Source organism: Klebsiella sp. GB_Kp056, from assembly GCF_040064755.1.
Classification (GTDB): Bacteria; Pseudomonadota; Gammaproteobacteria; order Enterobacterales; family Enterobacteriaceae; genus Klebsiella; species Klebsiella quasipneumoniae.
On record NZ_JBEAJA010000054.1, the window covers coordinates 169,180 to 223,898 of the forward strand.

61 protein-coding genes and 1 tRNA gene (2 of these 62 only partly in view) are annotated in these 54,719 nt (G+C 58.0%); 29 read left to right on the plus strand and 33 right to left on the minus strand.

Annotated features, from left to right (window positions below):
* Both bglA and ABLV52_RS16170 read right to left on the minus strand, forming a co-directional pair.
* Positions 1-210, minus strand: partial view of a 6-phospho-beta-glucosidase BglA gene (bglA, locus tag ABLV52_RS16165; protein ID WP_086074972.1) — the 5' portion only. 1,224 nt of this gene lie to the left of the window's left edge; the window shows 210 of its 1,434 coding nt (coding positions 1-210); it begins with the start codon at positions 208-210; its stop codon lies beyond the left edge, outside the window.
* A gap of 118 nt (positions 211-328) precedes the next feature.
* Positions 329-1,057 (minus strand): MurR/RpiR family transcriptional regulator, encoded by a 729-nt coding sequence (locus tag ABLV52_RS16170; protein ID WP_032454033.1) that lies wholly within the window; start codon positions 1,055-1,057, stop codon positions 329-331.
* Positions 1,058-1,107: 50 nt separating this feature from the next.
* On the opposite strand from ABLV52_RS16170, the gene yqfB reads away from it, so the two are divergent.
* Both yqfB and ABLV52_RS16180 read left to right on the plus strand, forming a co-directional pair.
* On the plus strand, positions 1,108-1,419 hold the full coding sequence (yqfB, locus tag ABLV52_RS16175) for a N(4)-acetylcytidine aminohydrolase (RefSeq protein WP_023290970.1): 312 nt from the start codon (positions 1,108-1,110) through the stop codon (positions 1,417-1,419).
* A gap of 163 nt (positions 1,420-1,582) precedes the next feature.
* Complete coding sequence (locus ABLV52_RS16180) at positions 1,583-2,245, plus strand: hemolysin III family protein (RefSeq protein WP_065883827.1); 663 nt, start codon at positions 1,583-1,585, stop codon at positions 2,243-2,245.
* Between the two features lie 134 nt (positions 2,246-2,379).
* Here the strand turns inward: ABLV52_RS16180 and ygfZ are convergent, their stop codons facing one another.
* Positions 2,380-3,363, minus strand: a complete 984-nt coding sequence (gene ygfZ / locus ABLV52_RS16185) for a tRNA-modifying protein YgfZ (protein WP_087848599.1) — start codon at positions 3,361-3,363, stop codon at positions 2,380-2,382.
* 245 nt (positions 3,364-3,608) lie between these two features.
* On the opposite strand from ygfZ, the gene sdhE reads away from it, so the two are divergent.
* Complete coding sequence (sdhE, locus tag ABLV52_RS16190; protein ID WP_002916312.1) at positions 3,609-3,875, plus strand: FAD assembly factor SdhE; 267 nt, start codon at positions 3,609-3,611, stop codon at positions 3,873-3,875.
* Positions 3,856-4,266 carry a protein YgfX gene (locus tag ABLV52_RS16195; RefSeq protein ID WP_023290968.1) on the plus strand — a complete coding sequence of 137 codons (411 nt, stop codon included), beginning with the start codon at positions 3,856-3,858 and terminating at the stop codon, positions 4,264-4,266. The genes sdhE and ABLV52_RS16195 overlap by 20 nt, the downstream gene beginning before the upstream one ends.
* A 6-nt stretch (positions 4,267-4,272) precedes the next feature.
* Here the strand turns inward: ABLV52_RS16195 and fldB are convergent, their stop codons facing one another.
* Positions 4,273-4,794: a flavodoxin FldB gene (fldB, locus tag ABLV52_RS16200; RefSeq protein ID WP_348890603.1), complete on the minus strand. Its 522-nt coding sequence runs from the start codon at positions 4,792-4,794 to the stop codon at positions 4,273-4,275.
* A 100-nt stretch (positions 4,795-4,894) separates the two neighbouring features.
* Here fldB and xerD point away from each other — a divergent pair, with 100 nt between their 5' ends.
* From xerD to lysS, 5 genes are all read left to right on the plus strand, one after another.
* Positions 4,895-5,791, plus strand: coding sequence for a site-specific tyrosine recombinase XerD (xerD, locus tag ABLV52_RS16205; RefSeq protein ID WP_004144729.1), 897 nt, complete (start codon positions 4,895-4,897; stop codon positions 5,789-5,791).
* 22 nt (positions 5,792-5,813) lie between these two features.
* Positions 5,814-6,527 (plus strand): bifunctional protein-disulfide isomerase/oxidoreductase DsbC, encoded by a 714-nt coding sequence (gene dsbC, locus ABLV52_RS16210; RefSeq protein ID WP_002916301.1) that lies wholly within the window; start codon positions 5,814-5,816, stop codon positions 6,525-6,527.
* Between the two features lie 5 nt (positions 6,528-6,532).
* Positions 6,533-8,266, plus strand: coding sequence for a single-stranded-DNA-specific exonuclease RecJ (recJ, locus tag ABLV52_RS16215; protein ID WP_032454029.1), 1,734 nt, complete (start codon positions 6,533-6,535; stop codon positions 8,264-8,266).
* Positions 8,267-8,351: 85 nt separating this feature from the next.
* Positions 8,352-9,450 (plus strand): peptide chain release factor 2 gene (gene prfB / locus ABLV52_RS16220; RefSeq protein WP_348890604.1). Its coding sequence is split into 2 segments (ribosomal slippage): positions 8,352-8,426 and positions 8,428-9,450, totalling 1,098 coding nucleotides; the frame shifts between segments, so codons are not numbered across the junction.
* A 9-nt stretch (positions 9,451-9,459) separates the two neighbouring features.
* Positions 9,460-10,977 carry a lysine--tRNA ligase gene (gene lysS / locus ABLV52_RS16225; protein WP_008806422.1) on the plus strand — a complete coding sequence of 506 codons (1,518 nt, stop codon included), beginning with the start codon at positions 9,460-9,462 and terminating at the stop codon, positions 10,975-10,977.
* 190 nt (positions 10,978-11,167) lie between these two features.
* Here the strand turns inward: lysS and idi are convergent, their stop codons facing one another.
* Positions 11,168-11,722 (minus strand): isopentenyl-diphosphate Delta-isomerase, encoded by a 555-nt coding sequence (gene idi / locus ABLV52_RS16230; protein ID WP_050533762.1) that lies wholly within the window; start codon positions 11,720-11,722, stop codon positions 11,168-11,170.
* Positions 11,723-12,037: 315 nt separating this feature from the next.
* On the opposite strand from idi, the gene actS reads away from it, so the two are divergent.
* The gene (gene actS, locus ABLV52_RS16235) at positions 12,038-12,751 is read left to right on the plus strand and encodes an amidase activator ActS (RefSeq protein ID WP_023290963.1); all 714 of its coding nucleotides are present in this window, start codon (positions 12,038-12,040) and stop codon (positions 12,749-12,751) included.
* Between the two features lie 80 nt (positions 12,752-12,831).
* Positions 12,832-12,905 (plus strand) — tRNA-Gly (locus tag ABLV52_RS16240).
* A 167-nt stretch (positions 12,906-13,072) separates the two neighbouring features.
* Here the strand turns inward: ABLV52_RS16240 and ABLV52_RS16245 are convergent.
* Entirely contained in the window at positions 13,073-14,461 is a 1,389-nt protein-coding gene (locus tag ABLV52_RS16245) for an MFS transporter (protein WP_348890605.1), read from the minus strand.
* Positions 14,462-14,590: 129 nt separating this feature from the next.
* Here ABLV52_RS16245 and ABLV52_RS16250 point away from each other — a divergent pair, with 129 nt between their 5' ends.
* Positions 14,591-15,520 (plus strand): LysR family transcriptional regulator, encoded by a 930-nt coding sequence (locus ABLV52_RS16250; RefSeq protein WP_065805875.1) that lies wholly within the window; start codon positions 14,591-14,593, stop codon positions 15,518-15,520.
* Positions 15,521-15,881: 361 nt separating this feature from the next.
* Here ABLV52_RS16250 and ABLV52_RS16255 read toward each other — a convergent pair whose 3' ends face one another.
* Genes ABLV52_RS16255 through ABLV52_RS16270 form a run of 4 tightly spaced genes read right to left on the minus strand, consistent with a single transcriptional unit; the run spans position 15,882 to position 18,632 of the window.
* On the minus strand, positions 15,882-16,685 hold the full coding sequence (locus tag ABLV52_RS16255; protein WP_348890607.1) for a carboxymuconolactone decarboxylase family protein: 804 nt from the start codon (positions 16,683-16,685) through the stop codon (positions 15,882-15,884).
* Positions 16,686-16,717: 32 nt separating this feature from the next.
* On the minus strand, positions 16,718-17,737 hold the full coding sequence (locus ABLV52_RS16260) for an aldo/keto reductase (protein ID WP_348890608.1): 1,020 nt from the start codon (positions 17,735-17,737) through the stop codon (positions 16,718-16,720).
* 20 nt (positions 17,738-17,757) lie between these two features.
* Complete coding sequence (locus ABLV52_RS16265; RefSeq protein WP_348890609.1) at positions 17,758-18,321, minus strand: NAD(P)H-dependent oxidoreductase; 564 nt, start codon at positions 18,319-18,321, stop codon at positions 17,758-17,760.
* A gap of 2 nt (positions 18,322-18,323) precedes the next feature.
* Positions 18,324-18,632 (minus strand): hypothetical protein, encoded by a 309-nt coding sequence (locus tag ABLV52_RS16270; protein WP_064155556.1) that lies wholly within the window; start codon positions 18,630-18,632, stop codon positions 18,324-18,326.
* A 138-nt stretch (positions 18,633-18,770) separates the two neighbouring features.
* Between ABLV52_RS16270 and ABLV52_RS16275 the strand changes: the two genes are divergently transcribed.
* Entirely contained in the window at positions 18,771-19,670 is a 900-nt protein-coding gene (locus ABLV52_RS16275) for a LysR family transcriptional regulator (protein WP_348802966.1), read from the plus strand.
* Between the two features lie 171 nt (positions 19,671-19,841).
* Complete coding sequence (locus tag ABLV52_RS16280) at positions 19,842-20,117, plus strand: hypothetical protein (RefSeq protein WP_348890610.1); 276 nt, start codon at positions 19,842-19,844, stop codon at positions 20,115-20,117.
* Between the two features lie 3 nt (positions 20,118-20,120).
* Here the strand turns inward: ABLV52_RS16280 and ABLV52_RS16285 are convergent, their stop codons facing one another.
* Positions 20,121-20,693, minus strand: coding sequence for a DUF1349 domain-containing protein (locus tag ABLV52_RS16285; protein ID WP_065883804.1), 573 nt, complete (start codon positions 20,691-20,693; stop codon positions 20,121-20,123).
* Positions 20,694-20,711: 18 nt separating this feature from the next.
* Positions 20,712-21,005: a YciI family protein gene (locus ABLV52_RS16290; RefSeq protein ID WP_065883802.1), complete on the minus strand. Its 294-nt coding sequence runs from the start codon at positions 21,003-21,005 to the stop codon at positions 20,712-20,714.
* Between the two features lie 217 nt (positions 21,006-21,222).
* Between ABLV52_RS16290 and ABLV52_RS16295 the strand changes: the two genes are divergently transcribed.
* The 5 genes from ABLV52_RS16295 (at position 21,223) to ABLV52_RS16315 (ending at position 25,839) form a co-directional block, all read left to right on the plus strand.
* A complete protein-coding gene (locus ABLV52_RS16295) occupies positions 21,223-21,552 on the plus strand; it encodes a metalloregulator ArsR/SmtB family transcription factor (RefSeq protein WP_348890611.1) in 330 nt (109 codons plus the stop codon).
* A 51-nt stretch (positions 21,553-21,603) separates the two neighbouring features.
* Positions 21,604-22,896, plus strand: a complete 1,293-nt coding sequence (locus ABLV52_RS16300; protein WP_348890612.1) for an arsenic transporter — start codon at positions 21,604-21,606, stop codon at positions 22,894-22,896.
* 9 nt (positions 22,897-22,905) lie between these two features.
* Positions 22,906-23,328 (plus strand): glutaredoxin-dependent arsenate reductase, encoded by a 423-nt coding sequence (arsC, locus tag ABLV52_RS16305; RefSeq protein ID WP_044524656.1) that lies wholly within the window; start codon positions 22,906-22,908, stop codon positions 23,326-23,328.
* Positions 23,329-23,801: 473 nt separating this feature from the next.
* Positions 23,802-25,355, plus strand: coding sequence for a peptide MFS transporter (locus ABLV52_RS16310; RefSeq protein ID WP_023290949.1), 1,554 nt, complete (start codon positions 23,802-23,804; stop codon positions 25,353-25,355).
* A gap of 184 nt (positions 25,356-25,539) precedes the next feature.
* Entirely contained in the window at positions 25,540-25,839 is a 300-nt protein-coding gene (locus tag ABLV52_RS16315) for a DUF1889 family protein (protein ID WP_004205347.1), read from the plus strand.
* A 250-nt stretch (positions 25,840-26,089) separates the two neighbouring features.
* On the opposite strand, the gene ABLV52_RS16320 is transcribed toward ABLV52_RS16315, so the two are convergent.
* From ABLV52_RS16320 to ABLV52_RS16335, 4 genes are read right to left on the minus strand one after another with little or no spacing between them, the layout of a single operon-like run.
* Positions 26,090-27,538: an MdtP family multidrug efflux transporter outer membrane subunit gene (locus ABLV52_RS16320; protein ID WP_044524654.1), complete on the minus strand. Its 1,449-nt coding sequence runs from the start codon at positions 27,536-27,538 to the stop codon at positions 26,090-26,092.
* On the minus strand, positions 27,535-29,472 hold the full coding sequence (mdtO, locus tag ABLV52_RS16325) for a multidrug efflux transporter permease subunit MdtO (RefSeq protein WP_348890613.1): 1,938 nt from the start codon (positions 29,470-29,472) through the stop codon (positions 27,535-27,537). Before mdtO ends, ABLV52_RS16320 begins: the two co-directional genes overlap by 4 nt.
* Before the next feature lie 12 nt (positions 29,473-29,484).
* A complete protein-coding gene (mdtN, locus tag ABLV52_RS16330) occupies positions 29,485-30,510 on the minus strand; it encodes a multidrug transporter subunit MdtN (protein WP_023290946.1) in 1,026 nt (341 codons plus the stop codon).
* 6 nt (positions 30,511-30,516) lie between these two features.
* On the minus strand, positions 30,517-30,789 hold the full coding sequence (locus ABLV52_RS16335; protein ID WP_032454006.1) for a YtcA family lipoprotein: 273 nt from the start codon (positions 30,787-30,789) through the stop codon (positions 30,517-30,519).
* A gap of 224 nt (positions 30,790-31,013) precedes the next feature.
* Here ABLV52_RS16335 and yjdI point away from each other — a divergent pair, with 224 nt between their 5' ends.
* Entirely contained in the window at positions 31,014-31,244 is a 231-nt protein-coding gene (yjdI, locus tag ABLV52_RS16340; RefSeq protein WP_004205354.1) for a 4Fe-4S mono-cluster protein YjdI, read from the plus strand.
* 11 nt (positions 31,245-31,255) lie between these two features.
* On the plus strand, positions 31,256-31,528 hold the full coding sequence (locus ABLV52_RS16345; RefSeq protein ID WP_002916201.1) for a GNAT family N-acetyltransferase: 273 nt from the start codon (positions 31,256-31,258) through the stop codon (positions 31,526-31,528).
* Between the two features lie 268 nt (positions 31,529-31,796).
* On the opposite strand, the gene ABLV52_RS16350 is transcribed toward ABLV52_RS16345, so the two are convergent.
* The 9 genes from ABLV52_RS16350 to fimB all read right to left on the minus strand — a co-directional run bounded on the left by ABLV52_RS16350 (position 31,797) and on the right by fimB (position 40,522).
* Positions 31,797-32,702: a fimbrial protein gene (locus ABLV52_RS16350; protein ID WP_032429212.1), complete on the minus strand. Its 906-nt coding sequence runs from the start codon at positions 32,700-32,702 to the stop codon at positions 31,797-31,799.
* Between the two features lie 17 nt (positions 32,703-32,719).
* Entirely contained in the window at positions 32,720-33,205 is a 486-nt protein-coding gene (locus ABLV52_RS16355) for a fimbrial protein (RefSeq protein ID WP_072199039.1), read from the minus strand.
* Between the two features lie 27 nt (positions 33,206-33,232).
* Positions 33,233-33,760 (minus strand): fimbrial protein, encoded by a 528-nt coding sequence (locus ABLV52_RS16360; RefSeq protein ID WP_048298230.1) that lies wholly within the window; start codon positions 33,758-33,760, stop codon positions 33,233-33,235.
* Positions 33,761-33,770: 10 nt separating this feature from the next.
* On the minus strand, positions 33,771-36,383 hold the full coding sequence (locus ABLV52_RS16365; protein WP_348890614.1) for a fimbrial biogenesis usher protein: 2,613 nt from the start codon (positions 36,381-36,383) through the stop codon (positions 33,771-33,773).
* 81 nt (positions 36,384-36,464) lie between these two features.
* Complete coding sequence (locus ABLV52_RS16370) at positions 36,465-37,139, minus strand: fimbria/pilus periplasmic chaperone (protein WP_224359464.1); 675 nt, start codon at positions 37,137-37,139, stop codon at positions 36,465-36,467.
* A 79-nt stretch (positions 37,140-37,218) separates the two neighbouring features.
* Positions 37,219-37,755, minus strand: a complete 537-nt coding sequence (locus tag ABLV52_RS16375) for a fimbrial protein (RefSeq protein WP_012967260.1) — start codon at positions 37,753-37,755, stop codon at positions 37,219-37,221.
* A gap of 71 nt (positions 37,756-37,826) precedes the next feature.
* Complete coding sequence (gene fimA / locus ABLV52_RS16380; protein WP_004205364.1) at positions 37,827-38,375, minus strand: type 1 fimbrial major subunit FimA; 549 nt, start codon at positions 38,373-38,375, stop codon at positions 37,827-37,829.
* Positions 38,376-38,854: 479 nt separating this feature from the next.
* Entirely contained in the window at positions 38,855-39,463 is a 609-nt protein-coding gene (fimE, locus tag ABLV52_RS16385; RefSeq protein ID WP_032454002.1) for a type 1 fimbria switch DNA invertase FimE, read from the minus strand.
* A gap of 453 nt (positions 39,464-39,916) precedes the next feature.
* Complete coding sequence (fimB, locus tag ABLV52_RS16390; protein ID WP_348890615.1) at positions 39,917-40,522, minus strand: type 1 fimbria switch DNA invertase FimB; 606 nt, start codon at positions 40,520-40,522, stop codon at positions 39,917-39,919.
* A 168-nt stretch (positions 40,523-40,690) separates the two neighbouring features.
* Between fimB and ABLV52_RS16395 the strand changes: the two genes are divergently transcribed.
* The gene (locus ABLV52_RS16395; protein ID WP_032428979.1) at positions 40,691-40,951 is read left to right on the plus strand and encodes a hypothetical protein; all 261 of its coding nucleotides are present in this window, start codon (positions 40,691-40,693) and stop codon (positions 40,949-40,951) included.
* Positions 40,952-41,299: 348 nt separating this feature from the next.
* Here the strand turns inward: ABLV52_RS16395 and ABLV52_RS16400 are convergent, their stop codons facing one another.
* Positions 41,300-41,545: a hypothetical protein gene (locus ABLV52_RS16400; RefSeq protein WP_023290936.1), complete on the minus strand. Its 246-nt coding sequence runs from the start codon at positions 41,543-41,545 to the stop codon at positions 41,300-41,302.
* Between the two features lie 398 nt (positions 41,546-41,943).
* Between ABLV52_RS16400 and ABLV52_RS16405 the strand changes: the two genes are divergently transcribed.
* Positions 41,944-42,900, plus strand: a complete 957-nt coding sequence (locus ABLV52_RS16405) for a nickel/cobalt transporter (RefSeq protein WP_044524643.1) — start codon at positions 41,944-41,946, stop codon at positions 42,898-42,900.
* Here ABLV52_RS16405 and ABLV52_RS16410 read toward each other — a convergent pair.
* A complete protein-coding gene (locus ABLV52_RS16410) occupies positions 42,897-43,403 on the minus strand; it encodes a MarR family transcriptional regulator (RefSeq protein ID WP_023290934.1) in 507 nt (168 codons plus the stop codon). The genes ABLV52_RS16405 and ABLV52_RS16410 overlap by 4 nt on opposite strands.
* Positions 43,404-43,484: 81 nt before the next feature.
* Here ABLV52_RS16410 and ABLV52_RS16415 point away from each other — a divergent pair, with 81 nt between their 5' ends.
* A complete protein-coding gene (locus tag ABLV52_RS16415) occupies positions 43,485-44,381 on the plus strand; it encodes an EamA family transporter (RefSeq protein WP_023290933.1) in 897 nt (298 codons plus the stop codon).
* A 95-nt stretch (positions 44,382-44,476) separates the two neighbouring features.
* On the opposite strand, the gene ABLV52_RS16420 is transcribed toward ABLV52_RS16415, so the two are convergent.
* Entirely contained in the window at positions 44,477-44,686 is a 210-nt protein-coding gene (locus tag ABLV52_RS16420) for a DUF1471 domain-containing protein (RefSeq protein ID WP_002916131.1), read from the minus strand.
* 705 nt (positions 44,687-45,391) lie between these two features.
* Here ABLV52_RS16420 and mrkA point away from each other — a divergent pair.
* From mrkA to mrkF, 5 genes are all read left to right on the plus strand, one after another.
* Positions 45,392-46,000: a type 3 fimbria major subunit MrkA gene (gene mrkA, locus ABLV52_RS16425; RefSeq protein WP_000756959.1), complete on the plus strand. Its 609-nt coding sequence runs from the start codon at positions 45,392-45,394 to the stop codon at positions 45,998-46,000.
* 95 nt (positions 46,001-46,095) lie between these two features.
* The gene (gene mrkB / locus ABLV52_RS16430) at positions 46,096-46,797 is read left to right on the plus strand and encodes a type 3 fimbria chaperone MrkB (RefSeq protein ID WP_023290932.1); all 702 of its coding nucleotides are present in this window, start codon (positions 46,096-46,098) and stop codon (positions 46,795-46,797) included.
* A gap of 11 nt (positions 46,798-46,808) precedes the next feature.
* Positions 46,809-49,295: a type 3 fimbria usher protein MrkC gene (gene mrkC, locus ABLV52_RS16435; protein WP_032453998.1), complete on the plus strand. Its 2,487-nt coding sequence runs from the start codon at positions 46,809-46,811 to the stop codon at positions 49,293-49,295.
* Positions 49,286-50,281 (plus strand): type 3 fimbria adhesin subunit MrkD, encoded by a 996-nt coding sequence (mrkD, locus tag ABLV52_RS16440; protein WP_023290930.1) that lies wholly within the window; start codon positions 49,286-49,288, stop codon positions 50,279-50,281. Before mrkC ends, mrkD begins: the two co-directional genes overlap by 10 nt.
* Positions 50,282-50,294: 13 nt before the next feature.
* On the plus strand, positions 50,295-50,930 hold the full coding sequence (gene mrkF / locus ABLV52_RS16445; protein ID WP_065812385.1) for a type 3 fimbria minor subunit MrkF: 636 nt from the start codon (positions 50,295-50,297) through the stop codon (positions 50,928-50,930).
* 33 nt (positions 50,931-50,963) lie between these two features.
* Here mrkF and mkrJ read toward each other — a convergent pair whose 3' ends face one another.
* The 5 genes from mkrJ to ABLV52_RS16470 all read right to left on the minus strand — a co-directional run.
* A complete protein-coding gene (gene mkrJ / locus ABLV52_RS16450) occupies positions 50,964-51,680 on the minus strand; it encodes a phosphodiesterase MrkJ (RefSeq protein WP_023290928.1) in 717 nt (238 codons plus the stop codon).
* Between the two features lie 143 nt (positions 51,681-51,823).
* Positions 51,824-52,396, minus strand: coding sequence for a LuxR C-terminal-related transcriptional regulator (locus ABLV52_RS16455; RefSeq protein ID WP_241516364.1), 573 nt, complete (start codon positions 52,394-52,396; stop codon positions 51,824-51,826).
* Positions 52,397-52,413: 17 nt separating this feature from the next.
* Positions 52,414-53,118 (minus strand): transcriptional activator MrkH, encoded by a 705-nt coding sequence (mrkH, locus tag ABLV52_RS16460; RefSeq protein ID WP_023290926.1) that lies wholly within the window; start codon positions 53,116-53,118, stop codon positions 52,414-52,416.
* Between the two features lie 382 nt (positions 53,119-53,500).
* Positions 53,501-54,379: an aldo/keto reductase family oxidoreductase gene (locus ABLV52_RS16465; protein WP_348890616.1), complete on the minus strand. Its 879-nt coding sequence runs from the start codon at positions 54,377-54,379 to the stop codon at positions 53,501-53,503.
* A gap of 120 nt (positions 54,380-54,499) precedes the next feature.
* Positions 54,500-54,719, minus strand: partial view of an amino acid permease gene (locus ABLV52_RS16470; protein ID WP_023290924.1) — the 3' end only. 1,010 nt of this gene lie beyond the right edge of the window; 220 of the gene's 1,230 nt are visible here — the last part of the coding sequence; the start codon falls outside the window, past its right edge; it ends in the stop codon at positions 54,500-54,502.

Below are 54,719 nucleotides of genomic sequence, written 5' to 3' on the forward strand. Positions count from 1 at the left end.
GCGGCCGTAGAAATCCACCGCTTCGTGGTTGGGGTAATATTTGCCGGCTTCAACCTGGTGGGTGATTTCACGCGGCACGCCGTGCGCCCCGCCGGTCAGCACGTCGCAGATGCTCGGGCCTTTGCCGCCCTGATCCCAGCCGCCTTCAACCTGATGCGCGGCAACCGCGCCGCCCCATAAAAAATCTTTCGGAAGGGTTAATTTTTTCATCCTGGCTAATCTCTCTAATAACTATTGCTCTCGAGTCTAGCAAAGTGAAATTGAATGTCACGATATAACAAATTACGCCAAACGTAATATGTTACATCGAAAAAACAGGTTGTTATTTTTAGCTGATTTTGCGCGCTAATTTACGTCCGAGCGTTTCGAGAATATAGATCACAGGAATTTGCGTCGTAATATCGTAGACACCGCCAATGCGCGTCTGCGGCACGTGCCAGGAGAGATTGAAATCGGCCAGTTTGGCCAGCCGCGAGTGTTCGTGACTGGTAATGGACATCACCTTGCAGCGGTGCAGGCTGAACTGGCTGGCGAAGCGCAGGATCTCTTCCGTCTCGCCGGAGACGGAAAGCACGATCGCCAGCGCGTTACGGGCCATATCGTTAGTCACCGGAAAATAGGGGTCATCAATATGATTACTAAATTTCCCGACGTTGGAGAAGAAGCGGGCGCCATATTTCGCCAGCGCGCCCGAGGTGCCTGCGCCGACGAAAATAATACGTTCGGAGGCGAGAATAATATCGACGGCCTGCTCGAGTAATTCATCGAACTCGTCATTATTAACGCTTTTAAAAAAGCTCATGATTTCGCTGGCGCCGATATTTGCCTGTTGAGGCTCGTTCTGCTCAAGATATAATTTAAAGCGCACGCGAAATTCAGAGTAGCCCTCGCACTGCAGTTTGCGGCAGAAGCGCAACACGGTGGTGGTGGAGACGCCGGCGGCTTCGGCCAGTTCGCGGATGGTCATGTACATCACTTTGTCACGATTCTTAATGACGTAGTGGTAGACCATCATCTCAAGATTATTGAGACTGGCGACAGCGGCGTGGGAGAACATACTCACAGTGGCGAACTCACAATTCATAATGACCAGGACGGAATTATATCATGCAGGCTAATGACATTACCTTTTTTCAGCGCTTTCAGGAGGACATCCTCGCCGGGCGCAAAACGATCACCATTCGCGATGCGGCGGAGTCGCACTTTAAGCCCGGCGATGTGCTGCGCGTCGGGCGCTATGAAGACGACGGCTATTTTTGCACCATCGCCGTAACCGCGACCTCGACGGTGACTCTCGACACGCTGACCGACCAGCATGCTCAACAGGAGAATATGACCCTCGGGCAGCTGCGTCAGGTCATCAGCGACATCTATCCTGGGGAGAACCAGTTTTATGTCATTGAATTCAAAACGCTTTAAGGTAAGCAGGAACAGCTGTGAGTTGAAATAAAATTGTAACTTTATGATTTTAATGTATTTACAAATATACATCGTTTTATTTTAGCTAACAGGTGTTCACTGGAATCATTCTCAGTTACCCTAAGTGGGCAATGAAAGCGTTCTTGTTTTCACGGAGTCAAATATGGTGCGCAAACCATTAATCACTCAGGGATATTCTCTGGCAGAGGAAGTTGCCAACAGCATCAGTCACGGGATCGGGCTGGTGTTCGGTATCGTCGGCCTCGTGCTCTTGCTGGTGCAGGCGGTGGACACTAACGCCAGCGCGACGGCGATCACCAGCTACAGTCTGTACGGCGGCAGCATGATTATGCTGTTTCTCGCCTCCACGCTCTATCACGCGATCCCGCATCAGCGGGCGAAACAGTGGCTGAAAAAGTTCGACCACTGCGCCATCTACTTGTTAATCGCCGGGACCTATACGCCGTTTTTGCTGGTAGGGTTGAACTCGCCGCTGGCGAAGGGGCTGATGATCGTCATCTGGAGCCTGGCGCTGCTGGGGATCCTGTTTAAGCTGACCATCGCGCACCGCTTTAAAATCCTGTCGCTGGTGACCTATCTGACCATGGGCTGGCTGTCGCTTATCGTGGTCTATCAGCTGGCGGTAAAGCTGGCGGTGGGCGGCGTGACGCTGCTGGCGGTCGGCGGGGTGGTGTACTCGCTCGGGGTCATCTTCTACGTCTGCAAACGCATTCCCTATAACCACGCTATCTGGCATGGCTTCGTGCTCGGCGGCAGCGTGTGTCACTTCCTGGCGATCTATCTCTACGTCGGTCAACACGGATAAAAAAAGAGCCCCGTAAGGGGCTCCTTGCTGCATATCCTGACCACGTCCACGCTTATCGTGGCGACGAAATTCTGCGGCCTGGTCGCCCGACTCAGCCGCTTGCGCCGCCAGCCGGCAACTGCCGAGGGATGAGGTTAAGCTTCTTCCAGCGAATAGGGCAGCGGTTCGATGCGCAGGCTGCCGGCATCGTCGCGCACGCGGAACACGCTGTCCGGCTCCATATCGTTATTCATCACCACCTGCACCAGCAGCTGGCCATCATCCAGCTGAACCGCCGCAAGCACCGTACCGGTGCGGCGCCAGTTTTCGCCCATCTTCAGCTCCAGATCTTCTCCGGCCTCCGGCACCCGGCTGGCGGTACCTGACAGCGTCCACAGCGCGCGCTTATTGGCGCCGCGGAATTTCGCCCTGGCGACCATTTCCTGGCCGGTATAGCAGCCTTTTTTGAAGCTGATACCGCCCAGCGCCTGCAGGTTGGTGGCCTGCGGAATGAACTGCCCGCTGTTGGCGCTGTCGATAACCGGCAGACCGGCTTCAATATTCAGCGCCAGCCACTGCTGGCTGTTGTTGAGCTGCGCTTCGCCGCGCAGCGCGTCGGTGACGCGATTGGCGGTGTCGACATCGGTCACCAGCAGGAAGCGTTCGCCCGGGTGTTCAAACCACAGCAGGCTGGTGGCGCCTTCGCTAACCACCGGCGTCGCGGCGTCGGGCAGGGCGGCGAACAGCGGCGCCAGCGCGGCGCGCGCCTGGAAGCCGGCCACCCCCAGCAGAACCAGATCGTCGTTGGCGGCGATGGTGACTTTGGAGAAGACGGCATATTTTTTCAGCTCGGTCAGCTGCGCGTCGCGCAGGCTGCGGCGTTCAATCCACGCGAAGCCGCCGTCGCGGCGGAATACGCGCAGGTTGCTCCACATCTTGCCTTTGGCGTCACAGTGGGCGGCAAGCAGATGCTGGGCATCGGTGAGACTGCTCACATCGGCGGTAATCTGCCCCTGCAGATATTTTTCGCTGTCCGGTCCGCTAATTGTCGCCAGCGCCCAGTCATCCAGGGTCATCAGCGTTAACGGCAGACGAGCGGAAGAGGAAGGCTGACGCGGAGGAAAAGGTGTAAAAGCCATAGTCATATCCTGAATCGCTTAACGCAGTGTGTGTGACCAATGGTAAAAGAGCTATAGTGCATTGCAAGCGCTTTCAACAGGCCATTTGTGCGCTGACGTTTGGCGACGGCCTGACGCGCGAAAACAATAAGCCCATCATTATTTTATGGTTTTTATGGAAGGATGCTCGCATTCAGCGATATTCCTGTAAAGTTACGGCAGAAAACGGGTTAAACTAACCTATATTTTGCTGCTGGAAGGTCAACATGGACATTAACAATAAAGCACGTATCCACTGGGCATGCCGCCGCGGGATGCGCGAACTCGACATCTCCATCATGCCGTTCTTTGAGTATGAGTACGATACCCTCAGCGACGCTGACAAACAGCTGTTCATTCGCCTGCTGGAAAATGACGATCCGGATCTGTTCAACTGGCTGATGAACCACGGCAAACCGGCCGATGCGGAGCTGCAGCGGATGGTAACCTTAATTCAGACACGGAATCGGGAACGTGGTCCTGTGGCAATCTGATCTCCGTATCTCCTGGCGCGCGCAGTGGTTTTCCCTGCTGCTCCACGGCGTTGTGGCGGCGCTGGTGCTGCTGGTTCCCTGGCCGTTAAGCTACACCCCGATCTGGCTGCTGCTGCTGTCGCTGGTGGTCTTTGACTGTGTGCGCAGCCAGCGACGGATCCATGCCCGTCGCGGGGAGATAAAACTGCTCACCGATTCCCGGCTGCGCTGGCAAAACGCCGAATGGGAGATCCTCGGGACGCCGTGGGTCATCAACAGCGGTATGTTGCTGCGTTTGCGCCATGTCGATACCCGACGCGGTCAGCATCTGTGGCTGGCGGCGGACAGCATGGATCCCGGAGAGTGGCGGGATCTGCGCCGGCTGGTGCTGCAAAAACCGGCGCAGGAGTAAGCGGCGTCAGGAGAAGTGTTCGGCCATTTCGCCGAGGATCTGCTCGCTCCAGCTCTGGATGCGCTCGTCGCTCAGGTCGTACTGGTTGGTTTCATCCAGCGCCAGGCCAACGAACAGTTGGCCATCAGCGATCACCGGTTTCGGGCTGGTGAACTCATAGCCTTCGGTTGGCCAGTAGCCGACAAACTTCACGCCTTTGGTCGCCAGCTTGTCATGCAGCATGCCCAGCGCGTCAAGGAACCATTCGCCATAGCCCAGCTGATCGCCCATGCCGTACAGCGCGACGATTTTGCCCTCCAGGTCCAGGGTGTCCAGCTGGTCCCAAACCGCTTCCCAGTCTTCCTGAATTTCGCCGAAATCCCAGGTCGGGATGCCGAGGATCAGTACATCGTACTGGCTCATCAGGGCGGGGGAGTCATCTTTCAGATTGTGCAACGTCACCAGCTCAGGGCCGATGATATCGCGGATTTTCTCCGCGGCCATTTCGGTGTAGCAGGTACTGGAGCCGTAAAACAGACCTATATTCATCGCGTAAACATCTCGATTCTTGCTGTGAATGGCGGGCAGTGTACCAGAAAGGCGTCCTCTTAAGGCATAATGAGAGCGTTTAACGAACAAAGAGGCCGATGTGAAACAGGATCTGGCACTAATCGAACAGTTTCTCGATGCCCTTTGGCTGGAGCGCAATCTGGCGGAGAATACGCTCAGCGCCTACCGTCGCGATTTGACGATGCTCGTGGAGTGGCTGCACCATCGCGGCCTGTCGCTGGCAAGCGTCGGCAGCGACGACCTGCAGGCGCTGCTGGCCGAGCGGCAGTCCGGCGGCTATAAAGCCACCAGCACCGCGCGCCTGCTGAGCGCCGTGCGTCGTTTCTTCCAGCATCTGTACCGGGAAAAAATTCGCCCGGACGACCCCAGCGCGCTGCTGGCCTCGCCGAAGCTGCCGCAGCGGCTGCCGAAGGATCTCAGTGAGGCGCAGGTTGAGCGTCTGCTGCAGGCCCCGCTGGTGGAGCAGCCGCTGGAGTTGCGCGACAAAGCGATGCTGGAGGTGCTGTATGCCACCGGCCTGCGCGTCTCGGAGCTGGTGGGGCTGACGATGAGCGACATCAGCCTGCGACAGGGCGTGCTGCGGGTGGTGGGCAAAGGCAACAAAGAGCGGCTGGTGCCGCTGGGGGAAGAGGCGGTACTGTGGGTGGAAAATTACCTCGAGTATGGTCGCCCCTGGCTGCTGAACGGCGTGGCGTCGGATGTCTTATTTCCCAGCCAGCGCGCCCAGCAGATGACGCGTCAGACCTTCTGGCACCGGATTAAACACTATGCCGTGCTGGCGGGGATCGACAGCGAAAAGCTCTCCCCGCACGTGTTGCGCCATGCGTTCGCCACGCATTTGCTCAATCATGGCGCCGACCTGCGCGTGGTGCAGATGCTGTTAGGACACAGCGATCTCTCCACCACGCAGATCTACACCCACGTGGCGACCGAGCGTCTGCGACAACTTCATCAACAGCACCACCCGCGGGCGTGAGTGCTGAACAAAAGGACTGAGTATGAAAAAAGGTTTATTGATGTTCACCCTGCTGGCGGCTTCCCTTTCCGGGGCGGCGCATGCCGATAGCGCGGCAATTAAACAGTCGCTGGCGAAGCTGGGTGTGCAGAGCACCGATATTCAACCGTCGCCGGTTTCCGGGATGAGCACGGTGCTGACCGACAGCGGCGTACTGTATGTCACCGACGACGGCAAGCACATCATCCAGGGGCCGATGTACGACGTGAGCGGCGCGCAGCCGGTCAATGTCACTAACCAGCTGCTGCTGGGTAAACTGAACGCGCTGAGCAACGAAATGATTGTCTACAAAGCGCCGAAGGAGCAGCACGTCATTACCGTCTTCACCGACATCACCTGCGGTTATTGCCACAAGCTGCATGAGCAGATGAGCGACTACAACGCGCTGGGGATCACCGTGCGCTATCTCGCCTTCCCGCGCCAGGGACTGCAGAGCCAGGCGGAGCAGGACATGAAGGCCATCTGGTGCGCGAAAGATCGCAACAAAGCGCTGGATGACGCTATGAACGGCAAGGGCGTGCAGCCGGCGAGCTGCAGCGTGGATATCGCTAAACACTACACCCTTGGCGTGCAGATGGGCGTCAACGGTACCCCGGCGATGGTCCTCAGTAACGGCATGGTGCTGCCGGGCTATCAGGGGCCGAAAGAGCTGAAGGCGTTCCTCGACGAGCATAAAAAACAGACAAGCGGTAACTGATTCGCGTGAAACAACAGATACAACTACGCCGCCGCGAGGCGGTTGACGGCGTCGATTTACCCGCCGATCTGCCGCCGCTGCTGCAGCGGCTGTATGCCAGCCGCGGGGTGCGCAGCGCCCAGGAGCTGGAGCGCAGCGTCAAAGGCATGCTGCCGTGGACGCAGCTCACCGGCGTTGAAAAAGCGGTCGGGATGCTGCACGACGCTTTCCAGAAAGGGTTGCACATTGTCGTAGTCGGCGATTTTGACGCCGACGGCGCCACCAGCACCGCGCTCAGCGTGCTGGCCCTGCGCGCGCTGGGCTACGGCAACGTCTCCTACCTGGTGCCGAACCGTTTTGAAGACGGCTACGGCTTGAGCCCGGAAGTGGTCGATCAGGCCCACGCCCGCGGCGCGCAGATGATCATGACCGTCGACAACGGGATCTCGTCCCATGCCGGCGTCGATCATGCCCATGCGCTGGGGATCCCGGTGCTGGTAACCGATCACCACCTGCCGGGGGAGACGCTACCGGCGGCGGAGGCCATCGTTAACCCTAACCTGCGCGATTGCGACTTTCCGTCGAAATCGCTGGCCGGGGTCGGGGTGGCGTTCTATCTGATGCTGGCGCTGCGCACCTTTCTGCGTGATAACGGCTGGTTCGATGCCCGCGGCATCGCCGCGCCGAACCTTGCCGAGCTGCTGGATCTGGTGGCGCTTGGCACCGTTGCCGACGTCGTGCCGCTGGATGCTAACAATCGTATTCTCACCTGGCAGGGGTTAAGCCGCATTCGCGCTGGCAAATGTCGGCCCGGCATTAAGGCGCTGCTGGAGATTGCCAACCGCGATCCGCAAAAGCTGGCGGCCAGCGACCTCGGTTTTGCCCTCGGGCCGCGCCTGAACGCGGCGGGGCGGCTGGACGACATGTCGGTCGGCGTCGCGCTGCTGCTATGCGATAACATTGGCGAAGCGCGCGTGTTAGCCAATGAGCTTGACGCGCTCAACCAGACGCGCAAAGAGATCGAGCAGGGGATGCAGGCGGAAGCGCTAACGCTCTGTCAGCAGCTGGAACGCAGTAGCGATACCCTGCCCGGCGGGCTGGCGATGTACCATCCGCAGTGGCACCAGGGGGTGGTCGGCATCCTCGCCTCGCGAATTAAAGAACGTTTCCACCGGCCGGTGATCGCCTTTGCGCCCACCGGCGACGGTACGCTGAAAGGCTCCGGCCGCTCCATACAGGGGCTGCATATGCGCGATGCGCTGGAGCGTCTCGATACGCTCTATCCGGGGCTGATCCTGAAGTTCGGCGGCCACGCGATGGCGGCAGGATTATCGCTGGAAGAGGCGCGCTTTGAGGAGTTTCAGCAGCGCTTTGGCGAGCTGGTGACCGAGTGGCTGGATCCCGCGCTGTTACAGGGCGAGGTCGTTTCCGACGGGCCGCTGGCGGCGGCGGAAATGAGCATGGAAGTGGCGCAGATGCTGCGCGACGCCGGGCCGTGGGGACAGATGTTCCCGGAACCGCTGTTTGACGGCCGTTTCCGCCTGCTGCAGCAGCGGCTGGTGGGCGAGCGTCACCTGAAGGTGATGGTCGAGCCGGTTGACGGCGGCCCGCTGCTGGACGGTATCGCCTTCAACGTGGATACTTCCATCTGGCCCGACAACGGCGTGCGTGAAGTCCAGTTAGCCTACAAGCTCGACATCAATGAGTTCCGCGGCAACCGCAGCCTGCAGCTGATCATCGATCACCTCTGGCCAAATTGACAACAGTGTATGAATAAGGGCGCGAATCCGGTAGAATTCCGCTCTTATCACCGCATTTTGACAAATCCATTAAAAGAAACCGACCATGTTTGAAATAAATCCGGTAAAAAACCGCATTCAGGACCTCACGGAGCGCTCCGACGTTCTTAGGGGGTATCTTTGACTACGATGCCAAGAAAGAGCGTCTCGAAGAAGTAAACGCCGAGCTGGAACAGCCGGACGTCTGGAATGAACCTGAACGCGCTCAGGCGCTGGGTAAAGAGCGTTCTTCCCTGGAAGCCATCGTAGATACCCTGGATCAGATGTCCCAGGGGCTGGAAGACGTTGCCGGCCTGCTGGATCTGGCCGTGGAAGCGGACGACGAAGAGACCTTCAACGAAGCCGTCGCCGAGCTGGATATGCTGGAAGAGAAGCTGGCGCAGCTTGAGTTCCGCCGCATGTTCTCCGGCGAATACGACAACGCCGATTGCTACCTCGATATTCAGGCAGGCTCCGGCGGCACCGAAGCCCAGGACTGGGCCAGCATGCTGATGCGCATGTACCTGCGCTGGGCGGAAGCGCGCGGCTTTAAGACCGAGATCATCGAAGAGTCCGAAGGTGAAGTCGCGGGCATTAAATCCGTGACCATCAAGATCATTGGCGATTACGCTTACGGCTGGCTGCGTACCGAAACCGGCGTTCATCGTCTGGTGCGTAAGAGTCCGTTCGATTCCGGCGGCCGTCGTCATACATCCTTTAGCTCTGCGTTCGTTTACCCGGAAGTTGAAGACGATATCGATATCGAAATTAACCCGGCCGACCTGCGCATCGATGTTTACCGCGCCTCCGGCGCCGGTGGGCAGCACGTTAACCGTACAGAATCCGCGGTGCGTATTACCCACATCCCGACCGGGTTGGTGACGCAGTGCCAGAACGACCGTTCGCAGCACAAGAACAAAGACCAGGCCATGAAGCAGATGAAAGCGAAGCTTTATGAGCTGGAGATGCAGAAGAAAAATGCCGAGAAGCAGGCGATGGAAGACAACAAGTCCGATATCGGCTGGGGCAGCCAGATCCGCTCTTACGTGCTGGATGACTCGCGTATTAAAGATCTGCGTACCGGGGTGGAAACCCGCAACACTCAGGCGGTGCTCGACGGCAGCCTGGACCAATTTATCGAAGCAAGTTTGAAAGCAGGGTTATGAGGAACCAACATGTCTGAACAACAAGCACAGGGCGCTGACGCGGCAATTGACCTTAATAATGAACTGAAAACCCGTCGCGAGAAGCTGGCTGCGCTGCGTGAGCAGGGCGTCGCTTTCCCGAACGATTTCCGTCGTGACCATACCTCTGACCAACTGCACGCTGACTTCGATGCCAAAGAAAACGAAGAGCTTGAAGCGCTGAATGTTGAAGTGGCCGTGGCTGGCCGCATGATGACCCGCCGTATCATGGGTAAAGCGTCCTTCGTCACCCTGCAGGACGTTGGCGGCCGCATCCAGCTGTACGTAGCGCGAGATGACCTGGCGGAAGGCGTTTACAACGACCAGTTCAAAAAATGGGATCTCGGCGACATCATCGCCGCCCGCGGTAAGCTGTTCAAGACCAAAACCGGTGAGCTGTCTATCCACTGCACCGAGCTGCGTCTGCTGACCAAAGCCCTGCGCCCGTTACCGGACAAGTTCCATGGCCTGCAGGATCAGGAAGCGCGCTATCGTCAGCGTTACCTCGACCTGATCTCCAACGATGAATCGCGCAACACCTTTAAAGTGCGTTCGCAGATCCTGGCGGGTATCCGTCAGTTCATGGTTGGCCGCGGCTTTATGGAAGTGGAAACCCCGATGATGCAGGTGATCCCGGGCGGCGCCTCCGCGCGTCCGTTCATCACCCATCATAACGCGCTGGATCTGGACATGTACCTGCGCATCGCGCCGGAACTGTACCTCAAGCGCCTGGTCGTGGGCGGTTTCGAACGCGTCTTCGAGATCAACCGTAACTTCCGTAACGAAGGGATCTCCGTTCGTCATAACCCAGAGTTCACCATGATGGAACTCTACATGGCCTATGCGGACTATAAGGATCTGATCGAGCTGACCGAATCCCTGTTCCGCACCCTGGCGCAGGACATTCTCGGCAACACCGAAGTGCCTTACGGCGACCAGGTGTTCGACTTCGGCAAGCCGTTTGAAAAACTGACCATGCGCGAAGCGATCAAGAAATACCGTCCGGAAACCGAGATGGCGGATCTGGATAACTTCGATTCCGCGAAAGCGATTGCTGAATCTATCGGCATCAAAGTGGAGAAGAGCTGGGGTCTGGGCCGTATCGTGACCGAGATCTTCGAAGAAGTGGCGGAAGCGCACCTGATCCAGCCGACCTTCATCACCGAATACCCGGCGGAAGTTTCTCCGCTGGCGCGCCGTAACGACGTCAACCCGGAAATCACCGACCGCTTTGAATTCTTCATCGGCGGCCGTGAGATCGGTAACGGCTTTAGCGAGCTGAACGACGCCGAAGACCAGGCGCAGCGCTTCCAGGACCAGGTTGATGCGAAAGCCGCGGGCGATGACGAAGCGATGTTCTACGATGAAGACTACGTGACCGCGCTGGAGCACGGCCTGCCGCCGACCGCCGGTCTGGGTATTGGTATCGACCGCATGGTGATGCTGTTCACCAACAGCCATACCATCCGCGACGTGATCCTGTTCCCGGCAATGCGTCCGCAGAAATAATCGCGTCTTGTGAAATGCAAAAACCCGGCTTGCCGGGTTTTTTTATGTCTGACGTGAGGCCTGAAGGCTGGCGGCGTAAATGTCTTATCCGGGCTACGCAACAGCGCAGAACCGTCGGCCTGTGCAAGCGTAGCGCCGCCAGGCATTAATGACAGACACAGGGCTGCGCCTGGCCTGGAGAATAGTCAGCTTACCCGCGCACACGCGCAACAAAGTCGGTCAGCGCCTGGCGAGCGTCCCGATTTTCCGCTTCCAGCACCATCCACGGGCTAAACGCCCACGGCGTGGCGGCCAGCGCGCTTAACATCGTTGCCAGGTCAACCCACTGATAATCCATGACTTCATCGTCGTTAGGCTGCACTTCGCTCACCACGCGCGCGGCATACACCGGGCATACTTCGTTCTCAACGATGCCGTTCGGGGCGACCGCCCGGTAGCGGAAGGCCGGGTGAACCGGCACGATGTCGGCGATCTCCACGCCGAGTTCGAAGCGACAGCGGCGCGTGACGGCCTGCTCGAAGGTCTCGCCCTGCTGGGGGTGTCCGCAGACGGAGTTGGTCCACACCCCGGGCCAGGCTTTTTTGCCCAGCGAACGGCGGGTGACCAGCAATTGACCCTGCTGATTAAACAACCAGCAAGAGAACGCGAGATGTAAAGGGGTATCAAGCGTGTGGGCGGCATACTTCTCCAGCATACCGGCAGGCTGATCCTGCTCATCCAGTAAAATGACGTGTTCCCCGGCCATGACGACTCCTGAAAATAAAAAATGACCCGGCACAAACCCGCCGGGTCATGTACTCAGGCCTCTAGGGTAGCCGATAAATGGAAGAAAGGCATTACCAAAACAAGCCCTGCAGTCCGCTCTGTGAGCGGCAACGCGTCATGGCGGGCAAGTCCACCACGACGTGCGGCTCCAGCAGCAATCGCTGTCCGTCGCGGGCCGTATTCGATGGCAGGGGGATATTGGTTTCGCCATCAGGGATGACGCCCTGCGCCGCGGACTGGTATGATATTCGCCCTGATTGCGAGGTAAGTGGTTGTGTTAAGTGCAGGATGCCTGATGATGAAACGCGTTTTTATGACACTGATGCTGGTGGTAAGCCTGGCGCTGGCCGGCTGCTCCAGCAACTCCGATTCCGGTACGACCTACACCGTCAAACGCGGCGATACCCTGTATGGCATCTCCCGCACCACCGGCACCAGCGTTCGCGATCTGGCCCGCCTGAATAATATCTCGCCGCCCTACACCATTGAGGTGGGGCAGAAGCTGAAGCTTAACGGCAGCAGTTCAACGAAGACAACGAAGAAAAAATCTTCCTCCACGCGCACGGCGGCGGTCACGCCTTCGTCCGCGGTACCTCAGTCCTCCTGGCCGCCGGTGGGACAGCGCTGCTGGCGTTGGCCGACCAGCGGCAAAGTGGTCCTGCCTTATTCCACCGCCGATGGCGGCAATAAAGGCATTGATATCGCCGGGACTCGCGGCCAGCCCGTGTACGCCGCCGGGGCGGGCAAGGTGGTCTACGTCGGCAACCAGCTGCGCGGCTATGGCAACCTGATCATGATTAAGCACAGCGAGGATTACATCACCGCCTATGCCCACAACGATAAGCTGATGGTGAATAACGGCCAGAGCGTGAAGGCCGGCCAGCAAATCGCCACCATGGGCAGTACGGATGCCGACTCAGTGCGTCTGCATTTTCAGATCCGCTATCGGGCGACGGCCATCGATCCGCTGCGCTATCTGCCGCCGCAGGGCAGTAAGCCTAAGTGCTAAAAGGTTATTTTATCGCCAGTCAGCATCCGGCGGGCTTGTCACAGGGTGCGTAAGGGCTATAATGCTTCTCGCACCTCTTCGCGGGCGTAGTTCAATGGTAGAACGAGAGCTTCCCAAGCTCTATACGAGGGTTCGATTCCCTTCGCCCGCTCCAAACTCAAGTCTCCTGAAGTCTATCCAACTCAATTTTACCTTGATAAATAAGAAGTTATAGCATTCTGTTAGTCTATTGAACTCCGACGGAGGACTCCTCTTTGGTTGCGGGATCGGCGTTTTGCGCTGCTGGCGCTGGAGTAGTAGCGTTTAGTGATATTTTCGCACTTATCCTGTTTCCGCAGGATGAGTGATTTTACGCAACCGGCTCGCGCTGACGACGACCGATACCGCAGAGGCCGCGGCGGCGCTCCACAGCGCAACATGAATTGACCTTTCATCTGCTGCCAGCAGAACGCCTACGGCGGCGGCTCCCAGGCACTGCCCGAAAGTGCGCATAATGGATAAAACTCCGGACGCATAACTCGCGTGCTCACGAATAACGTTTGAGAGCATTTCCCGGTTATTGGGACTCTGAAAGCAGCCAAACCCTATTCCGCACACCAGACTTCGCAGGCAGATATCCCACATTGGAGGGCTGGCGGGTAACGTCGCCAGCAGGATCAAACCGACGACAAATATCACCAGCCCCAGGGTGGATATCGCCGGGGCTGATATCGTGTCCGCCCAACGGCCTGCATGCGGCGCAATCAGCACGATCCCTAACGGCCACGGCGTAAACAGCAGGGCAGACACTACCGGACTGTAGCCGTATTCGCTCTGAAACAGGAAGGGTAGCGCAATAAAGGTGATCCCCTGGCTGACAAAAGCAATCATCGACGTGAAGGCCGCGAGGGTAAAACGTTCATTTTTAAACATGGTCGGCGGCAGTAAGGGATGACCCGTGCGGCGGATTTGCCAGATAAAAGCCATGCCGCTCAGTGCAGCGAGAGCCATCCAGCAAAGGCTGCCAAATTGAGAAGTAGCGTTCTGGAGGCTGTTCGCCGCCATGATCGTCGAACCCAACAGCAGCGCCGACAATATGGCGCCCACGGTGTCGAAGGGCGCCTGCATACGGATCGCATCCCGCGGCAGCGCTCTGACCGCCAGCAGTAAGGCGAGGGTGCCGGGAAGAACGTTTATCGCAAACAGCCATTGCCAGCTCAGGGTGTGAAGGATCGTACCGCCCAATACCGGACCGATAGCGGAGCTGGAGGCAATGAGCAGGGCATGGAACCCCAGAATGCGGCCAAGTAAGCGTCCGGGAAATACGGACCTGAGTATTGCGGGGGCAATACTCAGCGTCGCCGCGCCGCCGATCCCCTGAAGCACGCGCATACCGATAAGCACTTCGGGCTTATTCGCCAGCGCGCAACCCAGTGATGTCAGGGTAAAGGTCGTCAGGCCCGCCAGAAATACGGGGCGATAACCCAGACGGGCCGCAAGCGCCGCGAATATCGCCAGCGTCATCGCAGCCGCCAGCAGATACCCGTTGGCGAACCAGACGGCAATACCGGCAGGTACCTGCAAATCCTGAGCCATTGAGGGCAGGGCAATGTTGATCATGGTGCCATCAAACACGCCCATTAAGGTGGTGGTCATGATTGCGGCCATCACCCGTGCGCGCGCCGGGCCAGGCAGTCCTTCGTCGCCGGGTTGGCTGGAAAAGAGCGTCATCATTTGTCCTCTGAGAAGAGTGTATGGATGACAAAACTATAAAGATGGCTTTTACCGGGCGGAAGGCGCACTATTTTCACTTTATTGTTGCATCAAACGCCTTATCTTAATGTGCTGGGAGAAAGGGGAATGTCTGATCCCGATTTTAATTTGCTGGTAGCACTCGACATATTGCTGAGTGAAGCGAGTGTCGCAGGTGCGGCACGTCGTCTGAACCTCAGCACCTCAGCCATGAGCCGGACATTAAGCAGGTTACGCGATGTCACAGGAGACCCGATCCTGGTGCGCGCCGGGCGTAACATGGTACTGACCCCGTGGGCCGAAGCGACCCGGGATCGCGCCAGGCGTGCAGTGCACGATGCCAGGGCGGTATTGCAGCCCTCAACGGAAACGTTCTGCGCGCGAAGTCTGGCGCGTCTTTTTACCATCAGGGCAAACGATGGTTTTGTGGTGGCGTTTGGGCCTGCGCTCATCGCAGCGGTTGCCGACGCCGCGCCGGATGTCTGTATACGCTTCGCGCCTAAGCCGGAAAAAACGTCGCGCTATCTTCGGGAAGGGCTGGTTGATCTGGAGATTGGAGTTCAGAGTAATATGGGGCCAGAAATACGGCTGCAACGACTGTTTGAGGATCGGTTTGTTGGCGTCGTGCGTAAAGGGCACCCGCTGGCTAAGCAGGCAGAAATAGGCGTGGGTGATTATGTCGCCTGGGGTCATGTGGTAGCGTCACCCGAGGGCGCGTTGCACGGATCCGTTGACGATGCGCTGGCAGAACTGGGGACAAAACGTAAAATTGCGAGCGTTGTTCCGGGATTTCCGACAGCACTGTCCGTGGCGTTGGAATCGGATCTTATCGCCATGATACCCGCACTCTATTTACTCAATCAGCAGGTAACGGACCAGGTACACGTTTTCGAGCTGCCGTTCAAAAGCCGTCGTATTACGGTATCGCAGATGTGGCACCCAAGAATGGAACGCGACCCCGGTCACCGCTGGCTGAGAGAGCAAATTCTTGCGATATGCGGTGTGGCCAGGTCAGTCATGACTAAGGAGCCAGTATAGCGATTGCTATAACATCAACTTATACTAAATTGATAATACAATTAATTGATATTTAAGATAAAATACATTAAGCGAAGTAGCGGTGTAATAGCTAAATTGAGATGTCCATCTCTGACCAAATAGACATGTCCGCGCTTCAGTCTCGCCACAGCGATCGCTGCTTTCAAAGGATGAGACTCATGACGGCATACGGAACGGAAATTTTCTCAATGAGCGATCTGAACAGACTCACGATCGAAGTCTCCATACTTCGATAGACCGTTTATGTTCTTTCTGCGAGACCTAATCGAAAGCCCTCGTGGTACCTTAAATTAACAATTAACGACGACTAAAGGACAGCTTTCCTGTCCTTTATCCTTTTTTATTCAGCTTTGCTCTCGCGCGATCGCAACACTTCACCGACCACCGGGGCGGCGGTAAACGCATTTGGCCATCCCGCGTAGAACGCTGCCTGGGCGACCACTTCTCCGGCCTCTTCAGCCGAAAGCCCATTATCCATGGCCCTGTTTAGGTGGTAGCCAATCTGCGCGCTCTGTCCGGCGGCGATTAACGCGCTGACCGTCACCAGACTTCTGTCGCGGGGCGTAAGCGCGGGCCGTTGCCAGAGGTCGAGAAACAGCGGGTCGGCGGTAAATTTAACCAGGCCAGGCGAAATGGGGCCGACATTTTTCTCCACGGTATCTGCACGCTGTTTCTCTACCTGTTCATTGAGGGGCAGCAGCGTCGGCGAGGCGGAGGGAAGGGCCTCTGCCGTCACGCCCCTGGTTTCAAAGATGGCTTTCGCGACGCTGACGGCTGATATTGCATTGGGCCAACCTGAGTAGAACGCCAGATGGGTAATGATCTCTGATACTTCGGCTGGCGTCACGCCGCTATCGAGTGCAACTTCAATATAGTGCTTAAGCTCGCCAGGCTGGTTGCGGGCAATCAGCATCGCCACCGTCACGATGCTGCGGTCGCGGGCGGACAGGGCCTCACGTTGCCAGAGGTCGTTGCTGATGGCCTCGCGGCCGAAGCGCGCCAGCGCTGGCGACACCGCTTGAATATCAGCGTCCGCAAGGGTGGAAGGGGTAATTTTCATCATAGCTTCATCTCTTTGTTCGTTGGCATAAGCAAAATCAGACAGCACAAGCGACAAGGCTGCCGCGGCAATCACGTTTTTCATATTTGCTCCTTTCCGATCCACAGGGCGGATCGTTAGCGTGTCCACACCTGAGGATGGTCTTTGGCTTGCGGCGTGTTTTGCGCCATCACGCCTGTGAGGAAGTGCGGCTGATAGGCTTCTTCCAGATAACGGATTTCTTCCGGGCTCAGTTGAAGGGCTACAGCGTTGACCGCACCGTCAACATGATGCTTTTGCGTGGCGCCGACCATCGGGGCGGTGACTTTAGTCAGCAGCCAGGCCAGCGAAATTTCGGTCATGGAGACCTGATGTCGTTCGGCAAGTTCAGCGACGCGGGCAATAATGATCCGATCCTGCTCTGCCGTGTCGTCGTATTTGCCCCGGGCATAATCATCTTCCACCGCTCGCCGCGTGTGGCCTTCTTGACGGGAGAGACGGCCGCTGGCCAGCGCGCTATAGGGAGTCATGGCGATACCCTCTTCCGCGCACAGCCCGAACAGCTCTCGTTCATCTTCACGCATAATCAGGTTGTAATGGCTCTGCACAGAAACAAAGGACGTCAGCCCCTCGCGTTCGGCAAGGGCGTTCGCCTTCGCCAGCTGCCAGGCATAACAATTGGAAATGCCAATCGCGCGCACCTTGCCGGCGGCGACAGCGGCATGCAGCGCCTCCAGCACGTCGATAACCGGGGTGTTGTAATCCCAGATGTGGTAAATGTAGAGGTCGATGTAGTCCATCCCGAGGTTTCGCAGACTCTGGTCAAGCGAGCGGGTGATCGCCTGTTTTCCGCTGATCCCCTCGGCAATCTGGGCAGCGGTTCGTGGCAGAAACTTGGTGGCCAGCACCACATCCTCGCGTTTTGCCATCTCCCGCAGCGCCCGGCCAACGTACCGTTCGCTGGAGCCGTTCTGATAGGCGATGGCGGTATCGTAAAAATTGATGCCCTGTTCGAGGCCGTAGCGGATGATGTCCCGGCTGGCTGTTTCGTCCAGCGTCCAGCGATGCTGACCCGTTGACGGATCGCCAAACCCCATACATCCCATGCAGATGCGGGAGACCATTAAGTCACTCTTCCCGAGCCGGATATACTGCATCTTTATTTTCTCCCTTTGGGCTATTCCACCAGAGTTTTAAGCCGTGCGATCAGTCTGGCCGCGTGTTCCCGGGCACGCGTTTTTTGCTGAGCGATTTGGTCGGCATCCCGGTCGGCGTAGCTAATGCCGCAGGTATAAACCGGCACCAGCAGCTCAAGATTGCACAGCCTGGCCGTGGTCTCGAAGGGAAGGAGATACTCTTCAATGGCATGGCCAAAGAAACCGTCAGCGGTATAGAGCGCCTGTGGCGCTCCCGTGGTGAAGGAGAGGATCAGCTTTTTACCACCCAGTTTCGCCGTTGAACCATGCGCGAAGCCGTGAACAAAGACCTCGTCCAGCCATTGTTTCATTAACCCGGGCAGCCCATACCAGGAAAAAGGGAACTGCCAGACAATCACATCCGCCTTCAGCAGGCTTTCCTGCTCTGCGGTGATGTTGAATTTGCCGTCCGGATAGAGCCAGTCCAGACGACGGATTTCCGCGTCAGGCAGGACGGTCGCCAGCTCATTGAGGATGGTGGCGTTGGCGATGGAATGGTTAAGATCCGGATGCCCGGAAACGATAAGGATATGAGGCTTTCCCATCGTTACTCCTGAGGTTTAAATTCGGCAGAGAAGAGGTTTTCCCAGTTAATAAACGAGCCGAGTGGAATACACTCGAAGGTTAATAAACCCGCCTTCGCCAGCGGAAATTCGGCCATGACGTTATTCGCCTCTTCCACGGTGTCGCACTCGAGGAAAATAGCGACGCCGGGTCGGTCCTGACGGAAATAGATGTCGCGGATAAAGCCAGATTTATACAGCCTCCAGGCGTGGAGGGCTTCCGCGGTAAGGTGCGGCGCATAGTGCTCCAGCGTTGCGCCGGGCGCGGGGATATCCAGACATAAAATTCGCATCGTTGTCTCCGGAAAGTCGTTATCAGCGGGAAGAGACAAAAGTATACGAGCCACTGGGAGTGAAGATTAGGCGGTCATTGACTTAAGAATATTTAGCCTGTACTTAATAATCAGGCGAGACTGTCGCAAGGAGATGCTATGAATAACGCCCTTTATAATCAAATACGCATCTTTCAGAGCATTGCGCGCGAAGGCAATATCTCGGCCGCGGCGAGGAAATTAGAAATCACGCCGCCGTCTGTCAGCAATGCCCTCAAGCTGCTGGAGGAGCATATAGGTCATCCGCTTTTTGTGCGTACCACCCGGCGAATCGAGCTGACGGAAACCGGCCAACAGCTGCTGGAGCAGACCGCTGCGGCGGTCGAGGTCCTGGAAACATCGCTGGAGAGCCTCCGCGACCAGAATCGGGAACCCTCCGGGGCGGTGAGAATTACGCTCTCGCGCTTTGCCTACCTGCTTATTCTTAAACCGGCGATGGCGGCTTTCTGTCAGCAATACCCGGGGATCCAACTGGAAATATCGGTCTATGACGGTACCGTCAATATCATTGAAGAACGATTCGACCTTGGGATCCGCTTTGGCGATATTCTCGAAGGCGGGGTGGTCGCCCGCCCGTTAATGAAACCGTTTCGCGAAGGGTTATATGCCTCCTCAGCCTATCTGGCCGAATATGGCGTGCCTGAGTCGCCCGCCGATCTCAGCCATCACCGGCTGATTGGCTATCGCTTTATGACCAACCACCGCATCCTGCCGCTGATCCTCAATGACCACGGCGAGCAGCTCACCGTGGAGATGCCGGGGCAGTTAATCAGCAATGATATTGACGTCATGGCAGACGGTATCCGCCATGGACTGGGGATTGGCCGCCTGTTTGAACCCATCTGGCGGCTACAGCCCGATCGTGAACAGTTTCTACCGGTGATGGAGGACTACTGGAAAACCTATCCGCCGGTTTATCTCTATTACCCAAAAAACGCGGGTAAAACGAAAAGGGTGAAAGCCCTGATTGATTTTCTGATAGCGCATACCGCGGCATAAAGGCTATTTTGCGTGCGAAATGTCTGAAGGCGCCGGCCCTGTCTTTCCCTCTGCCTTAACCCTATACTCCCTGCGGATAAAGCGGTTTTTTATCGCGGCGCATGTTGCCGTTCAACGGCCATCCCATCGTCCACGCGATGGGCGGGAAATATCAATAAGGGAGAGGCAGCAATGGGCAGACGCTTAATGGTCTGTATGTTCGCGCTGGTGGCGTTTTCGGCCAGCGCAGCGCAGGGCGTTCACGGTGGCCATAACGGCCAGTCGGTGATCGCTGGCGCCGACGGCGGCAACGGTTCGGACGGCGGCAGTAGCGATAACTCCTCGGGGCGGGCAGGGTGCCCGGGCGGCACCGATCCCGATAAGCATGGCCAATTTTATCTGCCCGGGACCCGCGAACCCTGCAATCCTGGCCCCCAGGATGCAGAGAAAGTCGGGTCTTCCCGCTAGCGTTCAGCTCAGATCGTGCAGCGCTTTGTCCAGCGGTGGGGAAAGCTGAATATCCAAAAAGGCAACCGCCAGTCCGCCGCGCTCCGGTGAGCAGCACATGACGCCCGCTTTCACCGGGCCTGGCGGAAAGTAGCCGAGCCGCAGCAGCGGCCAGCGCTCGCCGTCGGTCGAATATTGCAGCCTTAACGCATCGCCTTTGCGGGTCAGACGCAGCCAGAAGGTGCGTGGGTCGCCGGGAAAAAGCCCGGTGGCCCAGTCGGAGTGGGTTAGCGTCAGCACGCTGCCGATGGCCGGGGCATCGTCATTAAACTCAATCCCCGCCTTCAGCCAGGTCTGCTCGTCCGCCATCATCATCAGCCCGGCCTGGTCGTAAAGCGTGGTGAAATCCGCACAGATTTTTGCCTGCAGGGTAAAATCGCCCTCCACCTCAGCGGCATAAAGATGGCCGGAGAAGCGCTTGAAACCATACCAGGTATGGCGCCAGAAGTCGGTATGCTTATCGGTGACCACCGTCAGGCCGTCGGCATCGCGGCGCCACTCGGCAGGTTCATTGATCCAGTGAAAGGATGGCTGCATGTTTCCTCCGGAACAGGCTTATAACAGCGACTGCAGCGCGGGCGACGCCATGCTGGCCTCAAAGGGGATAATCTCCGTATGGGCGAGACCCAGCTGCTGGAAGGGATCCTGGCTCAGACGCGCTTCCAGAATTTCCCGGCTGTCGCATGTCGCCAGAATCACCCCGCCGGTGCGGGGAATACGGCGGCCGGAGGTGAGAAAGAGGCCGTCAGCATAGCCTTTTTTGAGCCATTCCACGTGGGCGGGGATCGCGCTGTCAATCTCTTCGAGCGGTTTTATATACGTTAAAACAACCACATAAATCGTACTCATCCTGAAAACCCTGTCAATCCGATGGGATCTTCAGCCTGACATATTTCGATGATGGTTAAAAGAAAACGCGGCATTTTTGCGTGCTATTGAGCAGGAGGCACATGTTGCAACGGTATGGAGATTTATCGCGGCTGTAAAAAACACATATGTTTTTTCGAATGCATATTGATCTTTGTTCGTGGTCCCGTATGCTGTCCGTCACGCTTGAGGAGAAACCATGTCTTTATTGCCCCTGCAACTGTTCAAAAACCTCGCCGATGAAACCCGGCTGGGGATCGTGCTGTTGCTCAAGGCGCGGGGAGAGCTGTGCGTGTGCGATCTCTGTACGGCGCTCGCCCAGTCCCAGCCCAAGATCTCCCGCCATCTGGCAATGCTGCGGGAGAGCGGGCTGCTGCTGGATCGAAAACAGGGTAAGTGGGTCCATTATCGCCTCTCTCCGCAGATGCCGTCCTGGGCGGCGCAGGTGATTGAGCAGGCCTGGCTAAGTCAGCAGGACGATGTGCGGCTGATGGTCAGCAGACTGACTGACGGGCCGGGTTGTCGGTAAAAAATTTATCTTAACATATATGATTTTTCGAATGTGATTGGTGGGGGAACGATGTTGCTTGCAGGTGCGATTTTTGTCCTGACCCTGGTGCTGGTGATCTGGCAGCCGCGGGGGTTAGGGATCGGCTGGAGCGCGGCCTTTGGCGCGGCGCTGGCGCTGGTCACCGGTGGAGTACAGATAGCCGATATCCCGGTGGTGTGGCATATCGTCTGGAATGCCACCGCCACGTTTATCGCCGTGATCATTATCAGCCTGCTGCTCGACGAGTCCGGCTTTTTTGAATGGGCCGCGCTACACGTTTCCCGCTGGGGAAGAGGGCGGGGTCGTCTGCTGTTTACCTGGATTGTCCTGCTCGGCGCGGCGGTGGCGGCGCTGTTTGCCAACGACGGCGCGGCGCTGATCCTCACGCCCATCGTAATTGCCATGCTGCGGGCGCTGGGTTTCAGTAAGGGAACGATGCTGGCCTTTGTCATGGCAGCCGGGTTTATTGCCGATACCGCCAGCCTGCCGCTGGTGGTGTCGAATCTGGTGAATATCGTTTCGGCAGATTTCTTTGCCATTGGCTTCAGGGAGTACGCTTCGGTGATGGTGCCGGTCGATCTCGCGGCGATCCTCTCCACCCTGGCGATGCTGCACCTGTTCTTTCGCAAGGATATCCCGCCGGCCTGGGATATGGCGTTACTGAAAGCGCCGGCCACGGCGATAAAAGATACGGCGACGTTCCGCACCGGCTGGGGCGTGCTGCTGCTGTTGCTGGTCGGCTTTTTCGTTCTTGACCCGCTGGGGATCCCGGTCAGCGCCATCGCGGCGCCGGGAGCGGGGATCCTGTTTGCTGTCGCGAAGCGCGGGCGGGTGATAAACACCGGCAAGGTGCTGCGCGGCGCCCCATGGCAGATTGTGATCTTCTCGCTGGGGATGTATCTGGTGGTGTATGGCCTGCGAAACGCCGGATTAACGGATTATCTGACCACGGTGCTGAACATGCTGGCGGAGCGCGGGCTCTGGGCCGCAACGCTGGGCACCGGTATCCTGTCGGCCTTCCTCTCTTCGATCATGAATAATATGCCCAGCGTGCTGGTCGGCGCCTTGTCGATTGATGGCAGCGCGGCAACAGGGACGATCAAAGAGGCCATGATATATGCCAACGTCATCGGCTGCGATCTGGGGCCCAAAATCACGCCGATTGGTAGCCTGGCCACGCTGCTCTGGCTGCATGTGCTGACGCAGAAGCACATCACCATCGGTTGGGGGTATTATTTCCGCTGCGGCATCATCATGACCCTGCCGGTGCTGCTGGTAACGCTGGCCGCGCTGGCGCTGCGTCTCTCCTTCAATCAGCCATGAGAACGTGCTATGAGCATCACCATTTACCATAACCCTGAATGCGGCACCTCGCGTAATACCCTGGCGCTGATCCGCAACAGCGGCGCTGAGCCCACCATTATCTATTATCTGGAGACGCCGCCGTCGCGCGATGAGCTGCGCCAGTTAATCGCCGCGATGGCGATCCCGGTGCGGGCGCTGCTGCGGCAAAACGTCGAACCCTACGATGCGCTGGGCCTGGCGGAAGAGCGGTTTACAGATGACCAGTTAATCGACTTTATGCTCCAGCATCCGATCCTGATCAACCGTCCGATCGTGGTGACGCCGCGGGGCACCCGGCTCTGCCGCCCGTCAGAGGTGGTGCTGGAGATCCTGACGGCGCCGCAAAAAGGCGCCTTCGTGAAGGAAGACGGTGAGCGCGTCATTGATCGGGCGGGGCAGCGTGTGAAATAGCGCGCAAAATGGCGCCGGCTATAGCAGCCGGCAAGCCATGTGCATCCTGCCTCGCGGGAGGCTCTCCGGGTGTGAAACACCTGGATGGCTGAACAATATTCTCCCTTAGCGCTATTTCTGCCTCCTCAGGCCCGTTTCCCTTACTTTTCCTGTCGTTATATGCCCTGCCTGCACCGACGGTTTTTGTCCTTTGTTACTCAATCAACTTACTGTTTTTAATAAATAAAATTATGTATTCTTTACAATGGCATAATGTCAACGCCGTTTGCGCTTTTGCGAACATTAAATCTATAAAAGTAGATGTTTGTCGACTTTTCATCTAAAAAGGGAAGGTAAGGGGCTGGACAAAACCACTGCATGGTTATCAAATGGTTAAAAATGCTCGCTTCTGATGTTAAGACAAACAAATTATAAATCGTCAGCCCGCTTTATACGGTTAACTTGCGCTGCGGCGCACCTTATCTGGAGAATTTATGCATTCCTCTGTTAATAAAAACGAAAGCCGTACCTTTTTCGGCCATCCTTATCCGCTGGGCTCCCTGTTCTTCACCGAAATGTGGGAGCGCTTCTCGTTTTACGGCATCCGCCCCTTACTGATCCTGTTTATGGCGGCGACGGTTTACGACGGCGGAATGGGGCTGGCGCGGGAGAACGCCTCGGCGATCGTCGGGATTTTTGCCGGCAGTATGTATCTGGCCGCGCTGCCGGGCGGCTGGCTGGCGGATAACTGGCTTGGCCAGCAGCGCGCCGTCTGGTACGGCTCGATTCTGATCGCCCTCGGGCACCTGTCGATCGCCCTGTCGGCATGGCTGGGCAACGACCTGTTCTTTATCGGCCTGATGTTTATCGTCCTCGGTTCCGGGTTGTTTAAAACCTGTATCTCGGTGATGGTCGGCACTCTGTATAAAAAAGGCGACGCGCGCCGCGACGGCGGTTTCTCGCTGTTCTACATGGGGATCAACATCGGCTCGTTTATCGCGCCTTTGATCTCCGGCTGGCTGATTAAATCCCATGGCTGGCACTGGGGCTTCGGCATCGGGGGGATCGGGATGCTGGTGGCGCTGATCATTTTCCGTGTCTTTGCCGTGCCGTCGATGAAGCGCTATGACGCAGAGGTCGGCCTCGACTCCACCTGGAACAGTCCGGTGGCGAAAAAGAATGGCGTTGGGGCGTGGCTGCTGGCGCTGGCGCTGGGAGTGGCTGTGCTGGTCACGCTCATTAGCCTGGGCACGATCGTGATTAACCCGGTGGCGGTGGCCAGCGTGCTGGTCTATGTGATTGCCGCTTCCGTAGCGCTCTATTTCATCTGGCTGTTCGTCTTCGCCGGCCTGAACCGTAAAGAGCGGGCGCGCCTGCTGGTGTGCTTTATTTTGCTGGTCTCGGCGGCCTTTTTCTGGTCGGCATTTGAACAGAAACCGACCTCATTCAACCTGTTTGCTAACGACTATACCAACCGGATGATCGGCGATTTTGAGATCCCCGCGGTCTGGTTCCAGTCGATTAACGCCTTATTTATCATTCTCCTCGCCCCGGTATTCAGCTGGGCGTGGCCAGCGCTGGCGCGTAAAAACGTTCGTCCGGGCAGCATGACCAAATTCGTCATTGGCATCCTGTGCGCGGCGGCGGGCTTTGGCCTGATGATGCTGGCGGCGCAGAACGTCCTGAACAACGGCGGGGCCGGTGTGTCGCCGCTGTGGCTGGTGGGCAGCATCCTGATGCTGACGCTCGGCGAACTGTGCCTGAGCCCGATTGGTCTGGCGACCATGACCCTGCTGGCGCCGGAGAGAATGCGCGGCCAGATGATGGGGCTGTGGTTCTGCGCCAGCGCGCTGGGTAACCTGGCGGCGGGCCTGATTGGCGGTCACGTGAAGGCCGATCAGCTGTCGCTGCTGCCGGACCTCTTCGCCCGCTGCTCCATCGCGCTGCTGATCTGCGCCGCCGTGCTGGCCGTGCTGATTGTCCCGGTCCGCCGGATGCTGGAGAACAGTCAGTCCAGCGGTGCGCAAAAATCCGTCAGCAACGCCTGACGCGATCCCCAGGCCGGTCCCGCGGGACCGGCTTGTTTTTTGTCCAACCCCCGCCCCTGCAGTGCAAAATCCCCTTTTCTGAATGCGCGATGTCCCATAACGTGAGCGTGTTCTTTGAAATCACGTCGCTTTCCGGTCCATAGTGTAGTCAGGTTTACTATGTGGTTAATATAAGGACACACCTATGCCAGCAGTCATTGATAAAGCATTGGATTTCATTGGTGGTATGAATACGTCTGAGCCAGTACCACAGTCTATGGATGAAAGTACCGCGAAGGGAATTCTCAAATATTTGAAAGAGCTGGGCGTGCCAGCCAGCCCGGCCGACGTCGCTGAGCGCGGTCAGCAGCAAGGCTGGAGCGCCGGGTTTACCGACAAAGTGGCGGAGTGGGCTGAACGGGTCGCCGCCGGCGAACGGCTGGTGATTAAGCATCCGGAATTCTTTTCCACCTACATGCGGGAAGAGCTGCGCGCCCTGGTGTAATCACCGCGCAGCAACCCCGCGTCTTCTGTTTAATGCCTTCCCCACTGGGGAAGGCATTCTGGCTGATGACAAACCTGTTTCATTATTGTGCCCGCATTTCTGCCGGGTGGCGGCTTTCGCCTTACCCGGCCTACGAAAGACCGCAATATCAAACCGTTATGCGGTTGGCCGTAGGCCCGCGCAAGCGCAGCGCCGCCGGGCAATCCCTGAAGACGGTTTAATGCCTTCCCCACCGGGGAAGGTATTTTTGTTACTGGCCGCGGTAGCCGCCGCCCAGGGCTTTGATCAGGGTAATGTCGGTGCTCAACCGCTGGGCCTCAATATCCAGCAGCAACAGCTGCTGGGCAAGGACCGCCCGCCGGGCCTCTTCGGCGGCGTAGCGGCTGAGCAGGCCGCGCTGATAATGGGCGCGAGCGCTGTCGGTGGTGGTCTGCGCCGCGGTGACCTTCAGCTGCTGCAGCGCGCGCTGCTGATTCAGGTCGTTAAGCTGGCTGGAGCTGATGGCGACATCGCGAACCGCGTCCAGCACCGCCTGGTTGTACTGTTTGATCAGAATATTGCTGGCGGTGCGCACCGACTGCAGATTGGCGTTCAGACGACCGCCGTCGAAGATCGGCAGATAGAGCCCAGGCAGCAGGTTGATCTGCTGGAAAGAGGACTTAAACAGATCCCCGACGCTCAGGGCGTTATAGCCCCAGAACGCTTTGATATCAAAATGGGGATAAAACGCCGCTTTCGCCGCATCGACCTGGCTCAGGGAGGCGGTCACATACCCGCGCAGCGCCTGCAGGTCCGGGCGGCGGGCCAGCAGCTCGAAAGAGAGCGACGGCGGCAGCGTCTCCTGGAGCGCAGGCAGCGCCACTGGATGGATCGCCGGCATGCTTTGCGCATCGGCGCCGATCAGCGCCCGCAGGGTTTCACGATACTGGGTCAGCGTCCCCTCGGCGCTGATGATCTGCTGGCGGGCGGCGAGCTGTTCGGCCTGGGCGTTGGCCACATCCACACTGTCTTCCACGCCGCGTTGGGTCCGGTGCTCGTGGGCCGCCACCGAGAACTGGGCAATGCCTTCCAGGTCCTGCAGCAGCGCGATTTTCTGGAACGTCGCCTGCATGGCGAAATAGAGCTGCGCCACGCTGCTGGCGATGTCGAGCTCAATGCCGGCGGTCTCCGCCAGCCGGGCGTTTTTCTCGCCAATGGCGGCGGCAACCCGGGCGCGATCGGCTCCCCAGAGATCGATATTCAGCTGCGCCCCGACGCCAACGGTGTTCAGCGTATACCAGGGACCGTTCTTATCCACCGGCAGGGAGTAGGAGTAGGGCCAGCTAAAGGATTTGTCGGTGATCCGCAGGCGGTTTTGCGCCGCGACGGCGGTGGCCTGCAGGCCCATCGCCGACTGGGCGAGTTCCACCGTGGACTGCGACTGAGAGATGCGCAGCCGGGCGGCCTGCATGGTCGGCGAGTTCTGCAGCGCCCGGTTGATCAGCATATTGAGCTGAGGATCCTCATAGGCCTCCCACCAGCGGGCTGCCGGCCAGTCGCTATTCGCCAGGTGGATCACCTGCGCCAGCTGGGCCTGCTGCGGATTGACGATGGCGACCTGGGCTGGCTCGTCCTGGATCAGCGCGCAGCCGCTGAGCAGCGTCAGCGTCAGGGTAAGGAGAGTGCCGCGCAGCCGCGCGGAGAAAGGAAGGATCATCATGACGTTTTAGCCTGTTGCTCAGTCGCTATCGGTGTCGGGCCCCAGTCGGGCAGGGCGGCCAGCGCGGCGGCCAGCGCCGGGCCAAAGGGGTTAGTCAGGTCGGCGGCCAGCTGCTCGGCAGGCGCTGTCGCCTCCTGTTCGATACGTTCGGCGTAGCGCCGCAGCTGTTCGGCGCAGCGGGTCAGGGTCGGGTCTCCCGGCGCGGCGTTGAGCCGGTACCCTTCGCTGAGGCGGGCGATCTCCTCGGCCCGGGCGAGGGTGGCGCGCATCGGCCAGTCTTTCGCCTGGGGCCAGGGGTGGGCATACGTGCCCAGCGGTTCGGCGCGAACCCGATGGATCAGCGCTTCGCTGTCGGTGAAGGCGACAAACAGAGGGGCCAGCGGCACCGCATCGTGCGGGGCGGCGAGGCAGTCCGCCAGCCGGCGATAGAGTCCGGCGAGGCGCGATTTCAGCTGCGGCGCTTCGCTGTCCGGCCAGAGATACAAATGGACAATGGAGGAGACCAGCACCCCGAGCAGAATGCCCAGCACCCGGTCCCGCAGCTCGGTGAGGTTTGTCAGCGGACCAAACCAGCTGAGGAAGGCCAGCGCAAAAGTGAAACCAATCTGGATCCCGGCGTAGGCGATACGCTCCGAGCCGGCGGCAATCCAGGCCGCCAGCGCCATCACCGGCAGGGACATCGCCAGCAGCCCCGACAGCGAGTCGGTCCAGGGCTGGACAAAGACGATTAACAGCAGCGCCAGCAGAGTGGCGAGCAGCGCGCCGCCGATGCGCAGCCACGTCTTCTGCATCGTGGCGCCCAGCCCGGGCTGGGCGACGATCACGCAGCTCAGCATAATGGTGTGCAGCCCCTGCCAGTCGGCAGCGGTATAGAAGACATAGCAGATTAGCGTCGCCAGCAGGGTCTTGAGCGCAAAATGGAGATAAGCCGGGTTGCGCCAGGCGTCCGGCGCCAGCAGAGGCGGTTTTTCCACCTCGCCCTGCGGCAGGGCCACCGGCTCACCCTGGGCCAGCTGCTGCAGAAGGGCAGCCATCTCCTGCAGAACGGCGCGATTGGCGCCGCGGCCGCTGAGCGCCAGGGGGGGAATGGCGCCGTCAAACGGCCCCTCGCTAAGGGCGCTCTTCAGCTGCAGTACCGCCTGCGACAGCAGCAGGCGATCGTCGCTATCGTCCTCGTCCGCTTGCAGCAGCGCCGCCAGCTGGTAGCAGCGCAGGGTGGCGGCCAGCCGCGAGCGCCAGGCCTGCGGATCGGCGGCGATCTCCGGCGTCGCCCGACAGGCCTGGGCGAACAGCGACTGCAGCTGGTTGAACAGCGCGGCGGTCTCGCCGAAGGTCGGTGGCGTTTCTCCGCCCGGGGTCGCCAGCCGGCTGGCGACCGACTGCAGCATCTCCGCCAGACTCGCCTTAAACTGGTTGCCGGGAAAGGCCTGCTGAAAACAGGCGTTGACCAGCAGGGTGACAAGGATCGCGGTGTTAATCGCCACCCACAGCCAGAGCAGCAGCCGCACCAGGATCTCGCTCTGGCTGGTCATCGACGGGAAGGTTTGGGCGTAAATCACCGCCAGCGCCACCACGAAAAAGGCCAGTCCCAGCTTGCCCAGCACCCGCATCAGATAGATGGCGCAGAAAAAGAGCGCCACGGAGGCCGCCAGGCGGATCAGCGGGTAGTCATAGGTCCACTTGATGATCAGCAGCACGCCGCCGAGCGCCACGCTGACGGTGACAAAAAAGACCACGCTGACTAACTTAATCATCAACACGTTAGGCTGGCTGACGTAGAACACGACGATCAGCGCGACGGCCAGGAAGGGGATCTGCAGGGTCATGAACAGGGTGATGAGCACCGCACAGCTCAGCGTCAGGCGCAGCGTGTAGCTGGCGCGTCCCGGCGCGTCGCGCAGTTCCTGGCGTAAAAAATGGGCGAGAGGAAACATCGCGTCGCCCGGCTACGGCTGCAGCACGGCGCTGGCCGAGGCGCCCATGCGGAACAGAGCCGGATCGGGATCGCTGACGGCGATTTTCACCGGGAAGCGCTGCGAGACGTGGACCCAGTTAATGCTTTTCTGGATCAGCGGCAGGCCTTCGATGACGCTCCCGCCTTCGGGCAGGACCCCGGAGCCGACCGAATCCACCACCCCGTTAAAGGTCCGGTTGTGGTTGGTCATCACGGTGATCCGCGCCGCCACGCCGGGGCGCACGTTGTTCAGATCGGTCTCGCGGAAGTTCGCGATCACATACCAGCGGTCGTCATCCAGCAGGGTGAAGACCGGCTTCAGCGCCGAGGCGTACTGGCCGACGGTGGTTTTCAGCGCCACCACCACGCCGTTGAACGGCGCGCGCACTTCGGTAAATTCCAGATGCAGTTCGGCGAGGGCGATTTGCGCCAGGATCCCGGCGCGTTGCGCCACCATGGCATCTACGCCGGTCACGGCCGCTGAGGCCTGTCTGGCCTGCAGCAGCGTGGCTTCCAGCTCCGCCCGCGCCGCTTTCTCGGCGGTGCGCGCCTGATCGAGATCTTCCTGCGAGGCAAACCCCTGCGGCACCAGCGGTTCAAGGCGGATGCGCGTGGAGGTGGTCTGCTTGACCAGCGCTCTGGCGCGCTCGACGGCGGCCGCTACCGACTGGGCGTTATACTCCTGCGCTTTGATGGTGCGCTGGGTCAGCATAATCTGCGCGTCGAGGGTCGTCAGCCGGGCTTTCGCGTCATCGAGCATCGCCTGATAGGGACGGGGGTCGATGCGGAACAGCAGATCGCCTTTTTTCACCCGCTGGTTATCGCGGATGGGCATCTCCACGATGCGTCCGCTGACCTCGGGCACCACATCGATGGTATCGGCATAGACATAGGCGTCATTGGTCTCCGGCGACGTTTGCAACTGCCAGATAACCAGGATCAGCGCCAGGATGGCGGCGAGGACCAGCGCCAGCAGAGGCCATTTCTTGCGTAACAGGGGAGTGCGGGAAGTAGTCATAAGCGATCAGTGAACAAAAAACAGAAACCACAGCAGCGTGGCGAACAGGAACATCAGCGCGACATAGCTGAAGACCAGGGGAGAAAAGCGCGGCTGCCAGCCGTTACGGGTAATCAGGATATGGCAGGGGATGAGTAAAAACGCGCCGCCCAACAAGCAGAAAAACCAGCCGGGGAACGCGGCGCCCAATACCGGGATCGCTGGTGAGAGTGAGCAGCCGGTGAGCGGCAAGACGAGCAGTAGCCGCGCCGGGCGGGCTATGGTGGCAATATGATTCAATGGAACATCCCTGAGTGCTCTTACCAGTGTGTCATGAGTGTAATCGCCTCGTTGCGGGAATGAAAGTCAACCGTTCGTTGACTGCGGGATCCGTGCGCGCCGGAAGAGCGGGAGGATGCGCCAAATCCCTCTCCTGACGCCCATTACCGACTTGCGCATAGTCAGCCGTCACGGGGAGGACTATGCTTAGCCTGAAAGTCATAAAACAAGACCGAGGCAATGTCATGGATAAGGAATTACTGGAAGCCGGCTACCGGGCCTACACCGGGGAGAAAATCGACGTCTACTTTAATACGGCGATCTGTCAGCATTCCGGGAACTGCGTGCGCGGCAGCGCGAAGCTGTTCAATCTCAAGCGTAAGCCGTGGATCATCCCGGATGAAGTGGATGTCGCGACGGTGGTGAAGGTGATCGATACCTGCCCGAGCGGCGCCCTGCAATATCGTCATAAATAAGCGAGGAGAAGATGGAAATACTGGAAGGGCACAACAAATTTTATGTTAACGACGCGCAGGGTAACCAGGTCGCGGAGATTGTTTTTGTTCCCACCGGCGAACACCTCAGCATTATCGAACATACCGATGTCGATCCCAGCCTGAAAGGCCAGGGCGTGGGGAAACAGCTGGTGGCGAAGGTGGTGGAAAAAATGCGCCAGGAGCAGCGGAAGATTATTCCACTCTGCCCGTTTGCCAAACATGAATTCGATAACACCCGCGAATACGACGATATTCGCGCCTGACCTACCGGCACCGGTGTAAACCGGTGCGCTTTTCACTCGCCAGCGCATCCGCGTCATTAGTCCCTCATCGCTTCCCCCCATGCCTGTTCAAACGCCGACCGTAAGTTTGCTGATGAACGAGGCGGCTGCCTGTGTGGAAAGCGAGGGGCCATATGCGGGGGATATTCCACCCGCTTTTTTACCCCCGCCAGCCGCTTCGCCGCGTTCAGCATTCGCTGGTTCAACCCCCGGGCGGCCAGCGAGCTGGAAGAGAGGATGTCATCGGTCATCATTGATAGACAAAGGTAATGCCGATGATCGACTGCACATTACCGGCGGTGACCTGGCCTGTGGTCCTGGCGTAGGTCGCCGTCAGGCCGAGATTGACCGGCGAGGTTCCGACGGTGCCCAGCGAGACCGTGCTGTTCGCCGGCACGGCGCTGCCGTTGCGGGTAAGCTGGACGCCTATCCCCTGCGCCGGCGAGGCGGAGGCGGTGTTCGTGAAGATCGCGTGGGCGCTGTCCGCGGTGGCGCCGGAGAGGTAATACCCCAGCTGCTGGCTCTGCGCGCAGTGCACGGTGAGCGGCACGGCCATGGAGCCCGGGTAGTCGGGGAGAGTGACGGTGACATCGCGGGCAGAGACATCGCAGCCGCCGGTGGGGACCACCACGTCGTTATTGGCGTAGATGTTCCAGATGAACTGGAAGGAGTCGCTATTGTAGTTGTTGGTCTGATGCAGGATCAGCACCGCGATTAACGATCCTGCGGCGATCGCCACCCCGCCGGCGGTGCTGACCGGCGTCAGATACAGGACGGCGGGCCAGGGCTTATCGGTTCGTGAATCGTAAATCACCCGTGCCGTTTCCGTGGTGGTCGGGAAGGGGTAAGAGGTGCCGTTATATTTCACGGTGCCAGAGAAACTCGACAGCACGCCGCCATAGGCGGATCCGCGCTGCAGGGTCACGTAGTCAGTGATCGTTTCCGGATAATCGTTATGGCAAAAAATCTGCGTGGAGAGGTCGACCACCAGGTTTTGCCCGACGTTGACCGCCGGGGTCAGGTTAACGTAGACGTTGGCTGAGCCGCCGCCGATGGGGATCGTCGCGCCGGTGGCCGTTTTGCAGGCGAAGGACCAGGCGTTTATCGACCAGCCCAGCAGCAGCAGGGTGGTGAACAGGGGGATAATTTTTTTCATCATGATGCTCTCCTGGCTCAGGCGTAGGTATAGGTGACGTTAATCACCGCCTGAATGGTGCCTTGCGTGGCGCCGCCGTTGACCGACAGGGCCCTGACCTGCAGCGGGAAGCGGGCGGACTGGCTGGCCTCATCCACCTGTACCGACTGGCTGCTGCCGTTGTTCAGCGTGGCGCCGTCCTCGCTCTGCAGTTCGAGCTGAATATTGCCTGCCGTCCCCTGGTTTTTGTAATAGCCGGTGCTGTCCGCGGTCCCGCTGAAGGTGGCCTTCACCCGTGAGGTACCGACGGGGCAGTTGCTGAGATCCAGCGCCACGCTGTGCCAGGCCGATGCCGAGCCCGCGCCGATCAGGCTGAAGGTGTAAAGATCGCCCAGCTCGACGGTGGCATTGACGGTGGAGACCGTGCAGGGTCTGGCCACCACCTTCCCGTTGACGGTGAGGGTGACATCGGCCGCCCGCAGGGAAGGGCTCGCGGTTAACAGGCCGGCCAGCAGCCAGCCCACGTGGGTCCATTTCATTGCAGCCTCCGCTTACTGAAATTCCAGGGTGAATGTCGCTGTCGCATTGACATGCCCGGCGGTGACGGGCACCTGAGTGGCCATCAGACGGGCGTAAAAGTTCAGGATGTTGGTCTGGCCCGGCGTCAGCGTGGTCCAGGACATGGCTGACGACGGCGCATTGACCGGCAGCCGGGACTGCTGCTGATCGAGAATTTCCACCCCCATTCCCGCCGCCGCCGAGGCGCCGGCGTCGAGTTTTAACAGGCTGGTGTTGACGCTGTCCGCCACGCCGGTGAAGCCGACCTTCACCGCGGTGACGGAAGTGCCGCAGGGCGACAGCACGATACGGAACGGCACCGGCGGGGTCGTCGCCCCGACGGCGTAAAACTGTTTCGCGGCGTTGTCCTGCAAATCGACGGTGAACTCCTTCGACTCTCCGGCCACCGCGCAGGCGTTGTCGCGCACATAGCCGCTGATGGCGATCGTGCTGTCGGCAGCGAAGGCCAGCGGCGCGGCCAGCGTGAGCAGGGCGCCCAGCAGATACTGCGGTGTTCTCATCATCATCTCCTTAGCGACACGCGACGGACAGCTGGCTGAGCGCCTGCTGCCGGCTCTTCGGCGGCAGACGATAATCGGCCACGCACTGGGCGTCGGGGCCATCGCCCCATTTCACCCGCACCTTACCCGCCAGCGGCATCCCGCTGAGGTAGACCTGACCGTTATCCGCGACGATGCTGCCGCTCTGGTTGCTGTCGCTGGTGGCGAGGGCGCCAAACGGCACCGGTTTGCCGCGATGGGTCAGCGTCATCAGGATCTTCATTCCCACCTGGGCGTTAAAGCTGGCGCGGACGATCGCCCCATGGGTAGGCACCACGCTGACCACCGCATCGTCAAGGTCGACATTGTCCGCCAGGGTATTGGTGTCCAGCGCGACCCGGTTTTCGCGATACTCGGTGGCATACGGCAAGACGGCATATCCGCGCCAGTCGGTGCGTACCCCGGTCTGGTTTTCCACCTTCACGCCGCCGGCGCCGGGGGCTTTCACCAGCACCACGGTATCGTTCAGCGGCTGGCTCAAGGTGATGCCGTTGGCGTGCGCCAGCACGCCGCCGCTGACCCCGTAGTAGAGCTGTTTAAAGCCATCGCTGCGGCTGTAGCCGACGTTGGCGTTGCCGTAGCCGCCGCGGTAGTTGAGCGCGGTATAGCCGGTGCTCCCGTTGTCGCCGTTGCCGCCGCCGGCATAGCCGGTTTGCACGCTATAGCTGAGGTTGTTGTCTTCCAGCAGGGTGCCGTACAGGCCCGCCAGATTGGTCATGCGGCCATTGAGATCGTGCGACAGGCTGTAGCTGGCGCTGGCGTGCCGCCAGACCGAACGGCTATCGGAGCGCAGCCAGTGGCTGAAGGGGATATTGACGTTAACCGCCAGCATCTGATCGCGTCCCTGCTGCCAGGCGTTTTTCGTCAGGCTGTAGCTTAGCGACCAGTTGATATCGTCTACGGCGGCGTTGAGGCCGGCCTGCAGTTGCTCATCGGCATCGTCGGTGCCCCAGTAAGTCTGGTGGCTGCCACTCAGATAGAGGGTGGCGGTGCGCCCCAGCTGTTGGGTCACGCTCAGCTGCACCTTGCCGCGTTTGCTGTAAGCCAGATTGTAGTAGTCGGTAAATTTGGGTTTCACCTGGATAACCCCGTCCTGAGTTTCCACGCTGTAGCCGCTCATCCGGCGGTAGGTGGTATCGGCAAAGTTATAGTAGCCGCGGGTGGAGTAGCGGTAGCCCACCAGCTGCAGGTTGGTGCCGGTCTCGTCCAGTGACTTGTTATAGAGAAAACGCACCGACTGTCCCTGATGCTCGCTGTCGTCAGGCAGGGTGGCGTTGGCCTGGGTGATATCCAGCGACAAGGCGCCGAAATAGCCCATGTTTTTCCCCACCCCGAGGTTAAAGGCGCGATAGCGGTCCGCCAGCTGGGCGCCGCCGTACAGGGTCCAGCCGGCCGGCAGGCCATGCATGACCGTGCTTTGGAAAAAATCGGGCGTTTCCTGCTGGCTGTTGCCGCTGCGGTACTCCCCGGCGGAGAGGGCGAAGCGGGTATGGCCTTCGCGCTGCAGCACCGGCACCGTTGACCAGGGCACGCTGAAGACCTGGCGGGTGCCATCCGCTTCTTTAATGGTGACCTGCAGGTCGCCGCCGTTGCCCGCGGCGTAGAGATCGTCGATGGTAAACGGCCCCGGCGGTACCGTGCTCTGGTAGATTTCGTAGCCGTTTTGTTTGACTGACACCTGCGCGGTGCCGCGGGCGATCCCGTGGATCACCGGCGCGAAGCCTTTCTGGCTGTCCGGCAGCATATTGTCATCGGAGGCCAGCTGCGCGCCGCGGAAGTTGATCCCGTCGAAGACATCGCCGTTGGTGTAGCTATCCCCGAGGGTAAGCCGCGACCGCAGGGGAATGATGTCCCGCTCAAGCCAGCTGTTGACGTGCTGCCAGCGGTTCTCATTGGATGAGGCGCTGCCGCCGCTGCTGTAACTCCAGGTGCTGTTATCGCGCAGGCGCCAGGCGCCGAGGTTCAGCCCGCTCTGCAGATTCAGATAGGCGTAACGGCTGTTCCCCCCGGTGGCGTTATGAACGTTATTGCCGGTGAAGTTATAGTTAATCAGCCCGGCGGTGATGCCGTTATCCCATAGCTCCGGCGGAATATAGCCGCGGGCGTGGCTGCCCATAAACGCCTGGGGTACGGTGAGATACAGGCGCTGCTGGCCGACATCGAAGCGGGTGGTGGCTTCGCTGATGAGCGTCGTTAGCGGCACGCAGGCCTTACTGTCCAGGGCCGCCATGCCCGTCACCCGTCCGGTATCCACCCCCATGCTCGCCAGCTGGCCGCGGGTCAGACAGGGCGACAGGCCATGGCCCTGCGCATCGGCCTGGAAAGTAACGTCCCGGGTAGTCATATAGCCGTTATTGAGGTAAATATCGACGCGATAGGTGCCCGGCGGGACCTCCTGGCCTTTTTCAAATCCCGACAGGTCTGCCACCGCCGCCGGATCGTCAGCTAAAAAGCGGGGGTTAAAATAGAGGTCCGCCTGTGCGGCAAACGGCTGCGAGCAGAGCCACAGCGTCAGCGCCGGCGTAATCAGGCGCCGGGCGCTTGGGCGACCCCCATGGTCCAGTCCATATTTTCGATGTGACATAATCCCTCCGGTCCGACGTTGCCCGGCAGTCAGTGCTTCTGGTCATGCGCAGCGTGGCCCGCGCGGCGGGGCACACCAGAGTTAACGCAGTACGCCATTCATTTTCGGCGTCAGCGCGCCGTAATCGTTAATGGTGCGATAGGTGATGGTGCTGCCGGCATCCGCGGGCAGCTTGACGCTGGTTTTGCCCATCGGCGGCACCAGGGCGTTTTCCAGAATGCGCGTTCCGGCGTTCAGTTCGGTCACCGTCAGGTAATAGGGGGTGGGATTAGTCAGCGTTAGCGACGATCCGTTGCGGCTAAAGGTCAGCTTGTCCGGCGCCTGATCCGGGGGCAGGGCCAGTTTTGCCGGTCGGTAGTAGAGCTTGATGCGGCTGATAATCGCCAGCTGGAGGGTGTTGTCGCTGAGCTTCGATTTATCCATTGAAGGAATGGCCTTCACGTTCATCCAGAACAGGCTTTCCCGATCCTGCGGCAGCTGGTTATTGGTCGCGTCGATAATGCGCAGGGTGTTCTCTTTTTTGCCCTGCATGGCAAACAGGGGGGGAGTGATAACAAACCGGCCGTCTCGCTGCCCATCGGCATTTTCCACCCATGACTGAATAAGCCAGGTGCTGTTGTCGTCGTTATTGGTGACCGCCAGCTGGACCTGTTTCTGACCCGCCGGGTAGATGACCCGGGTCGCGCCCAGCGCGACGCCCGCGTGCGCGCTGGCGCTCAACGCGCTGGCGGCGAAAAGCGCACATCCCGTCAGTATGCCGCGTATCGTCGTTGCCGTTTTTCTCACATTATCTCCTTGCCTGCTCACGGTGTTGTCCTGCTGGTCTGCGGGTTGATTACTGATAGGTTAATGAGAACCAGGCCTGGGCGTTGGCCGCCCCGCCGGTGACCTGGCGTCCGGTCGCCCGATATTTGGCGACGAAATTTAGCGTCGTCGGTCCGCGGTAGAGCGGCACCCAGCGATCCGGTGGACGATTGAGGGGCAATTGCTGGCCCTGACTGTCGAACAGCGCAATGCCGATCCCGCTGGCGATCCCCGGGCCTTCGCCCACCGACAGCACATCGGGGTTTTTGCCGTCAGCCACGCCGTGAAATGCCACCCCGACATGCTGGCTGACCGCCGTACTGCAATCCTGTAAATGAATCGCGAAAGGGATCGGGTTGCTGTCTTCGCCCACGTCGTGAAATCGGTTACTGCTGATCTGTCCCAGATTGACCGTCATCTGCCGATCGCCGGCTTCAACGCGGCAGGAACTGGCCATGATCAGGCCCTGAAAGCGCATGCTCCCTCCCGGCAGCGTGACGTTCCACTGATTACCGGCCAGCGCCAGCGGAGGCAGCAGCAGTAGCAGACCCGATTTCATCCCCTGCATCGTTTCACCCCGGTTGCAAAATTAAGCGCGGGCCCTCCTGGCCCGGATGGCTTCCTTGCCTGATGGTTGCCTTACTCGTACTGCACTTTGAAGGTGGCGTCCGCGTTCGCGATACCGGCGGTCGCGGCGCCAGTGGCGTAGTAACGCGCCTGGAACGGAATGATGTTGGTGCCGTCATTCAGGGTGGTGGCTGCGCTGAAGGTGGCGCCGTCCAGCGCCAGCGGCGTGCCGGTGTTGTCGAGGATCTGCACGCCGACGTTGGTCGCGCTGCCGGCGGCAGAGTTTTGCAGCGCCAGAACGGTGGTATTGCTGCTGTCGATAGCCGTACCGGCGAAGGCGACGGACGCTTTGGTTGCTACCGTGGTGTCGCAATCATCCAGCTGAATGTTGAAACCGACGGACGAACTGGTGCTCCCCGCTGTGGCCAGCTTCGCGGAACGCACCTGGCCCAACTGGACGGTTTGATCGATAGAGCCGGCATCCACCGCACAGGCCGCGTTAACGACTTCCCCTTTAAAATGGACGGTCCCGCCGTTAACCGTGGTGGTATCGGCCAGGGCCGCCGCGGAGCTCAGAGACAGGGCTGACACAACAATCATTGCCAGTGTTTTGATTTTCATACTGTTTTCCTTTGAACGATGTCGAAATAACGAACCGGATTGGCAGCCGTTGTGCCTTCCAGGCATTTCAGATTTCAGCCGAGTGGTCCGGCTGCCGGCTCTGCACAGTTTTCGCCCAACCGATGAGACAATTGGGGCCATTTTGACTCGTTGAGATAAACGAACTGATTTCCGTTTAATTACGCTTGTTTTCTGGTGTTAAGTTCTGATAAATGTTGTTTATATGGATATTTCATCTGTGGTTGTTGGCGGAGTGCGAAAGGAAGAGCGATGCCGCTGGCGAAGGCGCGTCGATGCCCCGGGAGGTCAGGGTGAGAAAAGTGCGTAATTGATGTTTTAAAAATGATTTAAAATCAGATGATTATGAATTTTTTTGCAGAAATATGGCGTGGTGAGTTGCAAAATATGTCAAAACATTTTTATGATATAAACAGTTTGGCCCCAATTGACCTGTTCACGGTTTATTTTTTTAATTAAATTCAATCGGTTGTATCAATTCCCGCTTCCGCATTGTTTTCTCCAATAAGATTATTTCTTTCCCATATTCCGGCAAAACGCGCCGCATTGCTGGCGGTGTAGCGTACCGTGTGTCGAATATTACGATGACCGAGATAATCCTGGATCAAACGGGTATCTGTCCCTCTTTCCGCCAGTTCGTAGCCGCAGGCGTGACGCAGCATATGGGGGTGGGTCTGCGTTACGGTACCTGCCTTTTCCCCGGCGGCGCGAATAATACGATATGCCTGCTGGCGTGAGAGCGGGGTACCGCGACGGGAGATAAACAGCGCGTCGGTTTTGGCCGCCGCTTTCCAGCCGGCGCGGACCTGACTCCAGCGCTCAATGGCCTCACGTTCATCAAAGCGCAGCGGGTGAATAGTCGAAAAACCGTTCTTCAACCGCCGCACATTGACCCGGCCTTCCCGTAGATCCAGATCGTGATAGTGCAGATCCAGCAGTTCGCTGATGCGCATCCCGTGGCGAAAGGCGAGCAGGATGAGGCAGTAGTCCCGCTCGCCGGTGGCGCCCTGACGTGCGGCCTGCATCATAGCCTGAACTTCTTTGGCGGTAAGAAAACGACGTCGGTTCACAATAGTTGCTCCTGAAAAAGATGTGAGGGGTCGTCATGGCGAAACCATACGCCATGACGGAAAAGATCCGTAATGCGAGAACGGTACAAGGTGAAGGCGATTAACCACGCATAGATAGCATATTATATTTACAGCCAGTCAAAATATCGCCTGGCGATAATTCTTAATTTTAGAGATTTTAAGCAAGGTCACAATAGATCTGCTCGGGTTTCATAGCATGTGCATAAAATAAAAGGTTTTTTTTCAAACGATAGATTTTAAAAATAGCGGGATGGATTTTAGCCAACAATAAATAGTCACGGCAAAACCGGAATTTATGCAGGGTTAATTGAACGAGGTGACCGCAGGATTAAATAAGAACTTGCGGGAACAGTAATCATAATTAACCGAGGGTTAATTTATTGATATTTAATTTCCCCGCAACGCGGTACAACGCCATCCGTGGCGTCAGGCTTACTGAAGCATCGACAGGCGCTGTTTGTCGCGCGTATTGTCCCAGATACCATAGAAGCGTCCCGCGTTGCTGGCGGTATACCAGACGGTATGGCGAATATTGCGGTGTCCGAGATAGTCCTGGATCAGGCGGGTATCGATACCCATATTGGCCAACGCAAAGCCACACGAGTGACGCAGCATGTGCGGGTGGATCTCCAGCGGCAATCCCGCCTGGTCGCCAGAAGAGGCGATAATCTGATAGAACTGCTGGCGGGAAAGGGGATTGCCTTTGCGGGAGAGAAACAGCCACTCGCTGGCGGCCTGCGGCCAGGTGTTGCGAATGGCCAGCCAGCGCTTTAGGGCGTGGATCTCTTTATTCAGCAAAGGGTGGGTGGTCGAGAACCCCTTTTTTAGCCGATGGATATAAACGCAGCGGGAAGCAAGGTCGATATCGGATATTCGCAGGCGACAGATCTCGCTGGCGCGCAGACCATGGATGAAGCACAGCAGCGTCAGGCAATAATTACGTGCGGCGTAGGGACCGCTATCGGCGGCTTTTAGTAGCGACTCGATTTCATTCTGAGTCAGGAAGTTCCTTTTTTTAATATCGGCGTTATTCGTCATGGTGTTCCCTTTTATGGCAGGCAAATATTACGCTTTCCAGGCCTGCGTCAGGTCATTGTTAAATGCGACTGCCTTTTTATTTTTAAACAGCGTGCTGATAACGTTTTTATTTGCTACGGGTGCGCGCAGTATCATGGGCTATCGCCATCCCCTGCGATAAGACGCCGCATGCTGAAGGGTAAAGAAAGGGTTAGCTGGTTGAACTGGCGAATCTTTCCTGGAGGTTTCCACGTCCTGTACATCCCTGATCCTCTTGATGATGCCCACGTGATGATGAAGGCACTGGCTTCCGGCCACGGCAAGGCGGCCATCAATGCCGTCATGATTTATTTCCCGGCTGTCGGGGCGGCACGGCGTCAGCCAGCCGGCCGCCCGTATCTCAGCGACGGGAATGGCATGAGTAATTTCTCAGACAGAATACAACCTTGAACCGTCTGGATAGCATTCACTGCAAAACTACAACAGTGATTAAACCATACTGCAAAAAGCCTGGGGATAATAGCCATTGTCTCTGTAAGGGCACTTTACGTCTTATTTAAAGGGTTGAGCTTAATCTTAATAGTGCAGGGGTAGCAGCGGGCGGTAATCGGCGGTAGCGGTGATATCAGGCTGCGGGTATTAGTAGCCATGGACTGCGGACCGGTTGCGGGTAATATTCTGCAGCAAGCTAAGAATAAAGAGCAGGCAGGGCTGGACGCGACGGTCCGGCGTCACAGGCGGAGTGAAAGGCTCCGGTGGCAGAAGACCTCGATCTGACATTCGCCGGAGCAGGCTGACTTACCATTTTTCGTCGCGGGCTTCCTGACGACCTTCGCGGCGGTTTTCCCGCTTATCGTGACGGCAGCTGGCGTTGCTTTGATTGTTGTTGCTGACGCACTCTTGCTTGGTTTCACGGCCCTGCTCGCGGCTATCCTGGCGGATATCGCGGGCGTCCTGGCGCTGGTCGCTGCGCCAGGTCGCCTGCGCCGAAAGCGAGGGCGTCAGCAGCGCGACGCACGCCAGGGCGAGTAAGCATCTTTTCATCGGAGTGGTCCTGTTAATGCATGTATTAAATAAATAGCAGTTAATGAATATTCGTGCCTGATGCGCAGATGATAAAGTACATAAAGTGCCAGGATAGCGATAACTGATTTATTTTTATCGGTTTTTAGGCGTGTAACGACTGCTCTTATATGTTATTCAGGGGGCCAGCATTAAAAACAAACGTCTGTGGTATGCTGAAGAGAGTAAAGTGCTTTGTGCAAAGATAGGGCAGAGGGTAGGTACAGGAGCCCGCTGATGCTAATAATGCGGAGCCTTGTGACCTCGAGCATTGACGAGAAAAACGCCGACAAATCATCCATCCTTGAAAACAGGCACTATTGTTCGCCGGGCATGAGATTGTCGTCCGGTGGTTCATCTCTTTTCACCATGGCATAACGATGATGATTCCGATTGCGCAGCGCGACTGGCGCCTGCTGGTCGCCGGGAGCGGCGGCCTTCTTCTGCTGGCCGCCGGCGTCACCTTGCACAGCCACTGGAGCGACTTTCTCCAGTGGTGCCTCGCCACGCAAATTACCCTGCATCGCTATCTGGTGATGTACCTTTTGCTGTTGAACAACCATCAGTACAGCGGCGGCGTCTGGCTGCTGGTGGGCGCATTTCTTTACGGCGTGCTGCACGCTATCGGACCGGGCCACGGTAAGTTTATCGTCACCACTTACCTGAGCACCAACCAGGAGAGCCTGACCGCGGCGCGGGTGGTGCCTTTTCTCGGCAGCCTGCTGCAGGGCGTGAGCGCCATCCTGTTTGTCTATATTCTCGCGGTGGGGCTGAATCTGGCCGCCGGCGATCTCAGCGCCAGCCGCTGGTACGTCGAGAAGATCAGCGCCCTGACCATCGCCGCCTTTGGGGTTTACGTTATCTGTCGCGCGCTGCAAAGCCTGCGGCCGGGTAAAACAAGGATACGCGCCCTGAGGCCGGCGCATCAGCATGATGCCGCGTGCGGCTGCGGGCACCACGGCGTGGGGCAGGACCTGCAGGGCGCCGACTGGAAGACACGCCTGGGCGTGGTGCTGGCTATCGGCGCCCGGCCCTGCAGCGGAGCGATTATGATCCTGCTGTTCGCCAACGCGCTGGGGATCGTCAGCTGGGGCATCGCCGCGGTGATGACCATGGCGCTGGGCACCGCGCTCTCGATCCTCGGTCTGTCGCTGGCGGTGCACTATGCCCGTCACCGTACCGTCAACCGGCTGACGGCGACCAGCCGTCCGCGGCCCTGGCTGGTGCCGCTGGTGAAGATCCTCGGCGGGCTGGCGCTGATCCTCTTTGCCGCCGGGTTGTTTTTCACCGTGGTGCCGATCAGCGCTAACGGCGACTTTATCGCCGCGGGCTGTTAACGGCTTTCCAGCAGGCGCATCAATATCCGCAGCGCCTGATCCAGCTGCTGGCGCTCGCCATCGCTGAGCCCCGCCAGCAGCTGCCGTTCATTATCGACATGGGTCTCCACCGCCTCATCGATGCGCTCACGTCCGGCGGGCGTCAGGGCGACCAGCATACTGCGGGCGTCTTCCGGATTGGGCAGGCGGGTAATAAACCCGCGTTTCTCCAGCGCCTTCAGGCGATGGGTCATGGTGCCGGAAGTGATCATCAGCGTGGAGAAGAGCTGGGTCGGCGAAAGAATGAACGGCGCCCCGGCGCGGCGCAGCGTCGCCAGCATGTCAAACTCCCAGCGCACCAGTTCGTGGCGCGTAAAAGCGACTTCCACCTGCGGCTCCAGCAGCATGGCGCACCGTTTCAGACGGCCAATCGGCCCCATTGGGCTGCAGTCGAGATCCGGCCGCTCCCGTTGCCACTGGGCGAGAATCCGATCAACGGCGTCGATCGGCGGTGATTTGTCCATGAGTGCTCACTTGTCTTGATATCAAGATAATTGCGGGTACATACTTGAGGCACCAATTTAACTTGAAGTGAAGATAAAATCATGGCTTTTCTCTCGCGTAGTCTGATGCTCGACCTGCTGCTCACGGCGCTGGCGCCCGCTATCTGGGGGACGACCTACATCGTCACCTCCCAGTTTCTTCCCCCTGACCGGCCGTTTATTGCCGCACTGCTGAGGGTGTTGCCGGCAGGTATCGCCCTGCTGATCTGGAGCCGCCGCTTTCCGCAGCGCGGCGAATGGCTAAAGCTTATCGTTACCGGCATCTTAAATATTGGCGCGTTTCAGGCGCTGTTGTTTATCGCCGCTTATCGCTTACCCGGCGGGCTGGCGGCAGTGATTGGCGCGATCCAGCCGCTGCTGGTGATGCTTCTTGCCTGGTGCGTAGACCGGCAGCGCTCGCCCTGGCTGGCGGTATTCTCAGCCCTTGCCGGCATACTCGGTATGGCCATGCTGCTGCTGTCGCCGCGCACCGTCCTCGACCCGCTGGGCATCGGCGCGGCGTTTCTCGGGGCGATCAGTATGGCGCTGGGCACCTGGCTCTCCCGCCGCTGGGCGCTCTCCCTGCCGATCGTCGCGTTAACCGGCTGGCAGCTGGCGATCGGCGGGGTGGTGCTGGCGCCAGTGGCGCTGATCGTTGACCCCCCTTTGCATCAGGTGACTGCGCTGCAGGCGGCCGGCTATCTGTGGCTGTGCGTGGCGGGCGCCATGCTGGCCTATGGCCTGTGGTTCCGGGGGATTGGCCGCCTCTCGCCGGTGGCGGTGTCGGCAATGAGCCTGCTGAGCCCGGTGACCGCCGTGGTGCTGGGGTGGATTTTCCTTGGACAAACGATCCAGGGGATGGCGCTGGTCGGGCTGATCGTGGTGCTGGCGAGCGTATTGTCTATTCAGCGCGCGCTGGCGCGCCAGGCGGCGGGGGCAAAAACGAAAAAAGCCCCATAACGGGGCTCGACATTGCTGTGTGCGGGGTAGGCGGCGGGAGCCAGACCAGCCGCCCGCAGGCGGCCTGTCCGGCAGCTCCCTCTGCAACCATTCGCTTATTTAGAGAGCTCGGCGGTCATATGGACCTGGTTGCCGGTGTACGCTTCGGTGATGTGGTAGGAAGCGCCTTGTTCTTTCGCAATGGTCGCGATTTTCGCTTCTGCGCTGTCCAGGGTATCTGCTGTTACGCTCACCGGATGAGCGAAGCTAGCGAAAGAGACCAGGGAGAGCATACCGGCAGCGGCGAGTAATTTTACGTTTTTCATGGTGTTTGTCCTTTTAACTTTTATGGTGGAAAGCGTGTTTGCTTTCGATGGACTTATAATAAGCCTGCTAACTATAACGCGCGTGGCAAAAAGTGCGATTTAGATCACATTTTTATGGCGGTTTGATAATGGGGAAATGAACCTTTCTCTATTTTTTGATTTAAAAACAACGCATTAGAGATTTATTTCTGCAGGGGATATCACGCGGACTGCCTGTGCTCAGAGTGTGGAATGCGCCTCATTTACGCGGTTACCATTCATTGTGTGAATTGTTTGGGCGGTTTTTAACCGCCGTCATGGCGGATTCGGACGATTCGCAATAGCCCTCTGGCGGCCATTTCGGCATGCTGAGGTGGCCCTTTCTCTCGCGCCCTGGCGTCAGGCTTTCCGTGCTGTAAACAACCACCACCCCGTTTTCACCTATCAATAATTATTTATTAATAGCCATTAGGTATATGTTATATAACTTAATGAAACGTGAACAAATGTATATTTGTCGGCGAATAAATAGCATTCTTTGACGCCGATAGCACCAGCGAACTTATATTTTTTGGTTCGTTACCTGACGCCTTAAATATTGCGGCTCCCGGTCAGTCGAAGATTCTATTAGCAGTGGCATAAATCAGCATCGCCTGATGTTTCTGGTTCTATGCGAATTCACAGTGTGCTCATTGATTCGTAATTCACTCTGACAAGGAAATGGCAATGAAAAAGGTTCTTCTCTCTGCAGCAATGGCAACCGCGTTTTTTGGCATGACTGCTGCCCATGCAGCTGATACCAATGTTGGCGGCGGCCAGGTTAATTTCTTCGGTAAAGTTACCGATGTATCCTGTACTGTTTCTGTTAACGGCCAGGGCAGCGATGCGAACGTTTACCTGTCTCCGGTAACCCTGACTGAAGTTAAAGCGGCAGCAGCGGATACTTACCTGAAACCGAAATCTTTCACCATTGACGTCTCTAACTGCCAGGCGGCTGACGGCACCAAACAGGATGACGTAAGCAAACTGGGCGTAAACTGGACCGGCGGTAACCTGCTGGCTGGCGCAACCAGCAAACAACAGGGCTACCTGGCGAACACCGAAGCTTCCGGTGCTCAGAACATCCAGCTGGTGCTGTCTACTGACAACGCTACCGCGCTGACCAACAAAATCATCCCGGGTGACAGCACTCAGCCGAAAGCGAAAGGCGATGCTTCCGCTGTAGCCGATGGCGCGCGTTTCACCTACTACGTAGGCTACGCCACCAGCGCGCCGACCACTGTGACCACCGGTGTGGTAAACAGCTACGCGACTTACGAAATTACTTACCAGTAATTCCGTCAGAAAATAAAACTGCCCCGCGATGGGGCAGTTAATAACAATAATAAAGCGGCAATGTCCGCCGCTTGTATTTTTATTCTGAGGTCAGCATGAAGCGTATTGCCCTTTTTTTCTGTTTCATTTTTAGTTTTGCGGCCCATGCCAACAATATTATTGTTAACGGTACCCGCTTTATTTATCCAGGAAATGAAAAAGAAATAACGGTACAGCTTTCAAATAACGCCGACCGTCCGGCGCTGGCGCAGGCCTGGCTGGATAACGGCGATGCCGATGCCACACCGGATACCATTACCACCCCGTTTATTATCACCCCGCCGATTTCGCGCGTTGACGCCAAGAGCGGCCAGACGCTGCGTATTAAGCTCGGCAGCAGCGCCGGTCTGGCGAAAGATAAAGAGTCGCTGTGGTGGCTGAATCTGCTGGAAATTCCGCCGGTGGTGGCTGATCAGAAAAATGAAGGCCAGAACGTGCTGCAGCTGGCGATCCGTTCCCGCTTTAAATTTATTTATCGTCCTGCCGGGCTGGGCAACCGCGATGCGGCGGCCGAGAAGCTGACCCTGACCGCCAGCGGCAGCAGTCTCGCCATCAACAACCCGACGCCGTTCTACATTACCGTCAGCCGTATTTCCCGCGACGGCGGTAAAGCCCTGAACAGCAAAACCGTGATGCTGGCGCCGCAGTCCAGCCAGACGGTGGCGCTCTCCTCCGCCGTCAACCGCGGCGAAACCCTGACCGTTAACAACATTAATGACTATGGCGCCGATGTCGCAGTGAAAGTGGCCGTTAAATAAGGGAAAAGCTAATGAAGCAGAGGTCATTCTGCCCGGGAAGATTAAGCACCGCGATCGCCATCGCGCTGTGCTGCTTTCCGCCATTTTCCAGCGGACAGGAAAACCCGGGAACGGTATATCAATTTAACGACGGCTTTATTGTCGGCAGTCGCGAAAAGGTCGACCTGTCACGCTTCTCGACCAGTGCGATTACCGAAGGCACTTACTCCCTTGACGTCTACACCAACGACGAATGGAAAGGGCGCTACGATCTGCGCATCGCGCGCGACACAGACGGTAACCTTGGGGTCTGCTACACCAAAGCGATGCTGACCCAGTACGGCATCGCGGCGGAAAAGCTCAATCCGCAGCTGAGCGAACAGGAAGGCTATTGCGGTAGCCTCAAATCCTGGCGCAACGAAGACAACGTCAAAGACAACCTGGTCCAGTCCTCCCTGCGGTTGAACATTTCAGTGCCGCAGATCTATGAAGATCAACGCCTGAAAAACTATGTCAGCCCGGAGTTCTGGGACAAAGGCATTACCGCGCTTAATCTTGGCTGGATGGCCAACGCCTGGAACAGCCACACCTCTTCGGTCGGCGGGTCGGATAACAGCAGCGCCTACCTTGGCGTCAACGCCGGTCTGTCGTGGGACGGCTGGCTGCTGAAGCATATCGGTAACCTGAACTGGCAGCAGCAGCAGGGTAAAGCGCACTGGAACAGCAACCAGACCTATCTCCAGCGGCCGATCCCGCAGATCAACTCCATCGTCAGCGGGGGGCAGATTTTTACCAATGGCGAATTTTTCGACACCATCGGTCTGCGTGGGGTCAACCTCGCCACTGATGACAATATGTTCCCGGACGGCATGCGCTCCTATGCCCCGGAAATTCGCGGCGTGGCGCAGAGCAACGCCCTCGTCACCGTGCGTCAGGGCAGCAACATTATCTATCAGACCACGGTTCCGCCGGGGCCGTTTACCCTGCAGGATGTCTATCCATCCGGCTATGGCAGCGATCTTGAAGTCTCGGTAAAAGAGGCGGATGGCTCGGTGGAAGTGTTCAGCGTGCCTTACGCCTCCGTTGCTCAGCTGCTGCGTCCGGGCATGACCCGCTACGCGCTCTCCGCCGGTAAAGTGGACGACAGCGGGCTACGCAACAAGCCGATGCTCTATCAGGCGACCTGGCAGCACGGGATCAATAACCTGCTGACCGGCTACACCGGGGTCACCGGCTTTGACGACTATCAGGCCTTCCTGGTGGGCACCGGGATGAACACCGGGATCGGCGCGCTCTCTTTTGACGTCACCCATTCGCGGCTGAAGAGCGATACCCATGATGACTCGGGGCAGAGCTATCGCGCCACCTTTAACCGCATGTTCACCGATACCCAGACCAGCATCGTGCTGGCGGCATATCGCTACTCGACGAAAGGTTATTACAACCTCAACGATGCGCTGTACGCCGTCGATCAGGAAAAAAACAGCCGCAGCAACTATACGCTGTGGCGGCAAAAAAACGGCATGACCTTCACGGTGAACCAGAACCTGCCGGAAGGCTGGGGCGGGTTTTATCTCAGCGGTCGTATTTCCGATTACTGGAACCGCTCCGGGACCGAGAAGCAGTATCAGGTCAGCTACAACAATTCGTTTGGTCGTCTCTCCTGGTCGGCGAGCGCCCAGCGCGTCTATACCCCGGACAGCTCCGGCCATCGCCGCGACGATCGCATTTCACTCAACTTCAGCTACCCGCTGTGGTTTGGCGATAACCGCACCGCCAACCTGACGTCGAACACCTCGTTCAACAACTCGCGCTTTGCCAGCTCGCAGATTGGTATCAATGGCTCGCTGGACAGTGAAAACAACCTTAACTACGGCGTGTCGACCACCACCGCCACCGGCGGTCAGCACGATGTGGCGCTTAACGGCAGCTACCGTACGCCATGGACCACCCTCAACGGCAGCTACAGCCAGGGCGAAGGGTATCGTCAGAGCGGCATTGGCGCCAGCGGGACGATGATCGCCCACAGCGGCGGCGTGGTGCTCTCGCCGGAAAGCGGCTCGACGATGGCGCTGATTGAAGCCAAAGACGCGGCCGGCGCCATGCTCCCGGGATCGCCGGGCACCCGCGTGGACAGCAACGGTTACGCCATCCTGCCGTATCTGCGCCCGTACCGGATCAACGCCGTCGAGATCGACCCGAAAGGCAGCCATGACGACGTGGCCTTCGATCGCACCGTGGCGCAGGTTGTGCCGTGGGAAGGCAGCGTGGTTAAGGTGGCGTTCGGCACCACGGTGCAGAACAACCTCACCCTGCAGGCGCGCCAGGCGAACCATGAGCCGCTGCCGTTCGCGGCGAGTATTTTCTCCCCCGACGGCAAGGAGATCGGCGTCGTCGGTCAGGGCAGCATGATGTTCATCAGCGATGCGAACGCCAAACGCGCGATTGTGAAGTGGAGCGGCGGTCAGTGTTCGGTGGATCTGGGACAGCAAACAACAAAGGATAGCGTATGTCGCTGAGGAAATTACTGACGCTTTTTATCGTCTTAATGGCGCTGGGCACCACCTCGTCCTGGGCCGTCTGTACGCGTCTCTCTTCGCCAACGGTGATGCTGGACATGGTGGTGGGCAGGGTGGTGGTGCCCCCGGATCTGCCGGTGGGCTCGGTGATCCTCACCCGCGACTGGACGATGAGCGCCCCGGGCGGGGCGAGCTATCGCTGTACCTCCGGCACCAACCGCTTCGCGGCGAAGATCGTCTCGCCAGGGGCCACCGATCTTGGGAATAAAATTTATTCCACCAACGTGCCGGGGATTGGTATGCGTTTCAGCCGCGGCGGCGCGACGGTGAATATCGTCTATCCTGACGTCTATTCGTCCCGAGTGTATAACACCACCAACTATTCCCTTGAAGGGTCACGTTTTACGCTGGAGATTATCAAAACCGCGGCAACCACCGGCAGCGGCACCCTCGCGGCGGGAAAATACACCTCCTATGACTGGGAGAGCGGCGGCAACCCGATCCTCGAAACCTATCTGAGCGCCAATGCGATCACCGTGGTCTCGCCCTCCTGTTCGGTACTGAGCGGGAAAAATATGAATGTTGATGTGGGCGCCATCAGACGCACTGACCTGAAAGGGGTGGGCACCACCGCGGGCGGGAAGGATTTTAATATCGATCTGCAGTGCAGCGGCGGTCTGAGTGAAACGGGATATGCCAACATCAGCACCTCTTTTTCCGGCACCCTGGCGACCAGCACCACCGCCACCATGGGCGCCTTGCTGAATGAAAAGGCCGGCAGCGGGATGGCGAAAGGCGTCGGCATCCAGGTGCTGAAGGATGGATCCCCGCTGCAGTTTAATAAGAAATATACCGTTGGCCGCTTGAATAATCAGGAGACCCGCTACATCACCATCCCGCTGCACGCGCGCTTTTATCAGTATGGCCCGACGACCAGCACCGGCGAGGTGGAGTCGCATATGATCTTTAACCTGACGTACGATTAATACGGGAGGGGGAATGAAGGGATTGCCGAAACATACTATCGCGTGGCTGCTGCTCTGCGGCAGCCTCGCTGCCCCCTCGGCGTGGGGTTTCGAGACCAATTATGATCGCGGACGGGTCGATTTTGCCGGGCGGGTGACGGATATTTCCTGCAGCGTCGCGCTCAATGGCGGCCAGCATGCCGGCAGCGGCAACGTCTGGCTGGCGCCGGTCAGCCTGGCGGAAGTGCACGATCGCGGGGCCGGCGCGTTTATGAAGCCGCAGCCTTTTACCCTGGCGCTGTCAAACTGCCAGCTGCGTCATGACGGCGGCGACGCCTCGCAGGACGAGGTGCGGCGGGTCAGCGTTCGCTGGGTCGACGGTTTTTTACTGACGGCGGTCGGCAATGAGAACGCGGGCTATCTGGCCAATACCTTGCCAGACGGAGCGCAGAATATTTATCTGGCGCTGTCGACCAATGATAATAATACGCTGGATAAGAGTAATAAAATTGTCCCTGCGGACCCGCAGCAAAATCAGGTGCATTTGCAGGAAAGCGCGGTCAGCGGCGGTCTGTTCACCTATTATGTGGGCTACGTTTCGCCGACGCCGAAAAGCGCCACCAGCGGGCCAATTACCAGCTGGGCAACGTGGGAATTAGTTTATAATTAAGCGAGACGAAAAAGCCGGGCAAGCCCGGCTTTTTTATATGACAATATCGTCGGCAACCAGCTGTTCAATGCTGACTTCCTGCCAGTAATGCCCCTGAATAGCAAACCACTCCATACCCTGCAGCCATTTTTTATGGGCTTCGCTTTCCACGCCTTCAATAATCACGTTGTGATGATTGCGGGATAAAAAGGTGACCAGCGCATCCATCAGCTGACGGCCGGACTCTTTGCGCATCAGATGCCAGAAAAAATCTTTATCAATTTTGACATAGTCAAAATGATAACCGCTGATGGCGTTTATCCCCGCGTAGCCAGAGCCGAAGTCGTCGAGCCACAGCGAGGTATCCTGCGGGCTTTGCCAGGCGGCGAGGGAATTATTCAGAAGTTTCTCGGCGTTTTCGGTCACTTCAAAATGGACGCAGGTCAGGGCGGCAATTTTCTCTTTTATTTCCTTCTGGCGTAGCAGATTGAGGATATGGTCATCGACGTTAATGGTGGCGGAAATATGGTTACGTAAAAACCATGCTTTATGCTGTTCAATCAACGCCAGTTGCTCGAGAAAAATACGTTCACGAACCGCCGCGGTGGCATGGCGGAAAAAATATTCTGGCGAAACGGGAAGATTATCGAAGCGGCTTAAGCATTCAACTGCGACTAAGGTACCTTGTGGGGAAAACATTTTCTGAAAGACGTAGCGTACAGCGATATCATTACGAGATAAAATGTTGTCTTCGAATATTTTAGTGTTCATTATCCCTCTTCACGAGGTTAGTCAGACAATAAGCAGAGGATAGACTAATTATAGGCTACCTGATGGTTAATGGGAATGGCAGGAAATGTAAATCAACAGCGAATAAGTACGCTTTATCCGCTATTGATTTACCGCTGCATAATTTAACATTGATGAAGGGCGGCAATACGCTGGTTCATCGTGCGGGAATTATCAATGCCCAGCTTTTGCATGATATGGATACGATGGCTGTGGACCGTTTTATGGGCAATGCCGAGCAGGGCGGCAATACGCTTATTATTATTGTTGGCAATCAGCAGTTCGAGGATCTGGCACTCCCGCGGCGACAGCTGTTTGCGCAATCGTCGCGGCGGGTGTTCGCTGGCGCCCTTCGCGCGCTGGATAATAGAAGTAAACATAGATAGCGGTGATTTTTCGCTAATAATCATGGCATTATCGACAGTTATCAACTCTCGGCATAGCCCGGCAATGTCGCTTTTTACCATCAGCACCGGCTGCTGGCAGCGCTGCAGGGAAAGGCGGAGCGCATTCAGCAGATCAAGGATTCTGATGGCAGAAATATCCTTATTAATTAAATTGAAAATAACCGTTTGGGCCACAGGCAGATGTTTTCTCAGGAAAACATCGTCATAGCCAAAACGGGTGGCATTTTCATGACTATCAATAAGGTAGTGATAGATTGAGTGGCCAATGAGATTATCATTGGTGTACAGCAATATACTTTCCAAGGGTATCAGATTCTCTTTTTGCGCTTGGCTTCTAAGATCAGGTCCAGCAGAATCTTCTCTATTCTGCGCTGGTCGTCGAGATGACGGAACTTAAACTGGCAGGATATCTGATAGTAGCTTTCGCTCTCTTCATTGGGGTTGTCGAGGGTGATAATAATGACATTTTTTACCACCAGGTCGATGGTGATCTCGCCATATTCCGCCAGCATCAGTACGGCATTTTTCAGCAATGCGTTATGACTGAGAAATTTCAGGTTCGGCGTTTTGGTCATCAGCGCGCAACCGCCGTCCGAAATGTCTTTGATGTCGAAAAGATAGTTTTCGCCATTTTTATGGCGCCCGCGGCAATAAAAGTCATGCTCGTGGCGTAAACGAAAGCGGGGATCGCGGCGACGCTGCACGACCTGCAGGCATTCAGGCAAGGAAAAGGCGTAGCGGATACCTTTATCGACACCGCTATTGTCATGTTTTGTCAGGGCTGCATTAAACTCTATTTTCCCTGAATCGCTATGCAGGAGAAAACGAATTTTATGACCCGGTGGGATTTTGCGGTGGGTCTGAATATGGAACTCGGCAAAGTCCACGCGCGTCAGTTGGGTTATGATACTGGTGTTGTTAAAAAATATTTCAATTTCAGTACGTTTGCGCAACTCCTCTCTGAAAATAGCAATAATTTCATACTTACTGGTCTTTATCGTTCCCTCTGTCATAGGCTTCCCTTGTAAATAGTTGTCGTGAGGCGTTTGATTTTTCTTATAGCAATAGCAACATTCTGATTGGGTTAATCAGATGTTTTTATGAGCGTTTGATGTTATTGACTATCTTTACAGCCAGATTGATATGTATAAACTTGGAATTCGATATTGTGTTTCCTGTAATCAAGAGTTTCAAATTTTGGTCATGACAAAAACGACAACGGCCTCCAAGCTGGAGACCGGTCGAAGGATAAAAACTTAAGTTTAATTAACGGGGATAATGAGAAAACGATCGTCGATCATGCCCCATTTGTAGGATCTATAGTGCCAGCAGTGTTGAGGTTTTTCCAGGCAAATATTGAGGAGGGAAGTCGTTCCCTCCATTTAGCCTGAAGGGTCAGGAATGCGCGCGATTGGCGATATTATCCAGGATGCGTAGCGCATCCGCTGGCAGAACCAGCCCGGCGGCGGCAATATTTTCCGCCAGGTGCGTGCGGGATGAGGTGCCGGGGATCAGCAGAATATTGGGCGCGCGCTGGAGTAGCCAGGCGAGGGCGACCTGCATCGGCGTCGCCTCAAGCGAGGCCGCGACCTCGTTCAGCTCCTGCGCCTGCAGCGGGGTAAAACCGCCCAGCGGGAAGAAGGGGACCCAGGCGATGTGCTGGGCGGCCAGCGCATCCACCAGCGCGTCGTCGGCGCGATGGGCAATGTTATAGAGGTTTTGCACGCAGACGATAGGCGTCATTTTCTGCGCATCCGCCACCTGCTTTGCCGTCACGTTGCTAAGGCCAATATGGCGGATCAACCCTCGCTCCTTCAGCTCCAGCAGGGTGGCGAGCGGCGCCTCCAGCGACCCCTCCACCGGGCCGTGGGGGCTCAGCATACTGCGCAGGTTCACCACCTCCAGCACGTCGAGCCCCAGGTGACGCAAATTGTCCTCGACGGCCTGGGTCAGTTCAGCGGGCGACATGGCCGGCAGCCAGTTGCCTTTCTCGTCACGGCGGGCGCTGACCTTGGTGACAATGCACAGATCGTCGGGGTAGGGGTGAAGCGCTTTGCGGATCAGCTGATTGGTCACATGGGGGCCATAGAAATCCGAAGTATCGATATGGTTTACCCCAGCTTCGACGGCGGCCTGCAGCACGCGCACCGCTTCTTCAGGATCTTTCGGCGGGCCGAAGACGCCGGGGCCGGCCAGCTGCATGGACCCGTAACCCAACCGATAGACCTGGCGATCGCCGAGCGTGCCGCGACCGGATAAGGTGACACTGGACATAGGAACTCTCCTCACGGTGGCTAAGCCGTAAGTGTAATGCGCTCACAAGGAAGGGAAGGGCGAGAATGTTGTCAGAATGTGCGACAGCGGCTCAGGCAAGCCGCTGTCGCCGGAGGCGGTTTAGCCGAAGAACATCACGGAGACGCAGAGCAGGCCGACCACCAGAGTGATGGCGTTCCCCACCGAGCGATACGGCTTCAGCGCCGGGATAAGCCAGGTTGACAGCGTGGGCATGATAAACAGGATCATGGCGATAAGCGGTCCGCTGATGGCGTAGATCATCGAGATCGCATTCGGGTTGATAAAGCACACTGCAAAGGTGAAGGCGGAGACCAGCATG

Bases quoted from the DNA above. Each gene is read 5' to 3' on its own strand.
- ABLV52_RS16295 (WP_348890611.1), top strand. From the start codon at position 21,223: ATGTCTTTATTGCCCCTGCAACTGTTCAAAAACCTCGCCGATGAAACC.
- sdhE (WP_002916312.1), top strand. From the start codon at position 3,609: ATGGACATTAACAATAAAGCACGTATCCACTGGGCATGCCGCCGCGGG.
- mkrJ (WP_023290928.1), bottom strand. From the start codon at position 51,680: ATGAACACTAAAATATTCGAAGACAACATTTTATCTCGTAATGATATC.
- ABLV52_RS16310 (WP_023290949.1), top strand. From the start codon at position 23,802: ATGCATTCCTCTGTTAATAAAAACGAAAGCCGTACCTTTTTCGGCCAT.
- ABLV52_RS16170 (WP_032454033.1), bottom strand. From the start codon at position 1,057: ATGTTCTCCCACGCCGCTGTCGCCAGTCTCAATAATCTTGAGATGATG.
- ABLV52_RS16180 (WP_065883827.1), top strand. From the start codon at position 1,583: ATGGTGCGCAAACCATTAATCACTCAGGGATATTCTCTGGCAGAGGAA.
- ABLV52_RS16345 (WP_002916201.1), top strand. From the start codon at position 31,256: ATGGAAATACTGGAAGGGCACAACAAATTTTATGTTAACGACGCGCAG.
- ABLV52_RS16410 (WP_023290934.1), bottom strand. From the start codon at position 43,403: ATGGACAAATCACCGCCGATCGACGCCGTTGATCGGATTCTCGCCCAG.
- ABLV52_RS16315 (WP_004205347.1), top strand. From the start codon at position 25,540: ATGCCAGCAGTCATTGATAAAGCATTGGATTTCATTGGTGGTATGAAT.
- ABLV52_RS16300 (WP_348890612.1), top strand. From the start codon at position 21,604: ATGTTGCTTGCAGGTGCGATTTTTGTCCTGACCCTGGTGCTGGTGATC.
- ABLV52_RS16375 (WP_012967260.1), bottom strand. From the start codon at position 37,755: ATGCAGGGGATGAAATCGGGTCTGCTACTGCTGCTGCCTCCGCTGGCG.
- ABLV52_RS16395 (WP_032428979.1), top strand. From the start codon at position 40,691: ATGCTGAAGGGTAAAGAAAGGGTTAGCTGGTTGAACTGGCGAATCTTT.
- ABLV52_RS16290 (WP_065883802.1), bottom strand. From the start codon at position 21,005: ATGAGTACGATTTATGTGGTTGTTTTAACGTATATAAAACCGCTCGAA.
- actS (WP_023290963.1), top strand. From the start codon at position 12,038: ATGATGAAACGCGTTTTTATGACACTGATGCTGGTGGTAAGCCTGGCG.
- ABLV52_RS16400 (WP_023290936.1), bottom strand. From the start codon at position 41,545: ATGAAAAGATGCTTACTCGCCCTGGCGTGCGTCGCGCTGCTGACGCCC.
- ABLV52_RS16350 (WP_032429212.1), bottom strand. From the start codon at position 32,702: ATGAAAAAAATTATCCCCCTGTTCACCACCCTGCTGCTGCTGGGCTGG.
- lysS (WP_008806422.1), top strand. From the start codon at position 9,460: ATGTCTGAACAACAAGCACAGGGCGCTGACGCGGCAATTGACCTTAAT.
- yqfB (WP_023290970.1), top strand. From the start codon at position 1,108: ATGCAGGCTAATGACATTACCTTTTTTCAGCGCTTTCAGGAGGACATC.
- ygfZ (WP_087848599.1), bottom strand. From the start codon at position 3,363: ATGGCTTTTACACCTTTTCCTCCGCGTCAGCCTTCCTCTTCCGCTCGT.
- mdtO (WP_348890613.1), bottom strand. From the start codon at position 29,472: ATGTTTCCTCTCGCCCATTTTTTACGCCAGGAACTGCGCGACGCGCCG.
- ABLV52_RS16405 (WP_044524643.1), top strand. From the start codon at position 41,944: ATGATGATTCCGATTGCGCAGCGCGACTGGCGCCTGCTGGTCGCCGGG.
- ABLV52_RS16260 (WP_348890608.1), bottom strand. From the start codon at position 17,737: ATGCAGTATATCCGGCTCGGGAAGAGTGACTTAATGGTCTCCCGCATC.
- ABLV52_RS16415 (WP_023290933.1), top strand. From the start codon at position 43,485: ATGGCTTTTCTCTCGCGTAGTCTGATGCTCGACCTGCTGCTCACGGCG.
- mrkF (WP_065812385.1), top strand. From the start codon at position 50,295: ATGAAGGGATTGCCGAAACATACTATCGCGTGGCTGCTGCTCTGCGGC.
- yjdI (WP_004205354.1), top strand. From the start codon at position 31,014: ATGGATAAGGAATTACTGGAAGCCGGCTACCGGGCCTACACCGGGGAG.
- arsC (WP_044524656.1), top strand. From the start codon at position 22,906: ATGAGCATCACCATTTACCATAACCCTGAATGCGGCACCTCGCGTAAT.
- mrkC (WP_032453998.1), top strand. From the start codon at position 46,809: ATGAAGCAGAGGTCATTCTGCCCGGGAAGATTAAGCACCGCGATCGCC.
- ABLV52_RS16360 (WP_048298230.1), bottom strand. From the start codon at position 33,760: ATGAGAACACCGCAGTATCTGCTGGGCGCCCTGCTCACGCTGGCCGCG.
- ABLV52_RS16465 (WP_348890616.1), bottom strand. From the start codon at position 54,379: ATGTCCAGTGTCACCTTATCCGGTCGCGGCACGCTCGGCGATCGCCAG.
- fimB (WP_348890615.1), bottom strand. From the start codon at position 40,522: ATGACGAATAACGCCGATATTAAAAAAAGGAACTTCCTGACTCAGAAT.
- ABLV52_RS16275 (WP_348802966.1), top strand. From the start codon at position 18,771: ATGAATAACGCCCTTTATAATCAAATACGCATCTTTCAGAGCATTGCG.
- mrkA (WP_000756959.1), top strand. From the start codon at position 45,392: ATGAAAAAGGTTCTTCTCTCTGCAGCAATGGCAACCGCGTTTTTTGGC.
- ABLV52_RS16365 (WP_348890614.1), bottom strand. From the start codon at position 36,383: ATGTCACATCGAAAATATGGACTGGACCATGGGGGTCGCCCAAGCGCC.
- ABLV52_RS16255 (WP_348890607.1), bottom strand. From the start codon at position 16,685: ATGAAAAACGTGATTGCCGCGGCAGCCTTGTCGCTTGTGCTGTCTGAT.
- ABLV52_RS16320 (WP_044524654.1), bottom strand. From the start codon at position 27,538: ATGATGATCCTTCCTTTCTCCGCGCGGCTGCGCGGCACTCTCCTTACC.
- fimA (WP_004205364.1), bottom strand. From the start codon at position 38,375: ATGAAAATCAAAACACTGGCAATGATTGTTGTGTCAGCCCTGTCTCTG.
- ABLV52_RS16245 (WP_348890605.1), bottom strand. From the start codon at position 14,461: ATGACGCTCTTTTCCAGCCAACCCGGCGACGAAGGACTGCCTGGCCCG.
- mrkH (WP_023290926.1), bottom strand. From the start codon at position 53,118: ATGACAGAGGGAACGATAAAGACCAGTAAGTATGAAATTATTGCTATT.
- mdtN (WP_023290946.1), bottom strand. From the start codon at position 30,510: ATGACTACTTCCCGCACTCCCCTGTTACGCAAGAAATGGCCTCTGCTG.
- idi (WP_050533762.1), bottom strand. From the start codon at position 11,722: ATGGCCGGGGAACACGTCATTTTACTGGATGAGCAGGATCAGCCTGCC.
- ABLV52_RS16280 (WP_348890610.1), top strand. From the start codon at position 19,842: ATGGGCAGACGCTTAATGGTCTGTATGTTCGCGCTGGTGGCGTTTTCG.
- ABLV52_RS16420 (WP_002916131.1), bottom strand. From the start codon at position 44,686: ATGAAAAACGTAAAATTACTCGCCGCTGCCGGTATGCTCTCCCTGGTC.
- ABLV52_RS16265 (WP_348890609.1), bottom strand. From the start codon at position 18,321: ATGGGAAAGCCTCATATCCTTATCGTTTCCGGGCATCCGGATCTTAAC.
- dsbC (WP_002916301.1), top strand. From the start codon at position 5,814: ATGAAAAAAGGTTTATTGATGTTCACCCTGCTGGCGGCTTCCCTTTCC.
- mrkD (WP_023290930.1), top strand. From the start codon at position 49,286: ATGTCGCTGAGGAAATTACTGACGCTTTTTATCGTCTTAATGGCGCTG.
- ABLV52_RS16285 (WP_065883804.1), bottom strand. From the start codon at position 20,693: ATGCAGCCATCCTTTCACTGGATCAATGAACCTGCCGAGTGGCGCCGC.
- fldB (WP_348890603.1), bottom strand. From the start codon at position 4,794: ATGAATATAGGTCTGTTTTACGGCTCCAGTACCTGCTACACCGAAATG.
- mrkB (WP_023290932.1), top strand. From the start codon at position 46,096: ATGAAGCGTATTGCCCTTTTTTTCTGTTTCATTTTTAGTTTTGCGGCC.
- ABLV52_RS16250 (WP_065805875.1), top strand. From the start codon at position 14,591: ATGTCTGATCCCGATTTTAATTTGCTGGTAGCACTCGACATATTGCTG.
- ABLV52_RS16270 (WP_064155556.1), bottom strand. From the start codon at position 18,632: ATGCGAATTTTATGTCTGGATATCCCCGCGCCCGGCGCAACGCTGGAG.